Here is a 55817-nt window from a genome sequence, read left to right as displayed (position 1 = left end):
GCCCAGCACCCCGATTTGGTGGGCAAGTACAGGCGCCTGTACGGCAATGGCTGGTACGCCTCCAAGGAGTACCGCACCTGGTTGACTGGCAGGATTACGCACTTCAAGGCGAAGTATGGCTTCACCGGAAGCTCAGGATTCAGCCATCGCAATGCCCGCCATTCAGCCGCACAGGCCGCCGGACAGATCGCGGACGCCACGACTCCCCTGCCGGGCCAACAGTCCCTCTTCTAAGTCCAGGCAGCCTGATTCTCAGGCGGGCGTGGATACCCGTTGCAGAAGTGCGCGGACAATCGGAAGGTCCGCAGGTATCCACGGAAGAGCCAAGGCCTCCTCATGGTCAGCCAGGGAAACCCACCGTAGTTCGTCGTGGTCTTCAAGCGGGGCGGGCTTCCCCGCTGTCACTTCAGCAAACCACACGCGCATGGAGGCCTGCTCGTTGAGGGTCCAGCCGTCCGTATCCCCGGATTCCAGCTCCCGGCCAAGCTTTACCTCGATGCCCAGCTCTTCAGCGAGCTCACGATGCAGGGCGGCCTCCGGGGCTTCGCCGCGTTCGACCTTGCCGCCCGGAAATTCCCACATCCCTGCGAACCGGGGCGGAGCGGTGCGGCGGGCAACCAGCAAACGGCCGGGGGCTTCCAAAGAGTCGACGACGGCGGCACCCACGACGTTTATCAATGCAGTCACCGCAACAGTCTAGGGGGCCGGACCATGGGAGTGGTCACATTAGTGAGCCCCTGGCGCAGCGGCAAACTAGAATTGTTATCGGATTTTCTCCCATTCTTTACAGCCCAAAATTGCGCCCAGAAGCAGGTCTATGTCTATCACCGTGTCCCCGCCCGTCGCCGCCCAAAAGTCCCGGCGCCACCTTGGCCTTGCCATCCTGGCCCTGGCCATGGGCGGATTTGCCATCGGAACAACCGAGTTCGCCATGATGGGCCTGCTGAAGGAAATCGAAGAGGGTCTGGGCATCAGCACGCCCGAAGCAGGAAACCTCATCTCGGCTTATGCCCTGGGGGTGGTGATCGGCGCCCCTGTCTTTGCCGCTTTGGGAGCAAAGTTGCCGAGGAAGAACCTGGCTTTGGGTCTCATGCTGTTCCTGGCTCTGGCGAACCTGACATCCTTCATTGCCCCCGACTACGGCCTGATGCTGCTGTCGCGGTTTGCCTCGGGCCTTCCCCACGGAGCCTTCTTCGGGGTGGCAGCAGTCATCGCCGCTGGCCTCGTAGCCCCAACGAAACGTGGTTGGGCCATCTCCATGGTGATGGCCGGCCTAACCGTCTCCAACGTCATTGGAGTCCCCTTGGCTACATGGGTGGGACAAACCTTCGGCTGGCGGCTTCTCTTCGTCATAGTCGGCGCCATCGGCCTGCTCACTGTTGCCATGGTGTGGAGGTTCGTCCCGTTCGAAGCAGCGCATCCGGATGCCAGCATCCGCCGCGAACTTGGAGCGCTCAAGCGGCTCCAGGTATGGCTGGCCCTCCTGATCGGCATCATCGGCTTCGGCGGCTTTTTCGCCGTCTACACCTACATCGCCCACACCATGACATCCGTGGCCGGCATTCCGGAGAACCTCATTCCCGCCGTCGTGGCCCTCTACGGGCTCGGCATGGTGGTTGGCAACATCATCGGAGGCCGCCTGGCGGACAAATCCGTCATGGGCACCATTTACTGGGTCATGCCCGGTATTGCCGCAGCCTTGGTGGTCTACGCCGTCGCAGCCCATTGGGCATGGTCGGCCTTCCTCATGGCTTTCGTCGTCGGCGGCATCGGTTCCATGCTGACACCTGCCTTGCAGACCAGGCTCCTGGACGCAGCACCCGGGGCTGCCTCCCTGGCCTCCTCGCTGAATCACTCGGCCCTCAACATTGCCAATGCACTGGGCGCCTTCCTCGGCGGCACGGTCATCGCATGGGGTTGGGGTTACGTCGCCCCCGCACTGGTGGGAGCGGTTCTTGCGCTACTCGGCCTTCTGGTGGCAGTTATCAGTGGTGTGCTTGAACGCAAAAAAGCGCTGGCTACCTGATTTCCCGCCTTAACAAAGAATGGCTCCGCATTGTGCGGAGCCATTCTTTGTTAAGGCTGGTTTTCTAGGCCTGAGCCTGTACGCGCTCGATGTCCGGCTCGAGGTAAATGACCCGGGCAATGGGAACGGCCGCGCGGATCCGCCGCTCGGCGTCGTCAATTCCCTTGGCGATTTCCTCGCCCGTTTCAGAAGCTTCCATGGAGATCTTCGCCGCCACCAGCAGTTCCTCGGGTCCGAGGTGCATGGTCTTGAGGTGGATGATCCGGGTTCCGTCCGCCTGGAGGGCGTCGGAGATACGCTGGACGTCTTCCTTGGTGGCGGACTCCCCCAGCAGCAGGGACTTGGTTTCCATCGCCAGGACCACAGCGATGGCCACCAACAGCAGGCCGATCATGGCGGTTCCGAACGCGTCCCACACACCGTCGCCGGTGACCAGGGTCATGCTGACGCCGAACAGTGCAAAGACCAGGCCAAGCAGGGCCCCGAAATCTTCCAGGAGAATGACCGGGAGTTCCGGTTGCTTGGCATTGCGGATGAATTTCGCCCAGCTTTGCTTGCCGCGGATATGGTTCGATTCGATGATCGCCGTCCGGAAGGAGAAACCTTCTGCAATGATCGCCCCGACCAGAACGGCCAAGGGCACCCACCAGAAGCCGCCCTCGATGCCATGCGGGTGCTGGAACTTCTCCCAGGCCTCGTAAAGGGCGAACAGGCCACCGACGCTGAACAGCACAATCGAGACGATGAAAGCATAGATGTAGCGTTCGCGGCCATAACCGAACGGGTGCTCCGGGCTGGCCGCCTTCTTGGAACGCTTCCCGCCCACCAGCAGCAGGACCTGGTTACCGGAATCGGCCACCGAGTGGATTGCCTCGGCGAGCATGGACGATGACGCCGTCAGGAAGAATGCAATGAACTTCAGAACAGCGATGGTTAAGTTCGCGGCGAGAGCCGCCACAATCGCTTTGGTACCGCCACCTGCAGCCACGAAAGCTTCACCTCTTCGGGTTTGGGAAAGAATGGAAATGGCCAAGAAGAGTCGTCATCGTCTGATCTTGCAAGCAATACCGTACCCGGCTGGCGCGCGATTTACGCATTCCCCACTCGGGCGCCCTGCTGCGAACGTGCACTGGCGTAAAGGCATACGGTGGCGGCGGTGCCAAGGTTCAGGCTCTCGGCCGCCCCGTACACGGGTACCGCGACACGGTGGTCGGCAAGCGCGAGTTCACCGTCAGACAAACCCTGAGCCTCATTGCCGAAAAGCCACGCCGTCGGCTCCTCAAGGGCGTAGTCCGACGTCACGGAACTGTTGCCGAGCCTGCGTGCGGCGTTCTCGTCCTGGAGTTTGTCCAGGTTGAGGGTTCCATAACCGTCGGCGGCCAGGATGCCGATTCCGCGCTCCCGGCACTGCGCCACCAGTTCCTCGACGTCCGCCCCCAGGACCACCGGCAGGTGGAACAGTGAACCCGCTGTGGAGCGGACAGCCTTCGGGTTGTAGATGTCCACGCTGGAACCTGTCAGGACCACGGCATCTGCCCCCGCGGCATCGGCGGCCCGGAGCACGGTCCCCGCGTTGCCGGGGTCACGCACCTGGCACATGACCGCCAGAAGCCGCGGACCGGCGTCGAGCACTGAATCCAGGCTGACGTCGACGAAACTGCAGACCGCGACGATCCCCTGCGGGTTGACGGTGTCCGCCATGGCGGACAACACTTCATCGCTCGCCAGCCGGAGCAGCGTTCCCTGCGCCAGGTCGGCGAGTTCCGGGAGGCGGTCAAGGCACGCCTCACTGGCAAAAACTTCATGTACGACGGCGGAACCGCCGGACGCTGTACGGCTACGGTGCAGGGTCAAAGCCTCGCGCACCGCCTGCGGTCCCTCAGCGAGGAACCGGCCGCGCTTTAAACGCGCCGGGCGCCCGGCAAGCTTGGCGACGTCCCTCACCCGATCTGCTCGGGGGTTGGTCATCGGAAAGTCTTGCGGGCGCCCGGTTTCGTTCATATAAAGAACTTTAGTGGCAGTTGCGACTAGTTCTTGATCTGCTGGCGGGCTTCGCCGCCGGCCGGCTCGAAACCGGCAGCCTTTGCAGCTTCAACCGTGGAGAACCAGTACTCAGCAGCGGTGGTGTTGTACCAGGTGGAACCCGGAACGTGGTACTTCTTGGACTCGGCGTTGCCCTTGATGGCGTAGCCTTCCGGAGCCTCGTCACCATCAGCGGCAACTGCGCCGTCGATGGCCGGCTTCTCGGAGACAACAGCCTTGACAGCCGGAGCCGTGGCAACAGCCGTGGCAACCTTGGCCTTGGGAGCAGCCTTGGCAGCCGGAGCGGACGTGTCAGCCGGGAGTGCAGCCTTGGCAACGTTCACCAGAGCGGCGAAAGCGTTGGCATCGGAAACAGCCAGTTCGGCCAGCATACGGCGGTCAACCTCAACCTCAGCGGCCTTGAGGCCCTGGATAAGACGGTTGTAGGTGAGGCCGTTGGCGCGGGATGCAGCGTTGATGCGCTGGATCCAGAGGCGACGGAAGTCGCCCTTCTTCTTGCGGCGGTCGCCGTAGCTGTACACAAACGAGTGCAGCAGCTGCTCTTTGGCCTTGCGGTACAAGCGCGAACGCTGACCGCGGTAACCCTTGGCGCGTTCGAGGACAACCCGGCGCTTCTTGTGGGCGTTTACCGCCCGCTTCACACGTGCCACGTGCGTACTCCTTCAGAAATCTTTATCCCAAGCTGCTACTGCCGGAAACCCGGCCGGCCTGAGAAGGCTTTTGGTGTAGTCGGTTACTGCCGGATGGCAGTAACCAAAGAACTTGGAACTTAGACGCCGAGCATCTTCTTGATGACCTTGGCATCGCCCTTGAAGACGAGCTTGTCGCCGGCGAGGCGACGGGTCAGCCTGGAGGACTTGTGCTCCAGGTAGTGACGGCGGTTGGCCTGCTGACGCTTCAGCTTGCCGGTACCGGTCAGCTTGAAGCGCTTCTTAGCACCGCTGTGGGTCTTCATCTTCGGCATGGGAACCGATCTCCTTACGTATCCACGGACAAGTCCGCGATTCTATCGCGCAGCCGGCCAACGGGGGCCGACGTGCTGGTTGCTTGCCGGTGGAGGCCAAAGCCTCCGCGGCGTTGAACTAATTGGTCTTGCGTGATGCAGGCTTCGGCGCGGCCTTGGGGGCTGCGGGCCGAGCTGCCGGCTTGGGTGCAGCCGGCTTGGCGACAGGCTTGGGAGCCGAAGGAACAGCCGGCTTCGGAGCCGCAGCCGGAACGACAGGCTTGGGAGCCGCCTCCGCCGGAGCCGCCTTTGGAGCTGGAGCTGCCTTGGGAGCCGGAGCGACCTTGGCAGCCGGAGCTTCCGGAGCCGCCTTGGGAGCCGGAGCTTCCTCAGCAGCGGGTGCTTCCTCTACCACCGGGGCGGGTGCCTCTTCTGCAACCGGAGCTTCAACTGCAGCCTCTTCGGCAACCGGTGCTTCTTCAACGGCGGGAGCCTCGGCAGTCGCCGGAGCTTCCTGCGTTGCTTCCTCTTCGGAGACCTTGAAGCCTTCGGGCAGAAGGTCAGCCAGGCTCTGCGTCAGCGGTGCCTGCTCTCCCGTGGTGTCCACGCGGCCAGCGGCCTTGGCTTCGTTCTGGGCCTTGGCTTCTGCACGCTGGGTGGCGCGGCGGGCTTCAGCCTTGGCTTCTGCCTTGTTCTTCAGCGGTCCGATCACCATGACCATGTTGCGGCCATCGATGCGCGGGCTGGACTCGATGACGCCAACCTCAGCCACGTCTTCAGCGAAACGCTGAAGCAAGCGGATGCCCATTTCAGGACGCTGCTGCTCGCGGCCGCGGAACTGGATCATGGCCTTGACCTTGTCACCGGCTCCGAGGAAGCGAAGGGCGTGCCCACGCTTGGTTTCGTAGTCGTGCTTGTCGATCTTGAGGCGGAAGCGAATTTCCTTCAGAACCGTGTTGGTTTGGTTCTTGCGGGCTTCGCGTGCCTTGACGGCGGCTTCGTACTTGTACTTGCCGAAGTCCATCAACTTGCAAACAGGAGGCTTAGCCTGCGGCGCAACTTCAACGAGATCGAGATCGGATTCGGCAGCCAGACGCAGTGCGTCCTCGATGCGGACAATTCCTACCTGTTCGCCGGCAGGACCGACCAGCCGCACCTCGGGGACGCGGATACGCTCATTGATTCTTGGCTCGCTAATGTTAAAGCTCCTGTGGTTGTGGTGGTGTCACCAGCAAATAGAGAAGGCCCCCAATTGCTGGCGCAATCGAAGGCCTCGAAGATCGGCTGTACTTCCTCAACGGGAAGTACGCACTTCCGGGGATCAACCCCGCAGTGCCCGACCAGGTACCCGGCAACCTCTTGTCCCTCAAAGGGGATCCTGTCCCCGGAGGGAAACGGCTGACGCGGGTGGGAGAGAACTCCGCTTGCAAACTGAAAGTCAATTCTACAGAAACAACCCGCCAAGCGCACATTGCGGGCGGCGGGACTGTTGACTGTGGATACGATCCGTGAATAACGACTTCCAGTCGGTCTGTGACAAGCTTACCAGTATGAGCACTGAAGACAGCAATTCCCGCAACTCCTTCGGCGGAGACGCCCCCGCCGGTGACGCCGGGGTCTCCCAGCAGATCCGCGACATCGCCGAAGTTCCGGCCGTGGAAGTCATCACTACCGGCGCCGTGCACCTCATGAGTGCCGCAGCCGTCAAGGTGGGGCTTGCCGACGACCCCAACGCCGAGGACCTCAAGGACCTCGACGAAGCCCGCAAGTTGATCACCGCCCTCGCCGGACTGGTTTCCGCTGCCGCCCCCGAAATCGGTTCGCAGCACGCCGGACCGTTGCGCGACGGCCTGCGCTCCCTGCAGTTGGCCTTCCGCGAGGCATCCATCATTCCGGACGCCCCCGGCAAGGGACCCGGCGAAAAGTTCACGGGACCGGTTAACTAGCCCCAAATTAACTAGCCCCAAACTGCCTCAACAGACGACGACGGCGGACCGACCTTCAGTGGTCGGCCCGCCGTCGTCGTCTGTTGGCTTTCCGCCCGCTCAGATCCTGGCTGCCCTGCGGCGGATGGACATGAGGACCAAGCCGGTGGCGCACAGCGCCACGCCGGCGATGCCGACCGCCGCAAAGCCGCCCGACGGACCAACGGTGTCGATGAAGACCCCGGCAAGGGGCGCGCCCAAAGCTACGCCGGCCGTCAGGGCGGATCCGTACCAGCCCATGGCCTCCCCGCGGCGCTCCTCTTCCACCAGGTCCGCCACCTTCTCGGAGGACGCCGATAGGACCGGCGCGCACAACAGGCCCGGCAGGAGCGAGAGGAACGCCAAGGTCCAGGTGTCCTGGGCAAAGCCCATCGGAATGGTCAGGGCAGCCATGCCCAGCAAAAGAAGCATCGGTGAGATAGACCGCTTCATTGAACCGTAAATGAGGCCACCGACAACAGACGCGGCACACCAGAAAAAGAACACAATTCCGATCTGATTCTGGTGCCCGCCGCGTTCCAGCAGCCCAACTATGCTGACGTCGGAGCCGCTGAGCACCATGCCGGAGCCCGCGGCTACTACGAAGAGTGCGGCCACGGAAACAGTGAACCAGGTGAAGTTCCTGGCCACCCGGTTCCTGAGGGCTGCGGTGCGCGAGTTCGCCGATCCCATCTCGGAGGCAGCTTCCTGGACGTGCGCAGGAGCGGACGCCACCATCGCCGCCTCGGCAGCGGCAATCTCGTCCGACTCCCTGTCAGCCGATTCCTCGGGCGTGCAGGCCACTTCGGAGCGGGTAGGCGGGTTGAACCACATGAGGAAAAGTCCGGCCACGGACACGGAGATCCCCACGGCGGTGAGGCCTAAAGCCGAGTAGCCGCTTGTCGCGACCACGGCGCCGACCGCCGGGCCAATCATGAACACAAGCTCAGTGGCAATGGAGTCCAAGGCAAACGCCGAACGGCGCTGCTCCCCGTCCACCATGACGCCCAACGACTGGCGGACAACACTGAAGATCGGCAGCGTGAAGAGTCCGCCGATAAAGACCAGCGGCAGCAGCCATTGATAGGAAACGTGCGGCACGATCGACCATATGACGGTTTCGGAGACAACCGACGGGATCAGGGCCTTGCGCAGTCCCACCATGTCCACCCGGCGGCCGCGCCACGGAGCGCCCAGGGCGATGCCGATGGTCATCACTGCGGCTGCCGCGCCGGCAGCGGCGTAGCCTTGGCCAAGCGTCAGGACAATATGAAGGGTAAGGAGCACCCCCGCGGCCGAATGCGGGATTCGGGCAATCATCCCAACAACCAGCAACCGCCGGACAGGGCGTATTGACAGCATCTCTTTGTAGAGAGCGAAGTTCACTGGCTCAATCCTCATTTCCCCGGGCAGCCCCGGGGAAACGGACCTGCCATTAGTGCGGCGCTGGCTCCTGTGCTGCGCGCTGCAGTTTTACTTCCATGGAATCGACGCCTTCGGCAAAGGAATCCATGCGTGCCCACGTGTCGTTCAGTTGGGCGACAAGCGTCTGCACCGCTTCGGCGTCGAGTCCGTCCTCAAGGAAGAGCACCACGCGCAGTTCCGGACCTGGGCCGCCTCCGGCCACCTGCTGTCCACCAGCGGTGAGCGAGGCAACGCCGCCGCCGGCCTGTGTCTCAAGGCGTCGGACTGCGGTGAAGGCTGAAACCGTCGAAACGAGAGCAGTCTCCAGTTGATCATCAAGGTATGACGGCGTCCAGTCCTTCTGCTGCGCAAGGGCCCAGAGGGCGGGACGCCGCACGACGAAGGCAAAGTCTGAGCCTGGGTCCAACACCAGTAGCTGGGCGCCTTCGGACACCGCCGAAAGTGCCGCCCGCGCGGCGTAGACAGCCACAGGGCGGGCTTGGGGGTGCCATGCCTCCAAGGCCGCCGAGGAGGTGAACACCGGCATCGCCGTACGGCCATCGGGAGCCTTGAGTGTGACCAATGCCATATCGGCCTGCTTGTCGGCGTGCAGGCCGTCGACGCCCTCGGCTTCCTCGGCAAGCTGGGCAACTACAGGAACAAAGACCCGTGCCGTCGCCAGCGAAGCCACAACGTCGGCCTCACTACCGCTTCCGTCGACCAGCGCCGCCACGGCGGCGAGATACCCGGCGTCGGCAGTTCCGTCGTCATCCTCGAAATTATGGATCCTGGCGTCGTCACCGGCGAGGCTTCTGCCGGCCCAGGGCTGGCCCGCGGAATCCGCTGCTCCCCCGGCACCTGCCAATGCTGCGGCGATATGGCCAGGCAGTTCACGCTTCTCCGCATGGTGCATCCCCGCCTCTTCGGGCTGGTGGGCTGAGTGGCGGCCCATCAGCGGCGGCCGGCCACGTCCAGGGCTTCAGGCAAGGTGAAGGCTCCGGCGTACAAGGCCTTGCCAACAATCGCACCCTCAACACCCAGCGGCACGAGCTCGCGCAGGACTTTGAGGTCCTCCAGGCTGGAGATGCCACCGGAAGCCACCACGGGCTTGCCGGTCTTCTCAACCATGCTGCGCAGCAGTTCCACGTTGGGACCCTGCAGCGTGCCGTCCTTGGTCACGTCCGTCACCACATAGCGGGCGCATCCTGCGTCCTCAAGCCGGGCCAAAACCTCCCAAAGGTCGCCGCCCTCCTTGGTCCAGCCACGGCCGGCAAGGGTGGTGCCTCGAACATCAAGGCCGACGGCGATCTTGTCACCAAAACGTTCGATTGCACGCTTGGTCCACTCGGGGTTTTCCAACGCCGCAGTACCAAGGTTCACCCGGGCAACACCCAACTCGAGGGCCCGCTCCAGGGATTCGTCGTCCCGCAGGCCGCCGGACAGCTCTACCTTGACCTTGAGCTGCGACACGACCTCGCTGATGAGGGCTGCGTTGTTGCCACGGCCGAAGGCAGCGTCCAGGTCAACCATATGAACCCATTCAGCCCCGTCGTTCTGCCAGTTCAAGGCTGCCTCGAGGGGCGTTCCGTAGCTGGTTTCCGAGCCCGCCTCTCCTTGCAGGAGGCGCACTGCCTGGCCGTCAACGATGTCGACGGCAGGCAGGAGTTCCAAAACGGACTGGGAGGAGGTGGTCATGAGTGTCCTTGGTGTTGGGGGTCGCCGGCTTGTGGACCGGCGGTTCAGTTACCGGGAAGTGTCAGGAGATAGGCAGCCAGCAGGGACATCCCGGCCAGCACATAAAAGGAAATGGAGACCCAACGCGGCTTCTTTTGCTGATGGAAGGAAATTCCCCCACCAACCAAGACGCCGGCCAAGCCCATGAGGACTACCGACCACATCTAGGCCGCACCGCTTCCGGAGGCTTCCGTCGAAGGCTTCCGCAGTCCGTCCACCCAGTTGCGCAGGAGCCGGGCTCCGGCGTCGCCGGATTTCTCCGGGTGGAACTGGGTTGCGCACAGGGGTCCGTTTTCCACGGCGGCAATGAAGCGTGCGCCATGTTCGGACCACGTGACCATAGGGGGTGCCATGCGGGGCTGCACGACGTCGAAGTTCCATTCCTGCACACCGTACGAGTGCACGAAATAGAAGCGTTCCTGCTCGACGCCCTCGAAGAGTTTGGAACCCTCAGGTACGTCCACTGTGTTCCATCCCATGTGAGGCACCACGGGAGCAGGAAGGAGTTCCACTTTGCCGGGCCATTCGGCCATGCCCTCGGATTCGGTACCGTGCTCGACACCAGCTTCGAAGAGCACCTGGAGGCCGACGCAGATGGCCAGCACCGGGCGGCCACCGGCAACCCGGCGTCCAATCATCCGGATGGCGTCAACAGCTTTGAGTTCCTTCATCACCGTCTCGAAAGCGCCGACGCCGGGAACAACCAGGCCGTCGGCGTTCAGTACGTCCTCCGGCTTGGAGCTGAGCACTACGTGGGCGCCTGCCCTCTCCAGCGCGCGGACCGCGGACCGGACGTTGCCGGATCCGTAGTCCAGCACCGTCACGGTGGGCTTGCCCTCGGGCGACTCCGGCTTCACTGAAGCCGTAGCATCGACGACCGCCCCGTTCTTCAGGACCTGGCCGCTCACAGTGCCCCCTTGGTGGAGGGAATTCCCTCAACGCGCGGGTCGGACTCGACGGCGGCACGGAGTGCGCGCGCGAAAGCCTTGAACTGGGCCTCGACGATGTGGTGCGGGTCCCGGCCGGCGAGAACGTTCATGTGCAGGCAGATTCCGGCGTGCAACGTGATCGCCTCGAAAACGTGGCGGGTCAGCGAGCCAGTGAAGTGCCCACCAATCAGGTGGTACTCCTGGCCGGCGGGTTCACCGCCGTGGACCAAGTAAGGCCGGCCCGAAACATCCACCACAGCATGCGCCAAGGCCTCGTCCAGCGGGACAGTGGCTTCACCGAAGCGTCGGATGCCTGCCTTGTCGCCCAAGGCTGTCCGCAAGACCTCCCCGAAGGTGATGGCAACATCTTCCACCGTGTGGTGCGCATCGATGTGGGTGTCCCCGGTTGCCTTGACCGTCATGTCGATCAGCGAGTGCTTGCACAGCGCCGTAAGCATGTGGTCGTAGAAGGGCACTGAGGTGCTGATGTCCGAAACGCCGGAGCCGTCCAGGTTGATCTCCACCAACACGGAGGATTCGCTGGTGGTGCGCTCCATGCGCGCAGTGCGGGCAGCGGACGGCGTAGCGCCGGTTTCGCTCATTGGGACGTCCTTATGCAGGGAGGATGGATTGGGTCTATTGACAAGTTTAGGCGCGCTGTGAAGCAGAACCGTCCAGGAGTGCTTCCAAGGCCTCAAGGAAGGCAGTGGTTTCCGGCTCGGTACCGGCGGTGACCCGCAAGTGTCCAGGGATGCCGACATCCCGGATCAGCACACCGGCATCGAGCAAGCCCTGCCAGATCACGTGCGGGTTTTCGAGCCCACCGAAGAAGACATAGTTGGAGTCCGATGCTGCAGGCTTAAGCCCCATGCGGAGAAGTTCGGTGACGATCCGGTCGCGCTGGACCTTGATGTCTTCGACGTCGGCCATGAGGGCTTCACGGTGCGTCAACGCAGCCAGGGCGGTCGCCTGGGTGACAGCGGACAGGTGGTACGGCAGGCGGACCAGGCGGATGGCATCGGTAACCTCGGGGGCGGCAGCCATGTAGCCGATCCGGGCACCGGCCAGGGCGAATGCCTTGCTCATGGTGCGCGAGACGATCAACCGTTCGCGCCCGGGCAGGAGGGTCAAAGCGCTCGGAGTGTTGTCGTGCGCGAACTCGTGGTAGGCCTCGTCCACGATCACGATTGCCTGGCTTGCTTCGCCGGCTTCATACACAGCCTCGACCACATCCAGGCCCAGGCCGGTGCCTGTGGGGTTGTTCGGTGAGCAGAGGAAGACGATGTTGGCTCCGGTTTCCCGAACCTGCGCTGCGGCCGACTCTGCATCCAGACCGTAGTCATCGGCTCGGACGCCGCGAAGGTATTCGGTATCGGTTCCGCTGGCCAACAACGGGTACATCGAGTATGTGGGAGGGAAACCAAGGGCCTTGCGTCCCGGACCGCCAAACGCCTGGAGGATTTGCTGGAGGACCTCGTTGGATCCGTTGGCAGCCCAGATGTTCTCGGCGGAGAGACCGTGGCCAAGGTACTGCGCAAGGGCCTCACGGAGATCGGTGAACTCGCGGTCGGGGTAGCGGTTCAGTCCTGTGGCAGCAGCCGCCACGGCCTCAGTGATGGCCGCCTGGACATCGGCAGGGACGCCATGGGTGTTCTCGTTGACGTTGAGTAGAACAGGGACATCAAGCTGCGGTGCGCCATAAGGGCTCAGTCCACGCAGGTTGGTCCGGAGGGGAAGTCGGTCAAGTCGCTCAAGCTGCTCACTCACCACAACAGTTTAAGGGGCCACTGGGACTGCGGAGTAACTGTGACGTCCGCGCGGCCGTCCGGGCGCGGCTTCCCGTCATGGGCGGTCGCCTTAGTCGGCCGGAACGAACAGCTGCTGCCCCGGAAGAATGCGGCCTCCACGGAGGTCATTGAGCTGGATGATTTCGGCGATGACGTCCCGCGGGTCCCGTTCCGGAGCAGCCGCGCCGGCAATCCCCCACAGGGACTGGCCCGGCTGGACGGTCACTGACACTGCAACCGGCGGCTGCAACTGCGCCTGGGAGTCCGAGGCCTTTGCCGGGGACGTGATGAACCCGGCCAGGCTGAGGAGGGCTGCCACCAAGAGCATCGCCGGAACACCGAAAAAGACCATCCGGCCCCGACGGGTGAGACGCAAGCGGGCGGGTGCTTGCGTGGTGCGGAAATCAGCGAACGAAGTGATTGCGGACATGAGCTGAGCCCTTCTGAGCTATTGCCCTGCACCGGAGGTTCCGGAGCAGGGCTGCCAATTCTTTGTGTTCCTCTCCCGGATCCGCTGGATGTTCGAACAACCTGTTCGAACATCCAGCGTCAACGCGAGGTTTATAGAACACATATTCGAACCTTGCTATGACATTTTTAGCACTTATCAACGAACGGTGTCGAGACTCGCTAGAACAAATGTTTGATAAACGCCTGTGGCTGCCCTACGTTTGAGTGAAGAAACAGCACTGTTTCAGTGGAACAGGAGGGTCTGACATTTTAGGCGGACCCTGCATCCCCGGCTCTTTTTCGGGGCGGAAGGAAAGGCATTGGCGAACATGGCAGCGAAAGCCACAGGCGGCGGGGCACCCCTGCGGAGCCAACAGCCTCAAAAGACTCCCAAGAGCCTGACCGTGCGTCAGAAAAAGATCCTGGAGACCATCCAGAGGTCCGTCAATGACAACGGCTACCCGCCCAGCATGCGCGAGATCGGCGACACCGTGGGGCTGGCCAGCTTGTCCAGCGTTACGCACCAGTTGTCACAGCTTGAAAAACTCGGCTACCTCCGCAGGGACCCCAAGCGGCCCCGTGCCATGGAAGTACTGATGCCGTTGACCCTTGATGGTGGCCCCATCCCGGGCGTCGAAGCCCCCGCGACGCTGCGGAGCGCCGGAGGCCTGGCCGTGACTGAACTGGCCAGCGCAAGCGATACCGCCATGGTCCCGCTGGTCGGCCGCATCGCCGCAGGTGGCCCCATCCTGGCCGACCAGACCGTGGAGGATGTACTCCCCCTGCCCCGGCAGCTTGTAGGGCACGGTGAGCTCTTCATGCTGAAGGTCGCGGGCGACTCCATGATTGATGCCGCCATTTGCGATGGCGACTGGGTGGTTGTCCGCCGCCAGAACGATGCCATCAACGGCGACATCGTCGCAGCTCTCCTGGACGACGAAGCCACGGTGAAAACCTTCCGCCAACGGGATGGCCACACCTGGCTGCTGCCCCAGAACACCCAGTACGAACCCATCCTGGGTGATCAGGCAACCATCATGGGCAAGGTTGTTTCCGTACTCCGGTCCCTCTAGCCTCCCCGAGCGCTGTTACGCCTTCCTGGCCGACCCCAGGCGCTCCAGGACCCCACGTACCACCGAACGGTCCGTCGTCGCCCAGAAGGGAGGCAGGGCGGCCCGCAGGAATCCGCCGTACCGTTCCGTCGACAGGCGTGAATCGAGAACTGCCACCACGCCTTTGTCCCCGGTGGAACGGATGAGGCGTCCCGCACCCTGAGCGAGCCTGATGGCCGCGTGGGTGGCGGAGACAGCCATGAAGCCGTTCCCGCCTGATTGCGCCACGGCACGGGAGCGTGCTGTCATCAGCGGATCATCGGGACGCGGGAAGGGAATCCGGTCAATAACCACCAATCGGCATGAGCCACCCGGGACATCCACACCCTGCCACAGCGACATGGTCCCGAAGAGGCATGTGTCCGGTTCATCCGCGAACTGCTTGACCAGGGCTGCCATGGTGGATTCTCCTTGGCACAGGATGTCCACATCCAGGCGGAGCCGCATGGCGTCGGCTGCTTCTTCGGCAGCCCGCCGTGAGGAGAAGAGGCACAGCGCTCCCCCACCCGACGCCCTGATCAGGTCCTCCAGCTCATCCAGGGCCTCCGGCGACGTGCCGCGGCCGGGTTTGGGAAGGTGCTTCGCTACGTACAGCACGCCCTGCTTGGGGTAGTCAAAAGGTGAACCGACATCAATGCCTGTCCAGCTGGGGGCGCCGTCGCCAATCAGGCCAAGCCCTCCCGCGGCAGGTTCAAAAGCAGAGCCGATGGCCAGCGTAGCCGAGGTCAGTACGACGGTGTGTCCGGCGAACAACCCCTCGCGCAACCTGCCGGCTACGCTCAGCGGCGCGATGTTAATGAGCGCCGGCGCTGTTTCGTCGGGTTGGGAATATCCCTGTTGCGGATCAAAGGTGCTGTTTCGTGAGAACCAAACTACTTCCCGGTTCTCCTTGGCAGCGAGCATCCGCTCGCAGAGCTCGAGGATGAGCATGAGTCGTGAGCGCGCCAGCTGCCTGCCGCCGTCTGCGGCGTTGGAGGAATCAGTCTTCGAGTCCGAGAGGGCAGCACGGGTAGCATCGCGCAGCTGGTCCAGGCAGTCGAGCTGTTCGTCGTTGAGCCCGTTGGGCAACAGCCCGTTCGGGACACCCGCGATGGCCATATCGAGGCGGTCCGCGGCAGCGTTGAGGGCATCGACAGTGATGGCCGTATGTTTCCGTGCACTTGATGCAGCCGCGTGGACCATGGCCACTGACAACTGCCCCGACACCGCACCTGTCACCCGATCCTGCAGTTCGTGGGCTTCGTCCACCACCACGACGTCGTATTCGGGCAGGACAGCCAGTCCCTCAAAGGCACTGACAGCAAGCATTGCATGGTTGGTGACCACGACGTCGGCCTCGGCGGCGCGGGAACGGGCCAATTCGCTGAAGCATTCCTCAGCTACAGGACACTTCTGCGCCCCCAGGCACTCCATGGACGTGACTGACACCTGCCGCCAGGCACGGTCGGTGACGCCAGGCATTAGTTCGTCGCGGTCTCCCGTGGCCGTCTTTTCAGCCCATTCACGCAGGCGGACAACCTCCTTGCCGAGCTGCGATTGTGGTCCGCCCATGGACGCCGCAAGGTGGGGAACGCTGGTGTCCTCACCCAAGGAGAACAGCTGCCCCTCGGAGGGCTCCTCGCTGGGAAAACCGCCTTCAAGTTTCTGCAGGCAGACGTAATTGGCCCGCCCCTTCACGAGCGCCACGTTGACCGGTCGCTCAAGAGCCGGGTTGATGGTCTCCAGCAACCGGGGAAGATCCCTGCCAACAATCTGGGTTTGGAGAGCCAAGGTGGCGGTGGACACGAGCGTTGGCTTGTTGCTGTCCATGGAATGCGCGATCAACGGAATTAGGTAAGCCAGCGACTTACCTGTTCCCGTCCCCGCCTGGACCAGCAGGTGTTCTCCGGTCTCAATGGCCCGGGTAACCTGCTTGGCCATTTCATGCTGGCCGGCACGGCTTTGGCCGCCCATGCCTGCCACAGCCCGGTCCAGCAACTCGAGGGTGGCCTTTTCCCCCACCGACCCTACGGCGTCCGCCGCCACCTTCTCAACCATTGCTGACGAATGACTCCAGTTCGGCTGCCAGTCCTTCACGGACCATGACCACTACGCGTGTGCCGTTTTCCTCGTGATCGATGCTGAGGATCTCAGAATCGGAGCTGTGCAGTTTGCTGATCAATTCGCCGCGTTCATAAGGAATCAGCAGCTCAAGCCGCACGCCGGGGCGCGGGATGGACCGGCTGATGTCCTCGAGCAGCTCGGCAATTCCCTGGCCCGTTCGGGTGGAAACCACTGCGTGCCGCGGTTCCTTCTGCTTGAGGCGCTCCACCACGAAGGGATCCGCTACATCAACCTTGTTCAGGACAATGATCTCGGGAACCTTGCGGGCATCCACCTCCGTAAAGACAGCACGGACTGCGGCGATCTGGCCTTCGGGGTCAGGGTGCGAAGCGTCAACGACGTGCAGGATAAGGTCGGCGTCGGCCACTTCTTCCAGCGTCGACCGGAAAGCCTCTACCAACTGTGTAGGCAGGGAGCGCACAAATCCCACGGTGTCGGCCAACGTGTAGCCAATACCGTCGGGGGTTTGCGCCTTGCGGACAGTGGGGTCCAACGTGGCGAACAGTGCGTTCTCCACCAGGACTCCAGCATCGGTGAGGCGGTTCAGGAGCGACGACTTTCCGGCGTTGGTGTACCCGGCAATCGCCACAGACGGAACAGCATTACGACGGCGGTTGGCCCGCTTGGTCTCGCGGGCCGGCTTCATCGCGGCGATCTCACGGCGCAGTTTGGCCATGCGCGTGCGGATCCGGCGGCGGTCCAGTTCGATCTTGGTTTCACCGGGACCTCGCGAGCCCATGCCTGCGCCGGCCCCACCCACCTGGCCACCGGCCTGGCGTGACATGGAGTCACCCCAACCACGCAGACGCGGAAGCAGGTACTCCAACTGGGCGAGTTCGACCTGGGCCTTGCCCTCACGGCTCTTGGCATGCTGGGCGAAGATGTCCAGGATGAGCGTGGTCCGGTCAACGACCTTGACCTTCACAATGTCTTCAAGGCCGCGTCGCTGCGATGGAGCCAGTTCTGTGTCCACCACGACGGTATCCGCACCTGTGGCGGCCACGATGTCCTTGAGCTCCTGGGCCTTGCCTGATCCGAGGAACGTTCCCGGGTCCGGCTTCGTGCGACGCTGGACCAGGCCGTCCAGAACTTCCGAACCCGCGGTCTCGGCAAGCGCGGCCAATTCCCGCAGGGAGTTCTCGGCGTCGGCGAGGGTACCTTCTGTCCAGAGGCCGGCCAGGACGACCCGTTCCAGGCGCAGCTGGCGGTATTCAACCTCTGTGACGTCTTCAAGTTCGGTGGACAATCCCGCGGTCCGGCGCAGGGCGCGACGCTCGGCCAGGTCTTCCTGGTCGCCGTCGTAGATGCTGTGCTCTTGGTCCAGGGTTGAAATAGCCTGTGCCTTGCCGAACACGCCGTTGGCGTCATTGTCATCGGATGCCTGCGCAGGGACATCCTTGGAAAGTATCCGGTCGATGACGGCCTGGATTTGTTCAGGACTCATGTCCTGGGCGTCGGAATCGGATCCGGAGTGCTTCTGGGTGGTCATGGTCTCCTTAGACTGTTCGGCAATTCCAGAATAGTGCTGTTTGTTGCTCGATGGGGCGCTCTTCGCGCTGGGCTGACGGGCTTGGGCCAATGTGGCCTCCTGTGTACTGGACGACGTTGGCCTGCTGGCTGTGGCGTCTGTGCTCTGGCGGGTGGATCCGCGGGGAGGTCCTGGCCTGTCGGAAGTCATGGCGACGCCCCATCAGGATTCGCATGATGACACGATCCTGGATTCATGGCTGGGGCTTGATCTTCTGAGCGTCAATCGCCACGGGCGGCGCTGACATGTGCCGGTGGGACCTGCCGGGCGGAAAGGCCTCGTGCTGGGCGGGTGTGCCAAGCCGGGCCTGCATCGCGGGCGGTGCCGTGGAACGCCTGGGGTCCAGGCGTAGGTTCGGCCGATTACTCAAAGATCAAGAACATGACCTCAACGATACCAGCCGTGTCAAACCAGGCTCTGGGCCTCGACGGTTTCCCAAGGCGACGATAGCCAACTAATCTGGCAAATTATGGAGTCTGCACACTATTTCACCGCCCAGCCGGCCGGACCGTTCACCCGCAAGCCACTTACGGTGGAGCTTGCCGGGGCCACACGCCACTTGCAGACGTCCTCAGGAATCTTCAGCCCCGACGGCGTGGACAAGGGCACCGCGATCCTGCTCTCGGACGTTCCGCCGCCCTCTCCCCGGGGGAACCTGCTGGACATCGGCTGCGGCTGGGGTCCGATAGCGCTCACCCTTGGCCTGATGGCCCCGCATGCCCGCGTGTACGCCGTCGATGTCAACGAACGCTGTGTGACCCTGACCAACGAGAACGCGGCCGCCGTTGGCTTGGACAACGTGACCGCCAGCCTCCCTGATGAGGTGGACCCCGCCGTCGAGTTCGACACCATCTGGTCCAATCCGCCAATCCGGATCGGCAAGGACGAACTCCACTCGCTGCTGCTGACATGGCTGCCCCGATTGGCTCCAGGTGGCAACGCTTGGCTGGTGGTTCAGAAGAACCTGGGTTCGGATTCCCTGCAGCGGTGGCTGGCCGCGGAGCTGGACGACTCCTTCAGCGTCTCCCGCGAAAGCACCTCGAAGTCCTTCAGGATCATCCGTGTCAGGAAAGCGTCCCGTTAGCGACGATGACTGCCGGGCCGCTCAGCTCAACGTGTTCGCGGCCGCCCGCACCGGGGAAGAATTTCACGCCGACGACGCCGCCCGGCACCTTGACGTGCCAATCGTTGGGGGCCGTACTGCCTGCCCAGTGACGGATTGCCACGGCAGCTGCGCAGGCCCCTGTACCACAGGACTGGGTCTCCCCTACCCCCCGTTCGTGCACGCGCATGGTGATGGTGCCCACGCCGTCTTCCACCAAGGGTTCGGCGGGAACGACGAATTCAACGTTGGTGCCGTTGGCTGGTTTGGGATCAACTACCGGGGCCTTGAACAGCTGGGTGGCTGAAAGCTCGCTGAGTTCGGCCAGGGCGACCACGGTGTGTGGGTTGCCCATACTGACCGAGAGGCCCGGCCGGGCCACTTCCAGGCCGTCGGCGCTGACCAGGGCATCCATGGCTTTGCTGGTGGCTTCCCCGGGGAAGATGAACTCCCACGGGCCCATGTCCACGGCATAACCGTTGAGTGTGCGGACTACCTTCTTGATGCCACCGCGTGTACCAATGGTGAGGGTCTGGCCAGGTCCAAGGTCCACCAGCCCTTGTTCGTTGAGGAAGTGGACGAAGACGCGGACACCATTGCCACACATCTCCGACAACGAGCCGTCCCCGTTGCGGTAGTCCATGAACCATTCGGCAGCAGGATCCTGTTCAAGCAGGGCCCGGCCTTCGGGGAGGAAGCGTGAGGGAACGGCACGGATGAGGCCGTCGCCGCCGATGCCCGTGTGGCGATCGCACAATTGCGCTACCTGTTCGGCGGTGATCTCGTGGGCGTCGCCGGGATCCGCGATCAGGACGAAGTCATTGCCGGTCCCGTGCCCTTTGGAGAACGCCAATCCGGCAAGGCTCGAGGTGGGTTCGGCGGCGCCGGCAGCCGAGGGCTGGCGGGTGGGGACTGAGGCGGTTTCATCCATGGAACCTAGGCTACCTTCCACGTGTGTTCGGCCCGAAATTGCCCGAGCTACTCCTGCGCGCCGACTACTGCGACAGCCTTGGACACCAAGTCCGGGTCCTTCCAGTCCAGCCAGGAAATCCGGGGATCAGCGCGGAACCAGGTGAGCTGGCGGCGGGCGAACTGCCTTGTGGCCACGATGGTTTCCTCAGCGGCCGCGGACACCTCCATGTCACCATCCAGGACCCTGAGGAACTGGGCGTATCCCAAAGCCCGCGACGCCGTTTTCCCGTGTCGCAGCCCCTGGGCGTCGAGCCGCTGGACCTCTTCGGCCAGCCCGGCCTCGACCATGCGGTGCACCCGTTGCCCGAGGCGTTCCCTGAGTTCTTCACGATCCACGGACAAGCCGATCTGAACTGCGGGTTGGTGGTACTCACGTTGGGGCATGAAGGAGCTGAAAGGGCGACTTGTCAGTCCGTGAACCTCCAGTGCCCTGATCACCCGCCGGGCATCGCCGAGACGGGCTGCCGACACTGGATCCACCAGTTCCAGGCGGGCCCGGAGCGGAGCCAGCCCCTTGGCCTCGTATTCGTCCTCGAGCTCCTGGCGCAAACCGGGGTCTGTGCCCGGAAACTCCAGGACATCAAGGGCTGCGCGCACATACAAGCCGGATCCACCTACCACGATGGCACGCTTGCCCCGCGAGTGGACGTCCTCGATGGCCGCACGGCATTCGGCCTGGAAGTCGGCCACGCTTGCTTCCTGCGTGACGTCCAGGGTGTCCAGGAGGTGATGGGGAACGCCTTTGCGCTCCTCCAAGCTGATCTTGGCAGTCCCAATGTCCATGCCGCGGTAGAACTGCAGCGCATCGGCATTGATGACTTCCCCGCCAAGAGCCAAGGCAAGGTTGACGCCCAGATCCGACTTGCCGGAACCAGTGGGCCCAACCACCGCAATGACTGGCGGTGCCGGATGGGAATTCGACATGTGTGCGATGACGGGGCTACGCGCGGCGGACCGGCAATGCCGGCATGCCCAACGAAACGCCAGTCTTGCTGTTCGCCGGGCCGGGTCCTGGGACTCCGCAGGAATCTGCCTGCGAGCGGTCCCACGCATCACCCGCCCGCGAACGGCGAACCACATAATCACTGGTTGTGCCGGGGTCAGCCACCAAGTGGAAAGCCGCAGCCTCAGTGATGGTCACCGTGACGAAATCGCCGGGGCGCGGAGTTTCAGCCCCGGCAGGAACGGAGAAATGCACAAGCCTCTGGTCCTTTGAGCGCCCCGAAAGCCGGTGGGTTTCATCGGCCTTCCTCCCTGCCTGGGCAGTCACGAGGACCTCGACCTTGCGGCCAAGCTGCGCGGCATTTTCCTCTGCCGCGATGCGATCCTGCAGGGCCGTGAGCCGCTCAAAGCGCTCCTGGACCACAGCTTTCGGCAGCTGCTCCGGCAAGTCGGCGGCTGGGGTTCCCGGACGCTTGGAGTACTGGAACGTGAAGGCCGAGGAAAACCGCGACTTCTCCACGACGTCCAACGTCGCCTGGAAATCCTCCTCGGTCTCACCCGGGAAGCCCACGATGATGTCCGTGGTGATGGCAGCGTGCGGAATGCTCTCCCGCACCTTGTCGAGGATGCCCAGGAAGCGGTTGGAACGGTACGAGCGACGCATATCCTTAAGGACTTTGTCGGATCCCGATTGCAACGGCATGTGGAGCTGAGGCATTACGTTATGGGTTTCAGCCATGGCGTCGATGACGTCATCGGTGAACGCGGCAGGATGGGGGCTGGTAAAACGTACGCGTTCGAGTCCCTCAATGTCACCGCAGGCACGCAGCAGCTTGGAGAAGGCCTGGCGATCTCCAAATTCCACCCCGTACGAGTTCACATTTTGCCCGAGCAAGGTGACTTCCACTACGCCGTCATCAACCAGCGCTTGGATTTCGGCCAGGATCTCACCGGGGCGCCGGTCCTTCTCCTTGCCGCGCAGCGAGGGAACAATGCAGAACGTGCAGGTGTTGTTGCATCCCACTGAGATGGAGACCCATCCCGAGTACACGGAATCGCGCTTGGTCGGGAGGGTGGATGGGAAGACGTCCAGGGACTCCAGAATCTCGAGTTGGGCCTCATTGTTGTGCCGGGCGCGTTTGAGGAGTGCCGGCAGGGCTCCGACGTTGTGCGTGCCAAAGACAGCGTCTACCCACGGCGCCTTGCGGACAATGGTTTCGCGGTCCTTTTGAGCCAGGCATCCGCCAACGGCAATCTGCATGCCGGGGTTGGCCTCTTTCACCTGGCGCAGTTGGCCAAGGTTTCCGTAAAGCTTGTTGTCCGCATTCTCCCGCACGGCGCACGTGTTGAAGACGACGACGTCGGCGACGTCGCCTTCGGCGGGCACATAGCCGGCGTCCTCCAGGAGGCCCGCCATGCGCTCTGAATCATGGACGTTCATCTGGCAGCCGAAAGTCCGGACCTGGTAGGTGCGGGGCTGAGCCGAAGGGCTGGTGGCGGCTGTGGGGGAAGGAATGGTCAAACTCACTACTCAAGGGTACCGGCTTCTGCCAACACCTCACCGACGATCCTGAAGGCCACGGAGGGCGCGTAGCCCTTCCGCGCCAACATGGACGCGAACCTGCGCGTGTACTTCTCACGCTCAGAACGATCCGAGAGGTTCATGCCCGGACGAAGCTTACGCTGCACAAGGTCCCGCGCGGCTGACTCTTCATCCTGATCACTAAGCTGCGACAGTGCATCCTCGGCCGTCTCAAGAACAATGCCCTTGTCCGCCAGTTCGCGACGCAGTGCACCTTTGGCCAGCTTCTTGCTCTGGGAACGGCTGCGAACCCACATCCTGGCGAATTCAGCGTCATCAATCAGCTGAACTTCCTCGAAGCGGTCCAGTACAGCTTCCGCGACGTCCTCGGGAACGTTCCGCTCCGCCAGTTTGCGGGACAGCTGCAGCCGGCTCCGTGGCGCCATCGTCAACTGGCGAAGGACGATGGCACGCGCCACGGATTCGGGGTCGGGCTCGGAATCTGCAGCTACGGCAGATTCCGGGTCCGGCCCTGTACTAGCCGTCAACGGCCTTCAGCTTCGGGGAGTCTTCCTCCGGCTTGACGCCCACGCCAAGCTTCTCCTTGATCAGGCGCTCCAGTTCCTGGGCCAGCTCAGGGTTGTCCCGCAGGAATCGCCTGGAGTTTTCCATACCTTGGCCAAGCTGGTCGCCGTCGTACGTGAACCATGAACCCGACTTCTTGATGATGCCGTGCTCAACGCCCATGTCGATGATGCCGCCCTCACGGGAGATGCCCTGGCCATAGATGATGTCGAACTCAGCGATCTTGAACGGCGGAGCCATCTTGTTCTTGACGATCTTGGCCTTGGTGCGGTTACCAACGGAGTCCGCGCCCTCTTTCAGGGTCTGGATACGGCGAACGTCGATGCGGACTGAAGCGTAGAACTTCAGCGCCTTACCACCGGTGGTGGTTTCCGGCGATCCGAAGAAAACGCCGATCTTCTCACGCAACTGGTTGATGAAGATCGCGGTGGTCTTGGTCTGGCTCAATCGACCGGTGATCTTACGCAGCGCCTGGCTCATGAGACGGGCCTGGAGGCCAACGTGGGAGTCGCCCATCTCGCCTTCAATTTCCGCACGGGGAACCAAAGCGGCCACGGAGTCGATGACGATGATGTCCAGGGAGCCGGAGCCCACCAGCATGTCCATGATTTCCAAGGCTTGCTCGCCCGTGTCCGGCTGGGAAACGAGGAGGGCATCGGTGTCCACGCCCAGCTTGGCTGCGTAGTCGGGGTCGAGCGCGTGCTCGGCGTCAATGAATGCAGCGATGCCGCCGGCCCGCTGTGCGTTGGCTACGGCGTGCAGCGCAACGGTGGTCTTACCCGACGACTCCGGACCGTAGATTTCCACGACGCGGCCGCGGGGCAGGCCGCCAATGCCAAGGGCCACGTCCAACGCAATGGAACCGGTGGGAATGACTTCGATGGGTGCGCGGGTGTCATCACCCAGGCGCATGATGGAGCCTTTGCCGAACTGCTTGTCGATCTGGGCAAGCGCTGCTTCGAGCGCCTTCTCACGATCCGGGGTTGCCGCCATGGTTCACACCTCTGATGCTTTCTCGCTGTGGAGTGGCCCGATAGGCCGCTTTCCTGTCACCTCAGACGCTATTACGGCGGCCTGACATTTTTAGATGCCGACTTTCGGCTATGTGGATAACCTGGCTGCCGGAAGCTGTTGGAATGCGTCCTACGGGATCAATTTTCCTCTCAAAGGAGCATATCCCCATCCGAACAGATATTCGAACAAACGGTGCGGCGTGTCCCCGCCGCAGGACACATTCCTGCCGGACGCACTCCCGCCCGGTCCATCCCAGCTGGATCCATCCCAGCTGGAGGCCCGCTCAGTTCGCGGCGGGCTTGATGTCCCGTCCCAGCCTTCGCTCGGGAGGAACGTCCTGGACTTCGCAGACGGCCAACCATACCTCGCGGGGATGGTATCCAGCGGCCAGGGCTTCCACGGCCGTCCGGCCACCCACGCCGGCGAGTACCAGCGAGTTGGCCAGGACTCGGGAGTAGCCTGCCCCGAATTCGTCGTCCATCAATCGCCAAAAGTCACTTGCCCTCACGGATAGAGTCTCTCATGGCCATGGACTCTAGAATGGTTGCCATGAGCAATCCTCTCCAGAGCGCGCCAGGTGCGGCCGTTCCGGGCGACGACGTCGACGACGCCCTCCAGCAGGTGGAACACCAGCTGAGCCTGCTCTGGCGCCGCGCCCGTTCGATCTCCCACCAGTTATCCCGCCAGGTCCACCCGGACATGGAACCGGCAGCCTATGGCCTTCTCACGGTCATCCGCCGGGAAGGCCCCATCCGGCTGACGGACCTGGCCACCTGCATTGGCGTGGGCAAGCCTTCCGTAAGCCGCCAGATCGCGTTCCTGGAAAGCATCGGCCTGGTCTACAAGGAGGCTGATCCGCAGGACGGCCGCGCCCAGTCCATCCGCCTGACGGAAAAGGGCGAGGAAAAGATGCATCTGGTCCAGGATGCCCGGCGCCAGGTTTTTCGCGAGCGGCTCGGCGAGTGGCCCCTCGAGGATGTCCAGACGTTGGCTGACTACATGGGACGCCTGAATGCCATCTACGGTGACGGCGTGCTCAAAGACCTCGGCCCCAAGGAAGCAGGAATCGAGGCAGCGGATACCCCGACGGGCACGTGACCGGGCGCCCGGGACACCTGGACGATCACCGGAAGCAAAAAGGTCCCCAGCCTGAGGCTGGGGACCTTTCTAATGGCACTTGGAGGCCGTTTACCGGGCTCCGGAGAGCATTCCCTGGGGGAAGTCGTCCGTGAGGTCCAGATCGCGGCCATAACGCTGTGAAAATTCCTGCGGAACGGTGTCCGGGACAGCAACACCTTCTGCGACGGCCACGCGGTCGCTGACTTCGCGAAGCATGTGGGACAACGGAACATCCAGGGCTGTGCAGATAGAAGACAGGAGCTCGGAAGAAGCCTCCTTCTGGCCACGTTCCACTTCGCTCAAGTAGCCAAGTGAGACGCGGGCGCTGTGCGAAACCTCGCGGAGGGTACGGCCCTGACGCTGGCGGACATCGCGCAGTACATCACCGATCTCGTGGCGTAGTACAACCATTTTGCGCTCCTTCTGTTCGCTCTGTGCCTGATTAGCCAAGCCCACATCCTTCCAGCGGACAACGCCGTTTACGGATACGGGCTGCTTTACCATCTGTATCGCCATGCTCCCTCGTTGATCCGGTTCGCTGGGTGGCGGACCGGGTATGTTTTTACATCCTAGGCGCCCCGGCTCTTCCGAAGCGACACAATGACACAACTATTGGCAATGAGTTTTTGTTCCCGACTACTTTACGAACGGTAACCAACCTCGTCCAACGCGGCAAGCAGACGCGCCAAAGCCGCTTCGCAGGCCTGTTCCCGGATGGACTGCCGGTCGCCGGAAAAGCTGTACTGGAACGAGGCAACACCCTGCCCGGATGCCACCCCAACGAACACGGTGCCTACGTCCTTGCCGTCATGCGGATCAGGTCCGGCGACGCCCGTTGTCGATATTCCGATGTCGGCGGCACAAGCCCGGCGCGCGCCGTCGGCCATTGCCTCGGCGACCCCTCCATCAACCGAGCCCACAGACTCAAGGAGCTCTTCCGGGACGCCCAGCACGCCAACCTTGACCGTGTTCTGGTAGGCAATGACGCCGCCTTGCAGCATGGCGGACGCGCCAGGAGTGTTGGCAAGTGTTGCCGCCACCAGCCCTGCGGTCAAGGACTCGGCTGTGGCCACCGTGAGGTTCTTGCCGACGGCGGTTCCCACCGCCGTCGTCGCTGTTTCGGCAGCGCCGGCCATCACGCGCGACGTCCCGCAGCGCGCAGCCGCATGGCCTGGATGACATATTCGACGCCGGTCCACAAGGTGATGGCAAGGGCAACCATCATCACCCAGAACGCGACATCGCCCAGCCACGGGGCGATCGCTTTCAAAGGCAGGATGTAAAGGAAAATTGCCACGGTTTGAACCACGGTCTTGAGTTTGCCGCCACGCGAGGCAGGCATGACGCCGTAACGGATTACGACGAAGCGCAGCGCGGTGATGCCCCACTCACGGACAAGGATGAGGATGGTGACCCACCACGGCAGCTCCCCCAGAATGGACAGCAGAACCAGCGCTGAGCCGATGAGCAGCTTGTCGGCGATGGGATCGGCAATCTTGCCGAAGTTGGTGATGAGGCCACGCGCCCGGGCAATGTCGCCGTCGAGCTTGTCCGTATAGATGGCCACAGCGAAGGCAACTACTGCAGCCCACCGCCAGATCCCGAACTCGCCGTTATCCGCTACTAAGAACCAGACGAAGAAGGGCACCAGGACGATGCGGAGCATCGTGAGGATGTTGGGCAGGTTCCAGACATCGGAACTGCTGGAAGTCGCGTTATCACCCTCGGCTGTAGTCACCCCTCTAGGCTACCGTCTTTGGGGCTACCGTCTTTGGAGCCGCCGTCTTGGGGCCACCGTCTTCGGGGGTCAGCGCCCGGTGAGTGATCAGGCGTCCTCGCCGCCCTCGTCGTCGCCATCGGTACCATCGGCGCCGTCGAAGTACTCAATGGCCTGCGTCCGGTTGTCCAGGTCTGCCTGCACCAGGTCTTCCGCATAGCCGCCGACGGCGATGTTGGAGTTTGCGTTCTCGCTCAAGGCAGCCGTGTGGGCATCCGGGGTCGCAGGCGACTCCTGGCCCTTCATCGCAGCCAAAACGGCAGCAAGGTCATCCGGCTTCACCAGGACGTCACGGGCTTTGGAACCTTCCGATGGACCAACCACACCGCGGGATTCCAAGAGGTCCATGAGGCGCCCGGCCTTGGCAAAACCAACACGGAGCTTGCGCTGGAGCATGGACGTCGAACCGAACTGCGTGGTGACCACCAGTTCCGTCGCCTGGAGCAGGACCTCGAGGTCGTCTCCGATGTCGTCGTCGATCTGCTTCTTGGGAGCCTCGGCGGCGACGTCGTCGCGGTAGACGGCCTGCAGCTGTCCCTTGACGTGTTCCACCACCTTGTGGATCTCTGACTCTGTAACCCAGGCGCCCTGGACGCGCATCGCTTTGGAGGCACCCATGGGCAGGAACAGCGCGTCACCTTGGCCAATGAGCTTCTCAGCGCCGGGCTGGTCAAGGACAACGCGGGAGTCGGTCACCGATGACGTAGCGAACGCCATGCGGGAGGGCACGTTGGCCTTAATGAGGCCAGTGACGACGTCCACGGACGGGCGCTGCGTGGCGAGCACCAGGTGGATACCGGCGGCACGCGCGAGCTGCGTGATGCGGACAATCGAGTCTTCGACGTCACGCGGGGCCACCATCATGAGGTCCGCGAGTTCGTCCACGATCACCAACAGGTACGGGTAGGCCTTGATGATCCGCTTGGAATCGACGGGAGGAGTTACCTTTCCTGCCCGGACCGCCTTGTTGAAGTCATCGATGTGCTTGTAGCCGTAGTTGGCGAGGTCGTCGTAGCGGGCATCCATTTCCCGGACCACCCATTGGAGGGCCTCTGCTGCCTTCTTGGGGTTGGTGATGATGGGTGTGATGAGGTGCGGGACACCCTCATAGGCCGTCAGTTCCACGCGTTTGGGGTCCACCATGACCATGCGGACCTCGTCAGGCGTGGCACGCATGAGGATGGAGGTGATCATGGAGTTCACGAAGCTCGACTTACCGGCACCGGTAGCACCGGCAACCAGAAGGTGGGGCATCTTGGCGAGGTTGGCCACCACGTAGCCGCCCTCCACATCCTTGCCAACGCCCATGACCATGGGGTGGTCCGTCCGGCGGGCGTTCTGGCTCCGGAGGACATCGCCGAGTGAGACCGTCTCGCGGTCGGTGTTCGGGATCTCGATGCCGATGGCCGACTTGCCCGGGATGGGGCTCAGGATACGGACGTCGCTTGAAGCCACGGCGTAGGAAATGTTCTTGGAAAGGGCCGTGACGCGCTCCACCTTGGTGCCGGGAGACAACTCGATTTCGTAGCGGGTCACCGTCGGACCACGGCTGAAACCGGTGACAGCCGCGTCGACGTTGAACTGTGTCAGAGTGTCCGTCAAGGCGGCGACGACGGCGTCATTGGCTTCCGTGCGCTCCTTCGGGATGGAACCCGGCGTCAGGTAGTCGGAGGCAGGCAGGGTGTAGGTAACGTCGCCGGCCAGTGACAACTGTTCGGTGCGCTGCGGAATCGGCGTGGGTGGCGGCGGGGGCGTCGCAGGCCGCGCCGGCACCTGGGCCGCCACAGGGGCGGTCATCTCCGGGGTCAGCACGGGAATGGCTTCGGTGGGGTTCTCTATGCCGGGGTTTGCTCCCGCCAGCCCTTGGGCTGCCTTGATCTTCTCCACCGCTATTTCGGCCTGAGTGGGGCGCCGGACGCCCGGCGGAACGCGGGGTGCGGACGCAGCGGGAGTTTCGTCGTCGTCGACAATTGCGTGCTCAAAGGCCTCGTCACCGACGTAACCCTCCAGGCCGGCTTCAGGTTCTTCGTCCTTGCCGAAGAGGCGCATGCGCTTCTTCTTTTTCGGCGCGGACGCGGAGGCGTCGCCATACAGATAGCTGCGGTCGTGTTCGTCCTTGCCGGCTTCGTCCATAAGGTCCACGCCCATGAGGTGCTCGTAGGCACCCCGGATCCTGGCGGGAATCGCACCGAACGGAGTGGCGGTGACGATCAGGAATGATACGAAAGCCAACAGGCTGTAAACGATGACCGGAACAGCCACATGGATGGCGGCAAGCGGTGCAGCGGCGAGGAAGCCCAGCATTCCGCCGGCCCGGCGCAGCCCGTCGAAACCATCTGCGACCGTGGGCATACCGCCGATCACCTGGGCCAGGCCGGAACCGGCCAGGGTCATGATCATGAAGCCGATGCCCACGCGGTTGTTGCCACGGCCGTCCTGGGGCTTCCGGAACAAGCGGAACGCGCAGACAAAAAGCATGAAGGGCAGGATCAGGGACATCCACCCGAAGGTCCCGTTGACCACGCTGTAGACGATGTCCGGAAGCCAACCTGTGAGACCCCACCAGGCGAAGGTAGCTATCGCGATGCCGAGCACCAGGTTGAACAGTGCTGCACCGTCACGGCGGTCTGCGGGGTCCAGGTCACTGACGTCGTGGCCGATGCGCCGGACGCCGGCACCAACGACGTGCCCAATCCCCTGCCAGGCACCGGACAGCATGCGAAGCGGTAACGGAGCCTGGGGCTCAACGGCGGCCGCTTGCCTGGTGCGGGCAGTGCTGGACCGTCCGCTTTTACTTGCCGCGCTTGCTTTGCTTGCAGCGCTGGTTTTGGATGCGGCTCCGCTCCGGCCTGTGCCGCCGGATTTATTGCTGGAGCTGCCTCGTGGCGTGGAGGTAGTACGGGTCGCCATACGTGCCACGGTACCCCAAGGGGGTCTGAAATCCGCGGATTTCAGACCCCCTTGGGTATTCATGTTGCTGCCAGGCTACGCCTCCAGGACCACGGGAATGATCATGGGACGGCGGCGGAGCTTGCGGTTGACCCACGTGCCGATAATCCGGCGCACCACTTGCTGCAACTGGTGGTTGGTGTGGTCTGTGTGATTCATCACAGCCTCTTCGAGCGCCGCGTTGATCTTGGGAATGATCTCGTCGAACACTGAGTCGTCCTCGGCCACGCCACGGGCATGGATCTCCGGGCCGGACACGATCTTGCCGGTGGCACGGCTAATGACCGTGATGACGGAAATGAACCCTTCATCCCCCAGGACGCGGCGGTCCTTCAGGTCGGCGTCGGTGATTTCGCCAACGCTGGAGCCATCGACGTAGACGAAGCCGACCTCAACTTGCCCCACGATGTTCGCCACGTGGTCCTTGAGGTCGATCACCGTACCGTTGTCGCTGAGGATGATGCCTTCCGATGGCACGCCTGACTCAAGGGCAATGTTGCCGTTGGCGATCAGGTGCCGCGTTTCACCGTGGACCGGCATGGCATTGAGCGGCTCGAGGATGTTGTAGCAGTACAGCAATTCCCCGGCTGCGGCGTGGCCGGAAACGTGGACCTTTGCGGTGCCCTTGTGGATGACATAGGCGCCAAGCTTAAGGAGTCCGTTGATGATGCGGAACACGGCATTCTCGTTGCCCGGGATAAGGCTGGACGCCAGGATGACGGTGTCACCCTTGCCAACAATGACGCGGTGGTCGCCGTTGGCCATGCGCGACAGCGCCGCCATCGGCTCTCCTTGGGACCCGGTGGACATGAGGACCACGCGGTCATCTGGCATGTTGTCGATGTTCTTGATGTCCACCAGGATGCCTTCGGGCACGTCCAGGTAGCCCAGCTTGGCGGCAATGGCCATGTTGCGGACCATGGAGCGGCCTACGAAGGCCACCTTGCGGTTATGCTTCGCGGCGGCGTCGAGGACCTGCTGGACGCGGTGCACGTGGGAGGAGAAGGAAGCCACAATGATGCGCTTCTTTGCCTGTCCGAACAACCGGTCCAGTGTAGGACCAATCTCCTTCTCGGCCGTGGTGAACCCGGGGACATCGGCGTTGGTGGAGTCCGCCATGAACAGGTCCACGCCTTCTTCGCCCAGGCGGGCGAAGTGCCGGAGGTCCGTGATGCGGCCATCCAGGGGCAACTGGTCCATCTTGAAGTCGCCGGTGTGCAGGACGTTGCCTCCCGCAGTGCGGATAAAGACGGCCAAGGCATCCGGGATGGAGTGGTTGACCGCAACGAACTCGCACTCGAAGGGACCGAACTGCTCCACCTGGCCCTCGGTGACGGTGAGCGTGTACGGCTTGATCCGGTGTTCCTGCAGCTTCGCTTCCACCAGCGCGAGCGTCAGCTGCGAACCGATCAGCGGAATGTCGGCCTTGAGGCGCAGCAGGTACGGAACCGCACCAATGTGGTCCTCGTGGCCGTGGGTGAGGACCACTCCGACGACGTCATCGAGCCGGTTCTCGATGTAGGAGAAATCGGGCAGGATCAAGTCCACGCCGGGTTGCGTTTCCTCGGGAAAAAGCACCCCGCAGTCAACAATGAGCAACTTGCCGTCGATTTCGAAGACCGCCATGTTACGGCCGATCTCTCCCAGTCCACCAAGCGGAACGATCCGCAGCGTGCCTTTGGGCAGTTTCGGCGGCGTAACCAGTCCGGGAAGGGCGGTTTGGGTCATATTGTGCTACTTTCCGGCGGAACCATCCTGGACGTTGAAGTCCATTCCGGCTTCCGCCAAATCCCCGCGGATGATTTCGATCTCGGCCGCGTCCGGCTCCACGAGGGGCAAACGGACAACCGAGTTGGGCAGGACTCCCTGCCACTTGAGAATCTGCTTGGCGGCTACTGCGCCCTGGACCCGGGTCATGGTTCCACGAACCACGGGTTCCAATTCAAAGTTGATGGACCGCGCCGTGGCGAGGTCGTTGTTGTTGACGGCGTCGATCAGTTCGCGGAACCGGCGCGTGGCCACATGGGTGGTGACACCCACCAGGCCTACGGCGCCGAGTGCCATCCACTGCAGGGTCAGGCCATCATCGCCTGAGTAGAAAACGAGGTCGGTTTCAGCCATGACGCGCGTGGCGGCGGCGAAGTCAGCCTTCGCGTCCTTGACGGCCACGATGTTCCGGTGCTTGGCCAGTTCGATCATGGTTTCCGGCGCGATGGCGATGGAGGAACGGCCCGGAATGTCGTAGAGCATCACAGGCAGGTCGGTGGAGGAGGCAATGGTTTCGAAGTGCGCACGAACGCCGGCCTGGCTTGGCTTGTTGTAGTACGGGGTGACGATGAGGAGGCCATCGACGCCCAGCTCGGCAGCCCGCTGGGAAAGGTGGACCGAGTGGGCGGTGTCGTTGGTGCCGGTGCCGGCAATAATGGCGGCCTTGCCACCCACGGCTTCTTTTACCGCACGGAACATGCCTAGGTTTTCGTCATCGGTCAGGGTGGACGTCTCACCGGTGGTACCGGTAACCACAAGGCCGTCGCAGCCATCCTGGACAAGCTTTTCTGCCAGTGCTGCGGCTTGGTCGTAGTCCACCTTGCCGTCCTCGGTGAACGGGGTGACCATGGCGGTCAGCAGGGTACCAAGGGCGGGAATGGGCGCGCGAACGTCAGACATAGGAAAAACGTTACCCTGTCACGGCCTCGTTACAAGAATGGGTACCGCGTGATGGTCCTCATTTAGCCGAACCAGTGCGCTGGTCAGAACCCTCCCGCTGACCTGAACAGTACTGGCCCACCGCGCGTTCTTTGAGCTGCTCCGCCCAGGAAACCAACCGCTGGGAAGCCCGAACGTATTCGAACAGTTCCAGTGGCGTCAGCGATTCCACATCGGTTTCGGACAACCTCCGGGCCAATTCAGCGCCGGGAGCCTGCTCCGCGAGGACCGTGCCCTCGCTGCGCCACTGCGTGTCTTCGGGAGGCTCTCCGGCCACGAGTTGCCTGAAGAGGAACTCGACCACCCCGGGACTCATGGCTTTCATGGGGCCGGCCAGACCGTCCGGCTGCTGGGGAAGATCGTTCATGCCGCAATGCTATTCGAACATATATTCGAACACAAGACCGTGCGCCGCCCACGTTCCGGCAGCCGACGTTTTGTGGGACACGCGACCCGGCCATGAGACGATCGCAGCATGACTTCGCAAGAGACGGCGCCTCCGCGAAAGGCACCAGGTCAACGCACGGCCCCTGCCCGGCTGACGGGTGTCGACGCAGCCCGGGGCGCGGCCCTTCTTGGCATGATGGCCACACATCTGCTTCCGACGTTCGGCCCGGCTCCGCAGTGGGACCCAACCATGGTGGGCCTGGTGTTCTCAGGGAGGTCCGCAGCATTGTTCGCTGTGCTGGCCGGGATCGGCCTGGCACTCTCAACCGGCAAGCAGCAGCCACGCAGCGGGGCGGAGCTTTGGTCCGCCAGGGGCGGGGTTGCCATGCGCGCCCTGGTGATTGCCGCCGTCGGACTGGCGCTGGGAGGCCTGGAAGTCAACGTCGCGGTGATCCTGGTGCATTACGCAGTGCTGTTCCTGTGCATCCTGCCGTTCCTCGGTTTACGGCTGAAAGCACTCTGCTTCTGGGCTGGAGGATGGATCGTGCTCTCGCCGGTCCTCGCGTACTTGGTCCGTCCTGAGCTGCTGGATGCGAACCCGCCACTGCAGTTGGGACACAACCCCGGCTGGGAGGACCTGGGAACCCCGGCACGGCTGCTCGCCGATCTCTTCTTCACCGGCTACTACCCAGCGTTCCAGTGGATCTCCTACCTCCTGGTGGGCCTGGTCATCGGAAGGCTGGCGCTGACGACGGCGAAGGTGCAGCTCATGCTGCTGACTTTCGGAATCGTCGTGGCAAGCATCGCGAAAATCGTTGGAACGGTGGCCATGGAAGTGTGGGGCGGACGGGCTGCCCTGTCGGTGTTGCCCGGCACCAGGGGCTACCCCCTTGAGAGCATGCTCCAGGTCAACCTCACGGGGCTCCAGCAGGTGGATTCGTGGTGGTGGTTGGCCACGGCGTCGCCCCATGCGGGGACCACGCTGGATTTGTTGCACACCAGTGGCGTTGCCGCCGCCGTCGTTGGTTTTTTCCTTGTCCTTGGCAGGCTTGCCGAACGCATCAGGGTAAATTTCCTGGTGGTGCTCAGCGGGCCGGGCGCCATGACCCTGAGCCTGTATTCGGCACATGTATGGGTGGTCTCGGGCTTTACCAACCAACCGCTGCCCGCAGGGTGGACCGCTGAAGGCATGTATTGGGCGCAGGCGTTGTGCGCCATCAGCATTGGCATTTGTTTTGCCGTGCTCCGGCGCCGGGGGCCACTGGAATGGGTGGCCCACCTGGCGTCGAGGCTGGGCAGTTACCGTCCGGCCGCGGTGGGCTGAGAGCGGAAGAGCTTCACGGCGTCGCGCATGGACGCGCGCGCACGCTTCCGGTCGCCTGAGGCGTCATATGCACAGCTCAGCCTGAACCAGGACCGCCAGTCCCCGGGAGCGGCCTCGGCTTCAGCGCGGTACTTCTCAAATTCGGCATCCGCAGCGGCGCGAACAATCCGGCCGCCGGGGGTCCGGGGCAGAGTATCTTCAGGCAGTCCGCCTTCGGCTTCCAGGACCTTGGCCATCTGTTCGGTACGGGCGCCGAAGAGCAACTCGCGGATCATGGCCCACGCACCAATGACCGGAAGCACCAGGTAGGCCGCTCCGATCCCCTTTGCCACGAGGTTGGGGTCACCGAGGAGGAGGAACGAGCGCTGCACTGAAACCACGAGGTACAGCACCAGGAGCAAGGTGATGGCACCCACCCAAATCTTGGTGCGGTTCTTCTTCAAAGTTGTCAGGAAATTTCCCACGATCTAGAGCCCCAAGTCCAAGTAGCCGTCCAGGCCGACCGTCAGGCCGGGGTTTGCTGCCACTTTCCGCAAACCCAGAAGGACGCCGGGCATGAAGGACGCGCGGTCAAAGGAGTCGTGGCGCAGTGTCAACTGCTCGCCCGGACCGCCGAAAAGCACTTCCTGGTGGGCCACCAGCCCGCGCAGCCGGACGCTGTGCACGCGCACGCCATCCACATCGCAGCCCCGGGCACCGTCCAGCGCTGTTTCGGTAGCGTCAGGGCTGGCCGGGACGCCGGCCTCCTGCCGTGCTTCGGCGATGAGCTGCGCAGTACGCACGGCGGTACCCGAAGGCGCATCCACCTTGTTCGGATGGTGCAGTTCGATGATTTCCACCGACTCGAAATACTGCGATGCCTTGGCCGCGAAAGCGGACGCCAGCACGGACCCAAGTGCAAAGTTCGGGGCGATCAGGACACCGGTGTCCGGCTTCTGCTCCAACAGTGCACGCAGGGATTCCAGCCTGCCGGCATCCCAGCCGGTGGTGCCCACAACGGCGTGGATTCCGTGCTCAACGGCGAAACGGACGTTGGTTTCGGTGATGTCCGGAACGGTGAGGTCAACAACGTACTGTGCACCGGCGTCGAGCAGTTTCTGCAGTGAATCACCGCGACCGAGAGCCGCTACGAGCGTCATGTCTTCGGCTGCTTCAATGGCCTTAACGGCTTCGATTCCCATGCGCCCGTTGGCGCCCAGCACTGCAACAGCAAGTTGTTCGGTCATGCCTTTAACCCTACCGCCGGGCCGGACCCGGGAAGGAACCGTGACTCCGCCCTACTCCCCCGCACCTACCCATTCGACGGTGCCATCGGAGAAGAACTGTTCCTTCCAAATGGGCACCTGCTCCTTGACCCTGTCAACGAGTTCAGAGCAGACAGCAAAAGCCTGGCCGCGGTGGGCGGCCGCTACGGCGCAAACCAGGGCTGGGTCACCGATCTCAAGAAGGCCGATCCTGTGGGCAGCCCAGATGCGCACAGGCTGGTCGGCTTCACCGGAATGTTCGGCGACGAGTTGCGCTACGACGTCGGTCATCACCTGATGCGCTGTGGGATGGGCGCTGTAACTGAGTCGGTCCACTGCCTTGCCGCCGTCGTGGTTCCGCACCACTCCGCTGAAGCTGACCACTGCGCCGGCAGTATTCGATTCCACTGCCCTGATGGCCTGGTCCACCGAGATCGGTTCTGAGCTCAGGACAGCGCTCACCACTTCGAAGTCCGTTTCAGTGCCCATGGCTTCCTTCCAATTGATCGCAAAGATGCCCGATGACGGGGTCCAGGACGGCCAGCCCGTCCATGACTCCCTTGGGCGATCCCGGCAGGTTGATGATGAATGTCTTGCCGGCTGCGCCCGCGTGGCCACGGCTCAGCATCGCCATGGGAGTCTTGGCCGCGCCTGCTCGCCTGATGCCCTCCATGATCCCCGGGATCTCCCTGTCCAACAGCGGGAGCGTCATTTCCGGTGTGTGGTCGTCGGGGCTCAGGCCCGTTCCCCCGCTGGTGATGACGACTGCAGGTTCCTGGGTGAGAAGGGCCCTGAGGGCGGCACCCACAGGTTCCCCGTCAGGAACCACCATGGTGGGAAAGGTGTCAAAACCGTGTTCCTTGAGCCAGTCGAGAATGATCGGCCCTGTCTCGTCGGTATAGATTCCAGCTGCCGCCCGGGTGGAAGCAATCACGACGCCGGCCTTCCGGGGCCCGTGCGCGTTCGGCTCGCACGCGCTCATGCGCCGGCCTCCCCGCGTCCCGCATGTCCGGAAACATCCCAGCTTCCGCTCTTGCCGCCGCTCTTGGACAGAACGCGTATGTCACTGAGGACGGCGTGCTTGTCCACGGCCTTGATCATGTCGTAGACACTCAGCGCGGCGACGGAGGCGGCCGTCAGTGCTTCCATTTCCACGCCGGTCACGCCCTTGGTCTTTACAGTTGCCAGGATGCCCACCGAGTCGGTGCCCAGCTCAAAGTCCACGGTGACCTTGGAAATGGGCAAGGGATGGCAGAGCGGAATCAACTCCGGAGTCTTCTTGGCGGCCATGATGCCGGCCACCCGCGCAACGGCGAGCGCATCGCCCTTGGGAAGCTCGCCAGCGCCCAAGAGGGCAAGGACTTCGGCTGTGGAGCGGACCGTGGCGGTGGCCGTGGCTTCACGGGTGGTGACGGCTTTTTCGGAGACATCCACCATCTGGGCGGTGCCGTCCTGCCTGAGGTGGGTCAGGCCTGCGGGACCTGCCGGGTTTTCGGAAGTGTGGTTCACAGCATCCATACTTCCACTTCGTCTCCTTCGGCGAGTTCCGTGACGTCCGCGGGGATCTGCACCAAGGCATTGGCGCGGGCAAGGGCATGGACCAGATGGGAGCCGGCACCACCCTCCATGCGGACCACGCCATCGGCGACGGTTCCGCGGCGGACCTGGTGTTTGCCCTGTGGCGAGGTCAGCGGCGCAGCCAGGCGCGCCCGCAGCACGGACCGTGGCGAGGGAGCCCCGGCGACGTGCGAAAGGGCAGGGCGAAGGAACATCTCGAAGGAGACCAGGCAGCTCACAGGATTCCCGGGGAAGCCGATAAAGGGGATCCCGTTGAAAGCACCAAGTCCTTGGGGGCCGCCGGGTTGCATGGCGACGTGGAGGAATTCAACCGGTTGTTCGGCCATGGCAAGGCGAACGACTTCGTAGGCACCTTTGCTTACTCCCCCGGTTGTGACGATCACGTCCACCGGGTTGTCCCCGCCGCCGTTCCCGTCGCTGTCTCCAACGTGGTGCTGCAGGACCGCAAGCAGGGCCGCGGGCTGGTCGTCGGAGATGCCCGTGCGGACCACCTCAAGGCCCGCTTGCCTCATGGCTGCTTCCAGGAGGGTGCCATTGGAGTCGTAGATCTTGCCGGCCGCCAGTTCCGTGCCAGGTTCCTGGACCTCGTCCCCGGTAGTGATCAGCAGGACACGCAGTGGCTCGCGGATCTCCACGTCGCCAAGGCCCAGCGCTGCCAACAGCCCCAGCTGGCTTGGTCCCAGCACTGTACCGGCGGCCAGTGCCAACGCGCCCTTTTCGATGTCGCTGCCGGGATGCCGCACGTACGTCCCGGGCTCCACCACCGGCAGCTCCACCTCGGCATCCAACGCTCCGGGGTCAGGAAAGGTGCCGGGCGTTGCCTTCTCAATCGGCACGACGGCGTCGGCACCCTCAGGCATCATGGCTCCGGTCATGATGGGGGCAGCATGGCCCGCCTCCAGCGCAGCCGGCGCGGCACCTGCCGGAACCGGCGCAGCCACACAGAGCTTCGCACCGCCGTCGGGAATGTCTGCGGAACGGACGGCAAAGCCGTCCATCTGGGAGTTGGCGAACGGTGGCAGGGACAGCGGTGCGTGGAGGTCGACGGCGAGCGCCTTTCCAAGTGCGTCCATCAGCGGGACCCGGAGCGTGGCTTTCCTTGCGGTTACTGCTGTCAGCAGCTCCGCCACCGCCTGGCGATGGGCTGCAACAGATCTGGGCACGGACATCCTCCTGGGGGCACGTTGGCTTCCGGCAAACATCCGGACGTTCCCAGACTAGATGCTCAAGGCACTTTGACGTTGATGGTGTGATAGCCCGTGGCGCCGTCCGGAGCTACCGGAGCTTTGTCTTCGGTTTGCGGCTGGCCGGTTGCGTCGGTGGCCCGGACCTGCACTTCGTAATCACCAGGGGTGAGGTCGATGCCGAGCTGCCACTGGTACCACGTGTCGGTGGAAATGGCGCTTGCAAGCTGGGCCCTCTGCCACGCACCGCGGTTGACCCGCAGCTCGACGCGGTCAATCCCCCGGTGCTGCGCCCAGGCAACCCCGCCGAACTGGACCTTTCCGGCTTGGACACTGCGTCCACTGCGTGGCACGTCTATGCGGGACTGCGTCTTGATGGGGCCGTGGTCGCTCCAGCCCCGGGGCGTCCAGTACCCGGTGTCATCCGCGAAGCGGGTGACCTTCAGCTCGGTCAACCATTTAGTGGCAGAGACGAAGCCGTAGAGCCCTGGCACTATCATCCGGACGGGGAATCCATGCTCCAAAGGCAGCGGCTCTCCGTTCATGCCGACAACCAGCAGCGCGTCACGGTCGTCCGTGAGCGCTTCCAGGGGCGTGCCCGCCGTCCAGCCGTCGTTGCTGGTGGACAGCACCATGTCCGCACCGGCCTTTGGGCCTGCCATCGCAAGAAGTTCGCGCACCGGCCATCCCAGCCACAGGGCGTTGCCGATGAGGTCGCCACCGACGTTGTTGGACACGCAGGCGATGGTGATATGACGTTCCGTCATGGGCTTGGCCAGCAGTTCGGCAAAGTCCAGTTCGATTTCGTGTTCGACCATTCCGGTGACTTTCAGCTTCCACGCCGGTGGGTCGATGGCCGGAACCGTCAGGGCGGTGTCGATCCTGTAGAACTCGGCGTTCGGGGTCACCAAGGCACTGATACCCGCTACGGACAGGGATGCTCCGGCGGGAACGGTTTGCGCCGGCGTTGCCGGCGCCGGAAGCGTCAGCGAGTTACGGAACCCGCTGGCCACAGCGGTAGCCCTGGTGAGGATGGTGGTCACGGCTCCTCCCACCACCGCGGCCAGGGCGGTTCCGGTCATGGCGTTCAGGAAACCCCGTCGGGCCAGCGGTGCAGGCTCTCCACCCTCCACTGGCACTGTGCTGCCGCGGGGAACCCAGGTATCGAGCCTCCGGATGAGCATCCTCAAGAGCAGCATGGTGGCTACGGCTGCGACGATCGGCGCCAAGGCCGCCTGCGGACTGGCTTGGGCGCGGGTTACGACGGCGGTCAGTCCCGCCACGCCCGCAAGTCCAGCCAGTGCCAGCCCAAACCCGGTCCGCCGGCGTTCAAGGATGCCGGCGAGGGCGGCCAGGAACCCGGCGACCACAACGATGGATGCCACCAGGACGATTTTGTCCGCCGTGCCGAAGAGTTGCACGGCAAGGTCCTTCACTCCAGGCGGTACGGCATCGATCACGGCGCCACCGAGGGCAGTCACCGGCGAAACCAGCGGGCTGAAGAACCCTGCGGTGAGCTCCCCCGCCGCGATTCCCGCCGCCCCGGCAGCGAGACCCGCAGCCGGTGCCCACAATCGCGGTCCACCGGCAGGACGCCCTGTTTCTGTCGGGTTGCGTACGGGCGTGCTCATGATGTGCCTCCAGGGCCGTTGTCTGTTTCAATCGTTCCCGGGGTTGCCTCCGTCACCAGGACGGGCTGGGGAACCGGCTGCCGAACCGGCGGAAGTGAACCGGCCGGCGGAAGTGGTCCCGCCGGTAGTTTCAGGGCGAAACGGCAGCCGCCGTCGACGTTGCTGACCGTCACGGATCCCCCGTGCGCCTTGACGATGCCTGCCACCATGCTGAGTCCGATCCCGGCACCGCTGTAAGTTCCCTGCAGGGCCTGCGGGGCGCCCCGGGAAGGGTCCTTCTGCCACCCTGTTTCGAAGAGATGCGGCAAGTCCTCGTCCGGGATGCCTCCACATTGGTCCTGGACAGCGATCACGGCATGTCCGTCATCCCGCCCGACACTGACATGGACGTCTGTCTCCGGTCCGGAGTAGATGATGGCGTTCAGAAGGATGTTCCGTACCGCCCGGGCCAGGCTGGGTCCGTCGGCCACCGCCATGCACTCACGGTCGCCGCCGCCGTCGAGCCTGATGCCCCGCTTCGCAGCCAGCGGCGCAAGGTCGGAAAGGGCGTCGCTGACAAGGTCATAGAGATCCAGCGCTTCGGCGCGCAGGCGCAGCGTCCCCGCCTGGATCTTGGACAGCTCCAGGAGATCGTTGACCATGGCAGTCATTTGCTCGGTCTGCCCGATAATTTTCCGGTAGTAGCCCTGCACGTCCGCGGCCATGCCGTCCTCGAGGGCCTCAGTCATGGCACGCATGCTCGCAAGCGGCGTGCGCAGGTCATGCGAAATCCAGGACACCAGTTCCCGGCGCGCCGTCTCAATGGCCGCCTCGCGGTCCCGGGATTCGGCCAGGCTCCGGCTGCTGGCCTCGAGTTCCTGTGCCAGTTCGGCGAGCTCCGACGTCATGGCAATAGCTGCCCTCTTGCCCTCAGTCCCGGAGTGCTCCAGCGTTTCGCCACGACCAATCCTGCGGGCCGCGTCCACCAGCCGCCCTGCGTTCCTGGACACTCCAGCGCCGAGCACCAAGGCCAGCGCCACGGCCACGGCGGAAGCCACCGCAAGGATGTACCACATCACTTCGAGGTCCCTCGCGGAGATGAACATCGCATTGAAGGCGCTGACCATGCCCGCCACCAGGACAGCGACGGTGGCCACTACCACTAAACAGATCTGGGCCAGTACCGAGGCCCGGCGAAGCAGCCGCAGGAGCACCAGGGTGGCCGCACCGATCAGCACTGCCCAGGAAAGCACCCAGGCAAGGATGGTCCAGAGCTCGCTACCCTCCATGGCCGGCCCCCGGGCTGCCATCCTGGGAGACATCAAAGCGGTAGCCGACACCCCACACTGTCTTGATGAGTTCGGGCTTGGTGGGGTTGGCCTCGATCTTCTCGCGCAGCCGCCGGACGTGGACAGTGACGGTGGAGAGATCTCCGAAGTCCCATCCCCACACAGCCTTGATCAGTTCCTCGCGGCTGAACACTTGGTTGGGCCTGCGCATCAGGAAAGCAAGAAGGTCGAATTCACGGGCAGTCAATGCCAGCGGCGCCCCCAGCAGTGACACGGTCCTGGAAGCCGGATCGAGTTCCAGGCCGGCGGACTGGACCGGGGGTTCCGGGGTGTAGTCCTTGATACTGCGACGCAGCACCGACTTGACGCGCAGAACCAGTTCCCGGGGCGAAAACGGTTTGGTGACGTAATCATCGGCCCCCATCTCCAACCCCAGGATCCGGTCATCTTCCGTTCCCAGGGCTGTGACCATGATGACCGGAACAGTCATCGATTGGCGGAGCCGTCGGCACACTTCAACCCCATCCAGTCCCGGCAGCATGCGGTCCAGGATCACGAGGTCCGGCTTACGCGAGGCCGCGAGCGTCAGGGCAGTGAATCCGTCCCCGGCCGTGTCCACCTGGAAACCTGCCATGACGAGGTAGTCGCGGACGACATCGGCAATGGTCTGTTCGTCCTCGACCAGGAGGATGCGGCGGTTGCCGGGCTCCGTTGACGATGCCGTATTTGTGGTCACGCTCCCAGCATAGGTTTGGCGCCGGTGCCCGGCACGCGATTCGGCCCTCCCGCGGTGAACTGTACGGATTCCGTAAGAACTCCGTGACTGTAACTGGTATCACTGATCGTGCCCGGGTGGCGTAGCCTGAATTTATGAGTGTTCAGTTGGGCATGCCGGTGCCCCCTCCCAGCAGCGCCGGAGGCAGCACGGAAAGCGGCACGGCAACTCCGCCGCCCCGTCCCGCCGGCACGCCGGCCGGACTGTGGGACCGGTACGGTCGTCGCGCCACTGACATGAGGCTTTCCCTCACCGACAAATGCAACCTGCGGTGTACGTACTGCATGCCCGCCGAAGGCCTCGAATGGCTTTCCAAGCAGGCCGTCATGACCCGGGAAGAAATCGTCCGGATCGTCCGTGTTGGCGTCACCGCCCTGGGTGTACGGGAACTCCGCCTCACGGGCGGCGAACCGCTGGTGCGGGCGGACCTGACAGGCATCATCTCCGACATCCGCAGCGAACATCCGGACCTCCCCGTCTCCATGACCACCAACGGTGTGGGGCTGGACAAGAAGGCCGCAGCACTGAAAGCTGCCGGCCTTACCCGCATCAACGTCTCCCTCGATTCCCTTCATGAGGAAACCTTCACCAAACTCACGCGCCGACCCTTCCTTGATAAGGTCCTCGCCGGCGTGGACGCCGCATGGGCAGCCGGCCTGGGCCCGGTCAAGCTCAACGCCGTACTGATGCGCGGCATCAACGACGCCGAGTCCCCCGACCTTCTGGCTTGGGCTTTGGGCCGCGGCTACGAACTTCGCTTCATCGAACAGATGCCCTTGGACGCAGATCACGGCTGGACGCGCCGCAACATGATCACGGCCGCGGAGATCCGGGAGCTCCTGTCCCGCGACTTCGTCCTCTCGCACGACCCCCGCGAACGGGACGGCGCCCCTGCCGAGCGCTTCGAAGTACGACGCCGGGACGCCGGTTCCGGTGAAGCGGCAGGTCCGGTCCTCGGAACAGTCGGCATCATCGCCTCCGTCACGGAGCCATTCTGTTCTGACTGCCGCCGCACGCGTATCACCGCCGAAGGCAAGATCATGAGCTGCCTGTTCTCCCGTGAAGAGTTCGACCTTTTGGGGCTGCTTCGAAACGGCGCCACAGATGACGAGCTCGCCGGACGGTGGCAGGACGCCATGTGGATCAAACCCAAGGCCCACGGCATGGACCATACCGGTCTCGGCGCAGCGGACTTCGTCCAGCCGGACCGCAGCATGAGCGCAATCGGAGGCTGAAAACTTGTTGGTCCGTTACTTCGCTGCCGCGCGCGCTGCAGCGGGAGTCGAAGAAGAACTCCACACCCTCCCGGAAGGCACCAGCCTGGAGGAGCTCCTGGAAGCCGCCCTCGCCGTCGAGCGTCCCGTGCCTCCGGAAGGCACGCCGACGCTGGCGAGGATAGTGGCGCGAAGCAGTTTCCTCCGCAATGAAGTGGCAGTCCGGGACCATGCCGCGCCGCTCGGAGCGGAAGACGTCATAGACGTCCTCCCGCCCTTCGCCGGAGGCTAGGGCAGGAAGCAAGGATGCCCAACCGCACTGGGGGCGCTGCCGTCAAACTTTCCTGAAGACGCTCTTCAGCAGTGGGCTGAAGCCTGCATGGCCTTCGAGCCGCAGGTCGGCCGTGTGCACCAGCACGCCGTCTTCAACGCGGAAGGTGTGCCTGGCAACGCCATCGGCCGTGCGCCGGTCCAAGGTCAGGATGCCTGCACTCCAGGTTCCCCTGACCGGTGCGGCCGGCGGCTTGCCCATGCTGTCCACGTAGTACCAGAGGGTGTCTCCGTGGTCACGGTCGACCGTGAACATGCCGTGGCCTTCGAAATGCGTGCCGTCAGGCTCACGGTGCCGATAGCTCTGGACCACGGCATGGCCACCGGCTGTCTTGGTAAATACAACTTCAGCATCGGCGGTCCGTGCAGTACCCCACGGCGAAGACGCAATTTCGGTGATGCCCCTCCAATGCCCGATGAAATCCCGCAGGATTTCCGCGGCATGACCGGTTGCGGGCAGGTCCATCACGTCTCCAAAGTCAACGGGCAGCGTCACCATATGTGATCATGCTGCCCTGTTGATGGGGATGCGTCCAGAGAAACCGGGCGTGGACCCGATGTGGATCAGAGGCCGAACGTCTCGGATTCCTCAAACGGTCCGACGACGGTAATGGTCCGGGGAGCCTCGGCGAGTTCGCGGGCCAGTTCCTGGACTTCCTCCACCGTAACGGCCTGAATGCGGGCAAGGGTTTCGTCAATGTCCTGGAATTCTCCGGATACCAGCTCCGCCCGGCCCAGCCGCGACATCCGTGAGCCAGTGTCCTCAAGGGCCAGCACAATCCCGCCGCTGAGCTGTCCCACGGCCTTCCTGAGCTCCTCCTCCGTGATGCCGTCCTTGGCCAGCTTGTCCAGTTCCACGCCAAGGAGTTCCAGGACCTGGCGGACCTTGGAGGGCGTGCAGCCGGCGTACATTCCGAAGTAGCCGGCATCGGCGTAAGCGGCCGTGAAGGAGTATGTGGAGTAGACCAGGCCGCGCTTCTCGCGGATTTCCTGGAACAGCCGGGAGGACATGCCGCCACCGAGGACGGCGTTGAGCACGCTCATGACAAAGCGGCGATCGTCCGTGGCCACGATCGTAGGGCAACCCATGATGATGTTCGCCTGCTCCACGGGACGCTTGACCACGTGAAGACCGGATGTTCCTGTGATGACTGCCCTGTCGGTGCCTCGCCGGTCCACCGGAGCGGCGTCCGGGTCAAGCTCCCAGCCGGCAGCGGTCAGGGCATCGAGGACCAGCCCACAGACGACGTCGTGGTCCAGGCCGCCGGCAGCGGTAATGACCAGCTCTTCGGGACGGTAGTAGCGCTGGTAATGGGCCCAGACGGAATCGCGGGCCACTGCCTTGATGGCGTCCGGCGTTCCACCGATGGGGCGGGCCAAAGGGTGCTCGCCCAGCACGGCTTCCACGAACTTCTCGTGGGCAACGTCCGTGGGGTCATCGCTGTCCATGGCGATCTCTTCAAGGATGACGTCGCGTTCCTGCTCAAGTTCCGCGGGGTCCAGGACCGCCCCGGTGATCATGTCCGCGATGACATCGATGGCCATGGGGAGATCGGTGTCCAGTACCCGGGCGAAGTAGCAGGTGCTTTCCTTTGCCGTTGCCGCATTGGACTCGCCGCCCACTTCATCGAAGGCTGATGCGATTTCCAGGGCCGTCCGGCGCTTGGTGCCCTTGAACAGCAGGTGCTCAAGGAAGTGTGTCGATCCGTGCTGGCCTTCTGCTTCGTCGCGGGAGCCCACTGCCACCCAGAACCCAATGGTGGCCGAACGCTGACCCGGCATCGCCTCGGTCAGCACACGCACGCCGCCGGGAAGGACCGAACGCCGGACGACCGAACCGCCCTCGGCACCATGGATCAATTCGCCGCCAGGAAGAGTTTGCTCCAACGGCAAGGGTACGACAGTCATCAAGGCCTTTCGGGTTTTCAAGTTAAGGCCGGAAGGGCCGGTGGAGCTTTTTCAAGCCCACCGGCCCCGCCGGGTGTACTGCTTACAGACTACTCTGCGGAAGCTTCTGCGGCTTCAGCCGGAGCATCCTCTGCGGCTGCGCCTTCTTCTTCGGCAACAACCGGGGAGAGGGAGAGCTTTCCGCGGTCATCGATCTTGGTGATCTCGACCTGGACCTTCTGGCCGACGGAGACGACATCTTCGACGTTGTCCACGCGCTTGCCATTGGCCAGCTTGCGGAGCTCGGAGATGTGCAGCAGGCCGTCCTTGCCCGGGGTGAGGGAAACGAAGGCACCGAAGGTGGTGGTCTTGACGACCGTACCCAGGTAGCGCTCGCCGATCTCCGGCACCTGCGGGTTGGCGATGGCGTTGATGGCGGAGCGTGCTGCATCGGCAGACGGACCGTTGGTGGCGCCGATGTAGACCGTGCCGTCATCTTCGATGGAGATGTCCGCGCCCGTGTCTTCCTGGATCTGGTTGATCATCTTGCCCTTGGGGCCAATGACCTCACCGATCTTGTCCACGGGGATCTTGACGGCGATGACGCGCGGTGCGAACTCGGAGAGCTCATCCGGGGTGTCGATCGCTGCGTTGATGACCTCGAGGATGTGGAGGCGTGCTTCGCGGGCCTGCTTCAGTGCTGCTGCGAGCACGGAGGCGGGGATGCCGTCGAGCTTGGTGTCCAGCTGGATGGCCGTGACGAACTCGGACGTACCGGCAACCTTGAAGTCCATGTCGCCGAAAGCGTCTTCGGCGCCGAGGATGTCGGTCAGCGCTGCGTAACGGGTCTGGCCGTCAACCTGGTCGGAAACCAGGCCCATGGCGATACCGGCAACGGCTGCCTTCAGCGGCACACCGGCGTTGAGCATGGAGAGTGTGGATGCACAGACCGAGCCCATGGAGGTGGAACCGTTGGAACCGAGTGCCTCGGATACCTGGCGGATGGCGTACGGGAACTCTTCGCGGCTCGGCAGAACCGGAACCAAGGCGCGCTCTGCGAGGGCACCGTGGCCGATTTCGCGGCGCTTGGGGGAACCAACGCGGCCGGTCTCACCGGTGGAGTACGGCGGGAAGTTGTAGTTGTGCATGTAGCGCTTGCGCGTTACCGGCGACAACGAGTCGATCTGCTGTTCCATCTTGAGCATGTTCAGCGTGGTGACACCCATGATCTGGGTCTCGCCGCGCTCGAAGATGGCCGAACCGTGAACGCGGGGCAGAACCTCTACCTCGGCGGTCAGCTGGCGGATGTCCGTCAGGCCACGGCCGTCGATGCGGACCTGGTCCTTGAGGATGCGCTGGCGGACAACGTGCTTGGTGACCGAGCGGAATGCTGCGGACAGTTCCTTCTCGCGGCCCTCGAAGTCACCTGCGAGCGAGCCAAGGACTTCATCCTTGAGCGCGTCCGACGCGTTGTCGCGCTCCTGCTTGTCGGCGATCTGGAAAACAGCAGCAAGCTTGTCGGCAGCAGCGGCTTCAACAGCTGCGTACACGTCGTCCTGGTAGTCAAGGAAGACCGGGAACTCGACAGTCGGCTTGGCGGCGCGGGCTGCGAGGTCCGCCTGGGCGTCGCAGAGTGCCTTGATGAACGGCTTGGCAGCCTCAAGGCCCTGGGAAACAACCTCTTCGGTGGGAGCGGTTGCGCCCTGTTCCTTGATGAGGTTCCAGGAGTTGTCCGTGGCTTCGGCTTCGACCATCATGATGGCAACGTCGTCACCGGCAACCCGGCCGGCAACAACCATGTTGAAGACAGCGTTTTCGAGCTGGGAGTGCTTGGGGAAAGCAACCCACTGCGAACCCTGCTCATCGGCGATGAGGGCAACGCGGACGCCGCCGATCGGGCCGGAGAACGGGAGGCCGGAAAGCTGGGTGGACATCGAGGACGCGTTGATGGCGACGACGTCGTAGAGCTCATCGGGGTTGATCGCGAGGACGGTAACCACGATCTGGACTTCGTTGCGCAGGCCCTTGACGAAAGCGGGGCGCAGCGGACGGTCCATGAGGCGGCAAGCCAGGATGGCTTCCGTGGACGGGCGGCCTTCGCGGCGGAAGAACGAGCCCGGGATGCGTCCGGCAGCGTACATGCGCTCTTCGACGTCGACCGTCAGCGGGAAGAAGTCGAAACCTTCGCGCGGCTGCTTGCCTGCGGTGGTTGCGGAGAGCAGTGCGGTGTCTTCGTCGATGTAAACCATCGAAGCGCCGGCTGCCTGCTTGGCAAGGCGACCGGTTTCGAAGCGAATGACGCGCTTGCCGAACCGGCCGTTGTCGATGATGGCTTCGGAGAACTGGATTTCGGGACCCTCCATGGAGAGTCACCTCCGTTTCTGTTAGCGGAAGTCCACCGCATCAACCCAGGCCTCTTCTTTTTTCCTGGCCTGTACTACACCCGGTCATCGATCGAGATCCACGGGCTTCATCGTCACCGATGAACCTCCCGGGAATCACTACCGAGGACCGCGAATGCGCGATGCGGTTGATTCCTGTTTTTAGTTGTTGGTGAAGAAGGCGGCCCGTCCCCCAAGGGCGCGGGCCGCCCCTAAAGGCAGACTAGCGACGCAGGCCGAGGCGCTCGATGAGCGAACGGTAGCGGGCGATGTCAGTGTTCTTCAGGTAGGAAAGCATGCGCTTACGACGACCAACCATGGCCAGCAGACCGCGCTGGGTGTGGAAGTCGTGCTTGTGCTCCTTCATGTGCTCAGTCAGATCCTTGATCCGCTGGGTCAGGACTGCAACCTGGACCTCGGGCGAACCGGTGTCGCCTTCAGAGGTTGCGTATTCCTTGATGATGGACTGCTTTACAGCGGCGTCAAGTGCCACGTGAACTCCTAGAGTTGTGCCGTGCTTCCCGATGCAGCGCCTCGCTGACGGGTTGCCCTTGGATGCGTTGCCGCACACAAAAACAGGTCCAGCTGCCACGGACTGCGGCCGGATCCACTCATCAGTTTACCGGCAGGTCTGCAGTGTTGTCGAAATGCCCTATTGTGGGGCCAGCAAGTCACGCGCCTGGGCCACGTCGAGGCACATTTGTTCCACCAGCGCTTCGGGTCCACGGTAGGCAACCATGCCGCGCAGGCGCCGGGTGAATTCGACCGCGACACTCTGGCCGTAGAGGTCGAAATCCTCCACGTTTTCCTCCGGACGGTCGATCACGTGCGCTTCCACCTGGCGGCTGACGCCATCGAAGGTGGGGTTGGAACCCACGGAGATCGCTGCAGGCCAACGCGTCCCGGACTGGTCAATCAGCCAGCCTGCATAGATGCCATCGGCAGGGATGTAGCCGGTTGAATCGGGGGAAAGGTTTGCTGTGGGGAATCCGAGGTCCCGGCCGCGGGCAGCGCCATGGACAACTTCCCCACGCATCCGGTGCGGCCTGCCCAGCACGGCTGCGGCCGTGACCACGTCGCCTTCGGACAAGGCCTCCCTCACCCAGGTGGAGGAACAGCGGCGGTCCGCGTCGCCGTCGTGATGGAGCGGAAAGCCGCCGGCGCCGTATTCATTGACAACCTGCACGCCGAAGCCCAACTGCTCGCCCAGCTCCTGCATGGTAACGACGTCGCCCACGTTTCCGGCGCCGAAGCGAAGATCGTGGCCCACCACGAGGTGAGCGGCGTGGAGTCCGTCGAGCAGGACGTCGCGAACGAATTCAACGGGCGACATCGCTGCGAGGTCCAGCGTGTATTTCATGACCAAAACGGCGTCAACGCCGGTTTCTCCAAGAGCGTCCAGCTTGTCCTGGAGGCCCATGATCAGTTCCGGAGCGGCGTCCGGGCGGTGGACCTGGGCCGGGTGGGGATCGAAGGTGACGGCAACCGAGGGAATGTTGTAGCGCTTGGCGGTGTCCGTCAGCTGCGCGAGGACATGCTGGTGGCCCCGATGGACCCCGTCAAAATTTCCGATGGTGACAACGGTAGGTCCGAAGTCCTTGGGGACTTCAGTGGGATCGTTCCAGATGTGGACCATCAACCTCGCCTTTTACTGCAGATGTTCGTTCCGTCCGGCAACCTCCCGGCGCCGGAACATTCTAAGGTTACCCGGAAGGGCACCGGGCTCAGGACGGACGGCGCTTGTTGAGCCACAGGAGCCCAAGGATCGGCAGCAGCAAAGGTACGAAGCCATAGCCGCGGCCAAAAAGGGACCACACGGTGTCGTGCGGGAAAGCAACCGGATCAAAGAGGCTGATCGCACCCACCACCAGCACGCCGACGAGTTCCGTGAGCACCGCTGCCAGGGACACCTTGAACCAGGTCCGCCCCGGCTTTGCCAGCGAAACAGTGGCAATGATGTAGACGACGGCGGCAAACGCCGAAAGGATGTGCGCCAGCGGAGCTTCGGCGAACTTGGTGGCAATCTGGTACCCGGCGCGCGCTGTCGCCGACAGGGCGAACACCGCGTACACCGCAATCAGCAGGCGTCCCGGGCCCGTGTTCCGGGTGTCCTTCTGCTTCGGCTGTTGGCCGGCGGAGTTGGTCTCGGTTCCAGTCACGTTGTGTTCTTCCTTCAAGGTCAGTACCAGATCTGGTTCATGCGGGCACCCATCACAAGCACCGTCACACCCACTGCGGCCAGGACGAAATTGCTCCAGCGGGTTCGTTCAAGAATGGCCCAGTACACGGCCCCCAGGGGAATGATCAGGGCGGTGAGCATGTAGCCCCAGAACTCCCATGGCTCGCCGGCAATCTGCTCACCCAGGGCCACGCGGACGATCGATCCCACCAGGTAAACCAGCAGCACCACCTCGACGGCCAGCACGGAGTAGATCGTGGGATCGTTCGGGGCCTTCTTCATCAGCCCGGCCACGAGGCACAGGATGGTGGAGACCAAACCGACGATCAGGAGTGCGTAAAAATATCCGTCCATGCCTACTTTGCCTGCCCTGTTCCGGGCGCGAAGACCAGCACCGGCTTGGCGAACGTCCCGGAGTCGGCCAACAACGCCACCAGCTCGCCCGACGGCGCGAACGCTGCGGCAGGATTGTCGGCGGTGGCCGCTTCCGGGGTACCTGCCCCGGGGCCTGCGGCAATGCGGCGGCCGAAGGAAATCTCCGTGGTCTCTTCCTCGCTCAGTTCCCGGTTGGGCATGAGGGCACGCGCGGCCAAGGACATCTCAAGGACCTCGAGTTCCTCTGCCAGCTGCTCCAACGTCCGGGCCTGGTCGATCGAATAGGGTCCCACCTGGGTCCGGCGCAGGGCAGTGAGGTGCCCGCCCACCCCCAAGGCATTACCAAGGTCGCGTGCCAAGGCACGGATATAAGTTCCGGAAGAGCATTCCACGGTGACGTCGACGTCGACTACCCTGCCGCCGTCGACCCTCTTAATCGCGTGGATATCGAAGCGGTGGATGGTGACCGGGCGGGCAGCGAGCTTGACCTCTTCGCCCGAGCGGACACGCGCGTAGGAACGTTCGCCGTTGACCTTGATGGCACTGACGCTGCTGGGCACCTGCTGGATGGGACCGGTCAGAGCTGCGACGCCGGTTGTGATGGCGTCGTCGGTGACGGCGGCGGCGCTGATCGCCTCAGTGACCTCGCCCTCGGCGTCATCGGTAATGGTGGTCTCGCCCAGCCTGATGGTGGCGGTGTAGGTCTTGGACGTACCAACGATGTACGTCAGGAGGCGGGTTGCCTTGTTGATGCCCAGCACCAACACCCCTGTGGCCATGGGATCCAGGGTCCCGGCATGCCCCACTTTCCGGGTGCCGGCCAGCCGCCGCATCCGGCCAACCACATCATGGCTGGTCCATCCCTGCGGTTTGTCAACGATTACCAGTCCAGAAAGCACGCTTACCAGTATATGGGTGGCTAGGATGGCTCCCATGCCTGAGCTTGCCGCGCACGTACGCAATGTCCCCGTGAACCAGATCCGCGAAATTACGGAAGCCGCTTGGGCCACGCCCGGAGCGATCGTCCTGAGCATCGGCGAACCGGGCTTTGCGCTCCCCCGGCACGTCCTGGACGCAGGCATTTCCTGCCTGGACAGGGATGAGACCAACTACACACCCAATGCCGGGATCCCGGCCCTCCGTGAAGCTTTCGCCGCCCGCTTCCGGGAACAGCAGGGCGCGGACATCGGCCCGGAACGGGTTTACGTGGTTGACGGCGCCCAGCAGGGCCTGCATTTCGCCATGAGCCTGCTCCTCTCCCCCGGAGACGGGATTCTCATTCCCAACCCCGGGTACCCGACTTTCGCCATGACAAGCCGCTTGCTGCACGCCGTTCCGGTGCAGTATCCCCTGTACCCGCACAATGACTTCCAGCCGCACATCGAGGACATCGAGGCATTGATTACGCCTCGGACCAAGGTGCTGATGCTGAACTCGCCGTCGAATCCGCTCGGTGCCGTCATTAGTGAGGACACTGTGCGGGAACTCGTCGACTTGGCGGTCAAGCACGATCTCTGGATCATCTCCGACGAATGCTACGAGGCCTTCACCTTCGACGTCCCGCATGTCAGCCCGGCCCGCTTCGACAGCGACGTTCCCGGCGAGGCAAGGGTCTTTACCTCCCTGACGCTTTCCAAGACCTACGGGCTGACCGGCCTCCGCATCGGCGCGCTGATCTGCCCGCCGGGGCTGGAGCAGAAAATGAACAACGTCATGGAGTCGATTGTCTCGTGCGTTGCGTCCCCGTCGCAGTACGCGGCCCTGGCAGCCCTCACGGGCCCGCAGGACTACGTCTCCACTGCCCGCGAACATTACCGGAGCAACCGTGACGCGGCCTCGGCCGTGCTTGCTGACAGGAATATTCCGTTCCTGGGCGCGCAGGGAGCCTTCTATTTGTGGGCCGACGTTTCGCACGTCAGCGACGGCGACGTCCGGACCTGGGTGCGTAAATTCCTTGCGGACTCCGGCGTGTCCTTTGCGCCCGGAACGGCGTTTGGATCGATCGGCGAGGGCTGGATACGGATTGCGCTCTGCGGCAACCAGAAAGACCTGCTCGACGGCGTCAGCCGCCTTCCAGCCAGGGCCTAGTCCCAGGGTGAGCCAGTCCCAGCATGAGCCAGTCCCAGCATGAGCCAGTCGCGGCGTGAACTAGTAGGCGGTGCGGCGGACATGGTTCCGCCAGGCGTCGAAGGGCTGGTCCGACGCCGACAGGTCCGCGTGTTCCACGGGGAGGAGCTCGGGCCTGGCACCGCTGAAGTATTCATAGAACAGTGCATCATCAAAGCCCGCCCGTGCGGCTCCGTGCCTGTCAGCGGCGAAGTACACCCGCCCGATCCTGGCCCACAGCGTTGCCGACAGGCACAGTGGGCAAGGCTCGCAACTGGCGTAGAGCACGGAACCCGAGAGATCGAATCTCCTGGTTGCTGCTGCCGCCCGTCGGATTGCGACTACTTCCGCATGGGCGGTGGGATCGTGGTCCCGTGTCACCCTGTTCACACCCTCATGCGCTGTTCCGTCCGGGGTGACCACGACGGCGCCGAAAGGGCCGCCGCCGTCGGCCACGTTCTGCACGGCCAGCTGTATGGCACGGTTCAGGTATTCATCACGCTCGTGGGTGCTGTGCGCCGACATGCTCCGATCGTAACGAGTTTTTGTACAACTAATGCCCCTAAAACAGAGTCTTAGGGGCATTAGTTGTACAAAAAACCGAGGTGCTAGCGGTTGGCGTCCTCGTCGAGTTCGTTATCGCCGGAGAGGTCGGTGTCCTCTTCGTCGAAGTCGTCTTCGTCGATGTCGGCCGGGGAATCACTCTTGTACGGATCAGCATCGCCTGCGGGCTTGGCGCCGGCAGCCAGTGCGGCCACCTCGGCGTCGCGACGCTTGGCTTCACGCAACAGTTCCTCAAGGTTCGAGGCATTGACCGGAATCTGGTCTGCCACGAATTCGAGGGTTGGAGTGAGGCGCACCGTGATGTTGCGGCCAACTTCCTGGCGCAGCACACCCTTTGCCTTCTCCAAGGCCCGTGCGGCATCAGCGTGCGCAACGTCGTCACCGAAGACCGTGTAGTAGATGGTGGCGTGCTGAAGGTCGTTGGTGACGCGGGCGTCGGTGACCGTGATGGACTCGACGCGCGGATCCTTAACCCGGCGCCCGAGGGCCTCGGCGACGACGACCTTGATCCGCTGTGCCAGCTTGGCAGCGCGTGCGGGATCAGCCATGTCTTCCTCCTGGAAAGTAGAAACGGGGACGGAACGGGTCCGCCGGGGTTACCCGACGGACCCGTTCCATGCGGAACCTAGACGCGCGGCTTTTCGCGCATTTCGAAGGTCTCGATGATGTCGCCTTCAGTGATGTCATTGAAGGAGCCAAGACCGATACCACACTCGAAGTCGGTCCGGACTTCGGTCGCGTCATCCTTGAAGCGCTTGAGCGTCTCAACGGTGAGGTTGTCACCGATGACCTTGCCGTCGCGGCTGACACGTGCCTTGGTGTTACGGCGGATGATGCCCGAGCGGACGATCGAACCGGCGATGTTACCGAACTTGGAAGAACGGAAGACTTCGCGGACCTCGGCGGTACCGAGCTGGACTTCCTCGTACTCCGGCTTGAGCATGCCCTTGAGGGCCATCTCAATGTCATCGATTGCTGCGTAGATGACCGAGTAGAAGCGCATGTCCACGCCTTCACGGTCAGCCAGTTCTGCAACACGCTCGGCCGGCTTGACGTTGAAGCCGATGATGATGGCGTTGTCCACCGTGGCGAGGTTGACGTCGTTCTGCGTGATGGCACCCACACCGCGGTGGATGACACGGAGCTGAACGTCGTCGTCTCCGACGTCGATCTTGAGCAGGGCGTCTTCGAGGGCTTCGACGGCACCGGACACGTCACCCTTGAGGATGAGGTTGAGGGTGTCGATCTTGCCTTCTGCAACGGCCTGGTCGAAGTCTTCCAGGCTGATGCGCTTGCGACGCTTGGCCAGTGCGGCGTTGCGGTCGGCAGCTTCACGCTTTTCAGCGATCTGGCGGGCCGTGCGCTCGTCAGGGGTCACCAGGAAGGTGTCACCTGCACGCGGCACGTTGGACAGGCCGAGGACCTGCACCGGGCGGGACGGCAGCGCGACATCGAGTGCCTCACCGTTCTCGTCGAACATGGCACGGACGCGGCCGTGTGCCGTACCGGCAACGATCGTGTCGCCGACTGCCAAAGTACCGGACTGCACCAGGACGGTAGCAACAGCACCGCGGCCCTTGTCGAGGTTAGCTTCGATGGCAATGCCTCGAGCGTCCTTGTCCGGGTTGGCGCGCAGGTCCAAGGCGGCATCGGCCGTCAGCAGGACGGCGTCGATCAGTTCGTCGATGTTGAGGTTCTGGCGTGCCGAAACCTCTACGAACATGGTGTCGCCACCGTATTCCTCGGGAACCAGGCCGTACTCGGTCAGCTGGCCCTTGACCTTGTCAGGGTTGGCGCCTTCCTTGTCGATCTTGTTCACTGCGACAACGATCGGCACGTTGGCTGCCTGTGCGTGGTTGAGTGCTTCCACCGTCTGGGGCATAACGCCGTCGTCGGCTGCGACAACCAGGATCGCGATATCGGTGACCTTGGCACCACGGGCACGCATGGCCGTGAAGGCCTCGTGACCGGGAGTGTCAATGAAGGTGATGTCGCGGGCCGTGCCCTCGTGGACGTGGCTGATCTGGTAAGCACCGATGTGCTGGGTGATGCCACCGTGCTCGCCGGCCACAACGTTGGAGTTGCGGATGGCATCGAGCAGGCGGGTCTTACCGTGGTCAACGTGACCCATGACCGTGACAACCGGTGCGCGGGGCTCGAGGACGTCGTCGCCTTCGGCGTCGAGTTCGTCCTGGATGTTGATGTCGAACTGGTCGAGCAGTTCGCGCTCTTCATCTTCGGGCGAAACAACCTGGAGCTTGTAGCCAAGTTCGGCGCCAAGCAGGCCGAAGGTGTCCTCGTCGAGGGACTGCGTAGCCGTAGCCATTTCACCAAGGTGGAACAGCACGGTCACCAGTGAGGCCGGGTTTGCATCGATCTTCTCGGCGAAGTCCGTGATGGACGAGCCGCGACGCAGGCGGATGATGGTCTCGCCGTCACCGCGGGGTACTGATACGCCGCCCAGTGACGGAGCACTCATCTGCTCCAGTTCCTGGCGCTTTGCACGCTTCGACTTGCGCTGCTTGCCACGACCGGCGCCGCCCTTGCCGAAGGCACCCTGGGTACCGCCACGACCGCGACCACCCTTGCCGAAGCCACCGCCGGCGGGAGCTCCGCCACCAGTGCCTGAACCGGGAGCGCCGCCGGGACGACCCGGTCCGCCACCCGGACGGCCTGCGC

58 protein-coding genes (1 of these 58 running past the window's edge) are annotated in these 55817 nt (G+C 63.5%); 10 read left to right on the top strand and 48 right to left on the bottom strand.

Annotation, left to right across the window (positions count from 1 at the left end; all coding sequences use genetic code 11):
* Nucleotides 1–234 carry the 3' portion of an Rv2578c family radical SAM protein gene (locus tag PJL15_RS16250; RefSeq protein WP_281452174.1) on the top strand. 861 nt of this gene lie to the left of the window's left edge, so the window shows 234 of its 1095 coding nt (coding positions 862–1095); the start codon falls outside the window, past its left edge; the stop codon is at nucleotides 232–234.
* Nucleotides 235–252: 18 nt separating this feature from the next.
* Here the strand turns inward: PJL15_RS16250 and PJL15_RS16245 are convergent, their stop codons facing one another.
* Nucleotides 253–687 (bottom strand): (deoxy)nucleoside triphosphate pyrophosphohydrolase, encoded by a 435-nt coding sequence (locus tag PJL15_RS16245; protein ID WP_281452173.1) that lies wholly within the window; start codon nucleotides 685–687, stop codon nucleotides 253–255.
* Nucleotides 688–817: 130 nt separating this feature from the next.
* Here PJL15_RS16245 and PJL15_RS16240 point away from each other — a divergent pair, with 130 nt between their 5' ends.
* The gene (locus PJL15_RS16240) at nucleotides 818–2026 is read left to right on the top strand and encodes an MFS transporter (protein WP_281452172.1); all 1209 of its coding nucleotides are present in this window, start codon (nucleotides 818–820) and stop codon (nucleotides 2024–2026) included.
* 64 nt (nucleotides 2027–2090) lie between these two features.
* Here PJL15_RS16240 and PJL15_RS16235 read toward each other — a convergent pair whose 3' ends face one another.
* The 5 genes from PJL15_RS16235 to infC form a co-directional block, all read right to left on the bottom strand.
* Nucleotides 2091–3014, bottom strand: a complete 924-nt coding sequence (locus tag PJL15_RS16235) for a cation diffusion facilitator family transporter (protein WP_281452171.1) — start codon at nucleotides 3012–3014, stop codon at nucleotides 2091–2093.
* 101 nt (nucleotides 3015–3115) lie between these two features.
* Nucleotides 3116–4027: a TrmH family RNA methyltransferase gene (locus PJL15_RS16230; RefSeq protein WP_281452170.1), complete on the bottom strand. Its 912-nt coding sequence runs from the start codon at nucleotides 4025–4027 to the stop codon at nucleotides 3116–3118.
* A gap of 26 nt (nucleotides 4028–4053) precedes the next feature.
* Nucleotides 4054–4719, bottom strand: coding sequence for a 50S ribosomal protein L20, sunset domain variant (rplT, locus tag PJL15_RS16225; RefSeq protein ID WP_281452169.1), 666 nt, complete (start codon nucleotides 4717–4719; stop codon nucleotides 4054–4056).
* 119 nt (nucleotides 4720–4838) lie between these two features.
* Complete coding sequence (gene rpmI / locus PJL15_RS16220) at nucleotides 4839–5033, bottom strand: 50S ribosomal protein L35 (protein WP_011774324.1); 195 nt, start codon at nucleotides 5031–5033, stop codon at nucleotides 4839–4841.
* A 118-nt stretch (nucleotides 5034–5151) separates the two neighbouring features.
* Nucleotides 5152–6168 carry a translation initiation factor IF-3 gene (gene infC / locus PJL15_RS16215; RefSeq protein WP_432443830.1) on the bottom strand — a complete coding sequence of 339 codons (1017 nt, stop codon included), beginning with the start codon at nucleotides 6166–6168 and terminating at the stop codon, nucleotides 5152–5154.
* A 394-nt stretch (nucleotides 6169–6562) separates the two neighbouring features.
* On the opposite strand from infC, the gene PJL15_RS16210 reads away from it, so the two are divergent.
* Nucleotides 6563–6958, top strand: a complete 396-nt coding sequence (locus tag PJL15_RS16210) for a DUF1844 domain-containing protein (RefSeq protein ID WP_281452168.1) — start codon at nucleotides 6563–6565, stop codon at nucleotides 6956–6958.
* A gap of 99 nt (nucleotides 6959–7057) precedes the next feature.
* Here the strand turns inward: PJL15_RS16210 and PJL15_RS16205 are convergent, their stop codons facing one another.
* The 7 genes from PJL15_RS16205 to PJL15_RS16175 form a co-directional block, all read right to left on the bottom strand.
* Nucleotides 7058–8362: an MFS transporter gene (locus PJL15_RS16205; protein ID WP_281452167.1), complete on the bottom strand. Its 1305-nt coding sequence runs from the start codon at nucleotides 8360–8362 to the stop codon at nucleotides 7058–7060.
* 49 nt (nucleotides 8363–8411) lie between these two features.
* Complete coding sequence (locus PJL15_RS16200; protein WP_281452166.1) at nucleotides 8412–9293, bottom strand: SseB family protein; 882 nt, start codon at nucleotides 9291–9293, stop codon at nucleotides 8412–8414.
* A gap of 38 nt (nucleotides 9294–9331) precedes the next feature.
* The gene (gene priA, locus PJL15_RS16195; RefSeq protein ID WP_281452165.1) at nucleotides 9332–10075 is read right to left on the bottom strand and encodes a bifunctional 1-(5-phosphoribosyl)-5-((5-phosphoribosylamino)methylideneamino)imidazole-4-carboxamide isomerase/phosphoribosylanthranilate isomerase PriA; all 744 of its coding nucleotides are present in this window, start codon (nucleotides 10073–10075) and stop codon (nucleotides 9332–9334) included.
* A gap of 203 nt (nucleotides 10076–10278) precedes the next feature.
* The gene (gene hisH, locus PJL15_RS16190; protein ID WP_281452164.1) at nucleotides 10279–11022 is read right to left on the bottom strand and encodes an imidazole glycerol phosphate synthase subunit HisH; all 744 of its coding nucleotides are present in this window, start codon (nucleotides 11020–11022) and stop codon (nucleotides 10279–10281) included.
* Nucleotides 11019–11645, bottom strand: a complete 627-nt coding sequence (gene hisB / locus PJL15_RS16185; protein WP_281452163.1) for an imidazoleglycerol-phosphate dehydratase HisB — start codon at nucleotides 11643–11645, stop codon at nucleotides 11019–11021. The genes hisH and hisB overlap by 4 nt, the downstream gene beginning before the upstream one ends.
* A 46-nt stretch (nucleotides 11646–11691) precedes the next feature.
* Entirely contained in the window at nucleotides 11692–12810 is a 1119-nt protein-coding gene (locus tag PJL15_RS16180) for a histidinol-phosphate transaminase (RefSeq protein WP_281452162.1), read from the bottom strand.
* A 90-nt stretch (nucleotides 12811–12900) separates the two neighbouring features.
* Complete coding sequence (locus PJL15_RS16175) at nucleotides 12901–13260, bottom strand: LysM peptidoglycan-binding domain-containing protein (protein ID WP_281452161.1); 360 nt, start codon at nucleotides 13258–13260, stop codon at nucleotides 12901–12903.
* 349 nt (nucleotides 13261–13609) lie between these two features.
* Between PJL15_RS16175 and lexA the strand changes: the two genes are divergently transcribed.
* Nucleotides 13610–14353: a transcriptional repressor LexA gene (lexA, locus tag PJL15_RS16170; protein ID WP_281452160.1), complete on the top strand. Its 744-nt coding sequence runs from the start codon at nucleotides 13610–13612 to the stop codon at nucleotides 14351–14353.
* 15 nt (nucleotides 14354–14368) lie between these two features.
* Here the strand turns inward: lexA and PJL15_RS16165 are convergent, their stop codons facing one another.
* Nucleotides 14369–16429 carry an ATP-dependent DNA helicase gene (locus PJL15_RS16165; protein ID WP_281452159.1) on the bottom strand — a complete coding sequence of 687 codons (2061 nt, stop codon included), beginning with the start codon at nucleotides 16427–16429 and terminating at the stop codon, nucleotides 14369–14371.
* On the bottom strand, nucleotides 16422–17984 hold the full coding sequence (gene hflX / locus PJL15_RS16160) for a GTPase HflX (protein WP_281452158.1): 1563 nt from the start codon (nucleotides 17982–17984) through the stop codon (nucleotides 16422–16424). The genes PJL15_RS16165 and hflX overlap by 8 nt, the downstream gene beginning before the upstream one ends.
* A 508-nt stretch (nucleotides 17985–18492) precedes the next feature.
* On the opposite strand from hflX, the gene PJL15_RS16155 reads away from it, so the two are divergent.
* Entirely contained in the window at nucleotides 18493–19107 is a 615-nt protein-coding gene (locus tag PJL15_RS16155) for a class I SAM-dependent methyltransferase (protein ID WP_281452157.1), read from the top strand.
* On the opposite strand, the gene dapF is transcribed toward PJL15_RS16155, so the two are convergent.
* From dapF to PJL15_RS16125, 6 genes are all read right to left on the bottom strand, one after another.
* A complete protein-coding gene (gene dapF / locus PJL15_RS16150) occupies nucleotides 19088–20056 on the bottom strand; it encodes a diaminopimelate epimerase (RefSeq protein ID WP_281452156.1) in 969 nt (322 codons plus the stop codon). The genes PJL15_RS16155 and dapF overlap by 20 nt on opposite strands.
* Nucleotides 20057–20103: 47 nt before the next feature.
* Nucleotides 20104–21021 (bottom strand): tRNA (adenosine(37)-N6)-dimethylallyltransferase MiaA, encoded by a 918-nt coding sequence (gene miaA / locus PJL15_RS16145; protein WP_281452155.1) that lies wholly within the window; start codon nucleotides 21019–21021, stop codon nucleotides 20104–20106.
* 16 nt (nucleotides 21022–21037) lie between these two features.
* On the bottom strand, nucleotides 21038–22567 hold the full coding sequence (gene miaB, locus PJL15_RS16140) for a tRNA (N6-isopentenyl adenosine(37)-C2)-methylthiotransferase MiaB (protein ID WP_281452154.1): 1530 nt from the start codon (nucleotides 22565–22567) through the stop codon (nucleotides 21038–21040).
* Nucleotides 22567–23109: a regulatory protein RecX gene (locus PJL15_RS16135; protein WP_281452153.1), complete on the bottom strand. Its 543-nt coding sequence runs from the start codon at nucleotides 23107–23109 to the stop codon at nucleotides 22567–22569. The genes miaB and PJL15_RS16135 overlap by 1 nt, the downstream gene beginning before the upstream one ends.
* Complete coding sequence (gene recA / locus PJL15_RS16130; protein ID WP_018779075.1) at nucleotides 23099–24139, bottom strand: recombinase RecA; 1041 nt, start codon at nucleotides 24137–24139, stop codon at nucleotides 23099–23101. The genes PJL15_RS16135 and recA overlap by 11 nt, the downstream gene beginning before the upstream one ends.
* Before the next feature lie 304 nt (nucleotides 24140–24443).
* Complete coding sequence (locus PJL15_RS16125; protein ID WP_432443829.1) at nucleotides 24444–24668, bottom strand: DUF3046 domain-containing protein; 225 nt, start codon at nucleotides 24666–24668, stop codon at nucleotides 24444–24446.
* Nucleotides 24669–24709: 41 nt separating this feature from the next.
* On the opposite strand from PJL15_RS16125, the gene PJL15_RS16120 reads away from it, so the two are divergent.
* Nucleotides 24710–25258: a MarR family winged helix-turn-helix transcriptional regulator gene (locus tag PJL15_RS16120; protein ID WP_281452152.1), complete on the top strand. Its 549-nt coding sequence runs from the start codon at nucleotides 24710–24712 to the stop codon at nucleotides 25256–25258.
* 90 nt (nucleotides 25259–25348) lie between these two features.
* Here PJL15_RS16120 and PJL15_RS16115 read toward each other — a convergent pair whose 3' ends face one another.
* The 7 genes from PJL15_RS16115 to PJL15_RS16085 all read right to left on the bottom strand — a co-directional run bounded on the left by PJL15_RS16115 (nucleotide 25349) and on the right by PJL15_RS16085 (nucleotide 33078).
* A complete protein-coding gene (locus PJL15_RS16115) occupies nucleotides 25349–25783 on the bottom strand; it encodes a helix-turn-helix domain-containing protein (RefSeq protein WP_281452200.1) in 435 nt (144 codons plus the stop codon).
* Nucleotides 25784–25920: 137 nt separating this feature from the next.
* Nucleotides 25921–26415 (bottom strand): CinA family protein, encoded by a 495-nt coding sequence (locus PJL15_RS16110; RefSeq protein ID WP_281452199.1) that lies wholly within the window; start codon nucleotides 26413–26415, stop codon nucleotides 25921–25923.
* On the bottom strand, nucleotides 26415–27017 hold the full coding sequence (pgsA, locus tag PJL15_RS16105) for a CDP-diacylglycerol--glycerol-3-phosphate 3-phosphatidyltransferase (protein ID WP_281452151.1): 603 nt from the start codon (nucleotides 27015–27017) through the stop codon (nucleotides 26415–26417). Before pgsA ends, PJL15_RS16110 begins: the two co-directional genes overlap by 1 nt.
* An 87-nt stretch (nucleotides 27018–27104) precedes the next feature.
* On the bottom strand, nucleotides 27105–30029 hold the full coding sequence (locus PJL15_RS16100) for a DNA translocase FtsK (protein WP_432443828.1): 2925 nt from the start codon (nucleotides 30027–30029) through the stop codon (nucleotides 27105–27107).
* A 12-nt stretch (nucleotides 30030–30041) separates the two neighbouring features.
* Nucleotides 30042–31733, bottom strand: coding sequence for a ribonuclease J (locus tag PJL15_RS16095; protein ID WP_281452149.1), 1692 nt, complete (start codon nucleotides 31731–31733; stop codon nucleotides 30042–30044).
* Between the two features lie 6 nt (nucleotides 31734–31739).
* Nucleotides 31740–32672, bottom strand: coding sequence for a 4-hydroxy-tetrahydrodipicolinate synthase (gene dapA / locus PJL15_RS16090; protein WP_281452148.1), 933 nt, complete (start codon nucleotides 32670–32672; stop codon nucleotides 31740–31742).
* A 58-nt stretch (nucleotides 32673–32730) separates the two neighbouring features.
* Nucleotides 32731–33078: a hypothetical protein gene (locus PJL15_RS16085; RefSeq protein ID WP_281452147.1), complete on the bottom strand. Its 348-nt coding sequence runs from the start codon at nucleotides 33076–33078 to the stop codon at nucleotides 32731–32733.
* 108 nt (nucleotides 33079–33186) lie between these two features.
* Here PJL15_RS16085 and PJL15_RS16080 point away from each other — a divergent pair, with 108 nt between their 5' ends.
* Complete coding sequence (locus tag PJL15_RS16080; RefSeq protein ID WP_281452146.1) at nucleotides 33187–34422, top strand: heparan-alpha-glucosaminide N-acetyltransferase domain-containing protein; 1236 nt, start codon at nucleotides 33187–33189, stop codon at nucleotides 34420–34422.
* Here the strand turns inward: PJL15_RS16080 and PJL15_RS16075 are convergent.
* From PJL15_RS16075 to PJL15_RS16035, 9 genes are read right to left on the bottom strand one after another with little or no spacing between them, the layout of a single operon-like run.
* Nucleotides 34398–34886 (bottom strand): hypothetical protein, encoded by a 489-nt coding sequence (locus tag PJL15_RS16075; RefSeq protein WP_281452145.1) that lies wholly within the window; start codon nucleotides 34884–34886, stop codon nucleotides 34398–34400. The two genes, PJL15_RS16080 and PJL15_RS16075, sit on opposite strands and share 25 nt — an antisense overlap.
* A gap of 3 nt (nucleotides 34887–34889) precedes the next feature.
* Entirely contained in the window at nucleotides 34890–35648 is a 759-nt protein-coding gene (gene dapB / locus PJL15_RS16070; RefSeq protein WP_281452144.1) for a 4-hydroxy-tetrahydrodipicolinate reductase, read from the bottom strand.
* Between the two features lie 51 nt (nucleotides 35649–35699).
* The gene (locus tag PJL15_RS16065; protein WP_281452143.1) at nucleotides 35700–36155 is read right to left on the bottom strand and encodes a molybdenum cofactor biosynthesis protein MoaE; all 456 of its coding nucleotides are present in this window, start codon (nucleotides 36153–36155) and stop codon (nucleotides 35700–35702) included.
* Nucleotides 36145–36648 carry a MogA/MoaB family molybdenum cofactor biosynthesis protein gene (locus tag PJL15_RS16060; RefSeq protein ID WP_281452142.1) on the bottom strand — a complete coding sequence of 168 codons (504 nt, stop codon included), beginning with the start codon at nucleotides 36646–36648 and terminating at the stop codon, nucleotides 36145–36147. The genes PJL15_RS16065 and PJL15_RS16060 overlap by 11 nt, the downstream gene beginning before the upstream one ends.
* Entirely contained in the window at nucleotides 36645–37184 is a 540-nt protein-coding gene (moaC, locus tag PJL15_RS16055; RefSeq protein WP_281452141.1) for a cyclic pyranopterin monophosphate synthase MoaC, read from the bottom strand. Before moaC ends, PJL15_RS16060 begins: the two co-directional genes overlap by 4 nt.
* Nucleotides 37172–38413 (bottom strand): molybdopterin molybdotransferase MoeA, encoded by a 1242-nt coding sequence (locus tag PJL15_RS16050; protein ID WP_281452140.1) that lies wholly within the window; start codon nucleotides 38411–38413, stop codon nucleotides 37172–37174. The genes moaC and PJL15_RS16050 overlap by 13 nt, the downstream gene beginning before the upstream one ends.
* A gap of 56 nt (nucleotides 38414–38469) precedes the next feature.
* Nucleotides 38470–40059: a molybdopterin-dependent oxidoreductase gene (locus PJL15_RS16045; RefSeq protein WP_281452139.1), complete on the bottom strand. Its 1590-nt coding sequence runs from the start codon at nucleotides 40057–40059 to the stop codon at nucleotides 38470–38472.
* The gene (locus tag PJL15_RS16040) at nucleotides 40056–41327 is read right to left on the bottom strand and encodes a sensor histidine kinase (RefSeq protein WP_281452138.1); all 1272 of its coding nucleotides are present in this window, start codon (nucleotides 41325–41327) and stop codon (nucleotides 40056–40058) included. Before PJL15_RS16040 ends, PJL15_RS16045 begins: the two co-directional genes overlap by 4 nt.
* Entirely contained in the window at nucleotides 41317–42063 is a 747-nt protein-coding gene (locus PJL15_RS16035) for a response regulator transcription factor (RefSeq protein WP_281452137.1), read from the bottom strand. The genes PJL15_RS16040 and PJL15_RS16035 overlap by 11 nt, the downstream gene beginning before the upstream one ends.
* Before the next feature lie 134 nt (nucleotides 42064–42197).
* Between PJL15_RS16035 and moaA the strand changes: the two genes are divergently transcribed.
* Entirely contained in the window at nucleotides 42198–43337 is a 1140-nt protein-coding gene (moaA, locus tag PJL15_RS16030) for a GTP 3',8-cyclase MoaA (RefSeq protein ID WP_281452136.1), read from the top strand.
* Between the two features lie 4 nt (nucleotides 43338–43341).
* Nucleotides 43342–43608 carry a MoaD/ThiS family protein gene (locus PJL15_RS16025; RefSeq protein ID WP_281452135.1) on the top strand — a complete coding sequence of 89 codons (267 nt, stop codon included), beginning with the start codon at nucleotides 43342–43344 and terminating at the stop codon, nucleotides 43606–43608.
* A gap of 42 nt (nucleotides 43609–43650) precedes the next feature.
* Here PJL15_RS16025 and PJL15_RS16020 read toward each other — a convergent pair whose 3' ends face one another.
* From PJL15_RS16020 to truB, 8 genes are all read right to left on the bottom strand, one after another.
* Nucleotides 43651–44112, bottom strand: a complete 462-nt coding sequence (locus PJL15_RS16020; protein ID WP_281452134.1) for a DUF1579 family protein — start codon at nucleotides 44110–44112, stop codon at nucleotides 43651–43653.
* A 98-nt stretch (nucleotides 44113–44210) separates the two neighbouring features.
* Nucleotides 44211–45554, bottom strand: coding sequence for a M16 family metallopeptidase (locus tag PJL15_RS16015; protein ID WP_281452133.1), 1344 nt, complete (start codon nucleotides 45552–45554; stop codon nucleotides 44211–44213).
* A gap of 89 nt (nucleotides 45555–45643) precedes the next feature.
* Nucleotides 45644–47896 carry a polyribonucleotide nucleotidyltransferase gene (locus PJL15_RS16010; protein ID WP_281452132.1) on the bottom strand — a complete coding sequence of 751 codons (2253 nt, stop codon included), beginning with the start codon at nucleotides 47894–47896 and terminating at the stop codon, nucleotides 45644–45646.
* 241 nt (nucleotides 47897–48137) lie between these two features.
* Nucleotides 48138–48407, bottom strand: a complete 270-nt coding sequence (rpsO, locus tag PJL15_RS16005; RefSeq protein WP_144652206.1) for a 30S ribosomal protein S15 — start codon at nucleotides 48405–48407, stop codon at nucleotides 48138–48140.
* Between the two features lie 159 nt (nucleotides 48408–48566).
* A complete protein-coding gene (locus PJL15_RS16000) occupies nucleotides 48567–49550 on the bottom strand; it encodes a bifunctional riboflavin kinase/FAD synthetase (RefSeq protein WP_281452131.1) in 984 nt (327 codons plus the stop codon).
* Nucleotides 49551–49638: 88 nt separating this feature from the next.
* Nucleotides 49639–50073 (bottom strand): hypothetical protein, encoded by a 435-nt coding sequence (locus tag PJL15_RS15995; protein ID WP_281452130.1) that lies wholly within the window; start codon nucleotides 50071–50073, stop codon nucleotides 49639–49641.
* Nucleotides 50074–50093: 20 nt separating this feature from the next.
* The gene (locus PJL15_RS15990) at nucleotides 50094–50447 is read right to left on the bottom strand and encodes a hypothetical protein (RefSeq protein ID WP_281452129.1); all 354 of its coding nucleotides are present in this window, start codon (nucleotides 50445–50447) and stop codon (nucleotides 50094–50096) included.
* 2 nt (nucleotides 50448–50449) lie between these two features.
* On the bottom strand, nucleotides 50450–51367 hold the full coding sequence (truB, locus tag PJL15_RS15985; RefSeq protein WP_281452128.1) for a tRNA pseudouridine(55) synthase TruB: 918 nt from the start codon (nucleotides 51365–51367) through the stop codon (nucleotides 50450–50452).
* A 34-nt stretch (nucleotides 51368–51401) separates the two neighbouring features.
* On the opposite strand from truB, the gene PJL15_RS15980 reads away from it, so the two are divergent.
* Nucleotides 51402–52556, top strand: a complete 1155-nt coding sequence (locus PJL15_RS15980; RefSeq protein ID WP_281452127.1) for a pyridoxal phosphate-dependent aminotransferase — start codon at nucleotides 51402–51404, stop codon at nucleotides 52554–52556.
* A gap of 60 nt (nucleotides 52557–52616) precedes the next feature.
* Here the strand turns inward: PJL15_RS15980 and PJL15_RS15975 are convergent, their stop codons facing one another.
* The 3 genes from PJL15_RS15975 to infB all read right to left on the bottom strand — a co-directional run.
* Complete coding sequence (locus PJL15_RS15975; RefSeq protein WP_281452126.1) at nucleotides 52617–53099, bottom strand: nucleoside deaminase; 483 nt, start codon at nucleotides 53097–53099, stop codon at nucleotides 52617–52619.
* A gap of 83 nt (nucleotides 53100–53182) precedes the next feature.
* Nucleotides 53183–53686, bottom strand: coding sequence for a 30S ribosome-binding factor RbfA (gene rbfA, locus PJL15_RS15970; protein ID WP_281452125.1), 504 nt, complete (start codon nucleotides 53684–53686; stop codon nucleotides 53183–53185).
* 77 nt (nucleotides 53687–53763) lie between these two features.
* Nucleotides 53764–55817: translation initiation factor IF-2 (infB, locus tag PJL15_RS15965; protein WP_281452124.1), on the bottom strand; the 2054-nt coding region annotated here is incomplete at its 5' end.

It is taken from the genome of Paenarthrobacter nitroguajacolicus (assembly GCF_029952445.1).
GTDB lineage: Bacteria > Actinomycetota > Actinomycetes > Actinomycetales > Micrococcaceae > Arthrobacter > Arthrobacter nitroguajacolicus_B.
This window is presented reverse-complemented; position numbering and strand designations above follow the sequence as displayed.

What these genes read in the sequence shown, in the direction of transcription:
- PJL15_RS16015 (WP_281452133.1), bottom strand. Translation starts at nt 45,554, where the DNA reads ATGACTGTCGTACCCTTGCCGTTGGAGCAAACTCTTCCTGGCGGCGAA.
- lexA (WP_281452160.1), top strand. Translation starts at nt 13,610, where the DNA reads ATGGCAGCGAAAGCCACAGGCGGCGGGGCACCCCTGCGGAGCCAACAG.
- moaA (WP_281452136.1), top strand. Translation starts at nt 42,198, where the DNA reads ATGAGTGTTCAGTTGGGCATGCCGGTGCCCCCTCCCAGCAGCGCCGGA.
- PJL15_RS15990 (WP_281452129.1), bottom strand. Translation starts at nt 50,447, where the DNA reads ATGGACGGATATTTTTACGCACTCCTGATCGTCGGTTTGGTCTCCACC.
- rbfA (WP_281452125.1), bottom strand. Translation starts at nt 53,686, where the DNA reads ATGGCTGATCCCGCACGCGCTGCCAAGCTGGCACAGCGGATCAAGGTC.
- PJL15_RS16080 (WP_281452146.1), top strand. Translation starts at nt 33,187, where the DNA reads ATGACTTCGCAAGAGACGGCGCCTCCGCGAAAGGCACCAGGTCAACGC.
- hflX (WP_281452158.1), bottom strand. Translation starts at nt 17,984, where the DNA reads ATGACCACCCAGAAGCACTCCGGATCCGATTCCGACGCCCAGGACATG.
- priA (WP_281452165.1), bottom strand. Translation starts at nt 10,075, where the DNA reads ATGACCACCTCCTCCCAGTCCGTTTTGGAACTCCTGCCTGCCGTCGAC.
- dapB (WP_281452144.1), bottom strand. Translation starts at nt 35,648, where the DNA reads ATGACCGAACAACTTGCTGTTGCAGTGCTGGGCGCCAACGGGCGCATG.
- PJL15_RS16010 (WP_281452132.1), bottom strand. Translation starts at nt 47,896, where the DNA reads ATGGAGGGTCCCGAAATCCAGTTCTCCGAAGCCATCATCGACAACGGC.
- PJL15_RS16020 (WP_281452134.1), bottom strand. Translation starts at nt 44,112, where the DNA reads ATGGACCTGCCCGCAACCGGTCATGCCGCGGAAATCCTGCGGGATTTC.
- PJL15_RS16050 (WP_281452140.1), bottom strand. Translation starts at nt 38,413, where the DNA reads ATGTCCGTGCCCAGATCTGTTGCAGCCCATCGCCAGGCGGTGGCGGAG.
- PJL15_RS16110 (WP_281452199.1), bottom strand. Translation starts at nt 26,415, where the DNA reads ATGGCCGGCGCTGCCGAAACAGCGACGACGGCGGTGGGAACCGCCGTC.
- PJL15_RS16165 (WP_281452159.1), bottom strand. Translation starts at nt 16,429, where the DNA reads ATGGTTGAGAAGGTGGCGGCGGACGCCGTAGGGTCGGTGGGGGAAAAG.
- PJL15_RS16115 (WP_281452200.1), bottom strand. Translation starts at nt 25,783, where the DNA reads ATGGTAAAGCAGCCCGTATCCGTAAACGGCGTTGTCCGCTGGAAGGAT.
- PJL15_RS16100 (WP_432443828.1), bottom strand. Translation starts at nt 30,029, where the DNA reads ATGAATACCCAAGGGGGTCTGAAATCCGCGGATTTCAGACCCCCTTGG.
- miaA (WP_281452155.1), bottom strand. Translation starts at nt 21,021, where the DNA reads ATGTCGAATTCCCATCCGGCACCGCCAGTCATTGCGGTGGTTGGGCCC.
- PJL15_RS16175 (WP_281452161.1), bottom strand. Translation starts at nt 13,260, where the DNA reads ATGTCCGCAATCACTTCGTTCGCTGATTTCCGCACCACGCAAGCACCC.
- PJL15_RS16000 (WP_281452131.1), bottom strand. Translation starts at nt 49,550, where the DNA reads ATGGTCCACATCTGGAACGATCCCACTGAAGTCCCCAAGGACTTCGGA.
- dapF (WP_281452156.1), bottom strand. Translation starts at nt 20,056, where the DNA reads ATGGATGAAACCGCCTCAGTCCCCACCCGCCAGCCCTCGGCTGCCGGC.
- PJL15_RS16045 (WP_281452139.1), bottom strand. Translation starts at nt 40,059, where the DNA reads ATGAGCACGCCCGTACGCAACCCGACAGAAACAGGGCGTCCTGCCGGT.
- dapA (WP_281452148.1), bottom strand. Translation starts at nt 32,672, where the DNA reads ATGTCTGACGTTCGCGCGCCCATTCCCGCCCTTGGTACCCTGCTGACC.
- PJL15_RS16095 (WP_281452149.1), bottom strand. Translation starts at nt 31,733, where the DNA reads ATGACCCAAACCGCCCTTCCCGGACTGGTTACGCCGCCGAAACTGCCC.
- PJL15_RS16065 (WP_281452143.1), bottom strand. Translation starts at nt 36,155, where the DNA reads ATGGGCACTGAAACGGACTTCGAAGTGGTGAGCGCTGTCCTGAGCTCA.
- PJL15_RS15975 (WP_281452126.1), bottom strand. Translation starts at nt 53,099, where the DNA reads ATGTCGGCGCACAGCACCCACGAGCGTGATGAATACCTGAACCGTGCC.
- PJL15_RS16155 (WP_281452157.1), top strand. Translation starts at nt 18,493, where the DNA reads ATGGAGTCTGCACACTATTTCACCGCCCAGCCGGCCGGACCGTTCACC.
- rpmI (WP_011774324.1), bottom strand. Translation starts at nt 5,033, where the DNA reads ATGCCGAAGATGAAGACCCACAGCGGTGCTAAGAAGCGCTTCAAGCTG.
- PJL15_RS16230 (WP_281452170.1), bottom strand. Translation starts at nt 4,027, where the DNA reads ATGAACGAAACCGGGCGCCCGCAAGACTTTCCGATGACCAACCCCCGA.
- PJL15_RS16040 (WP_281452138.1), bottom strand. Translation starts at nt 41,327, where the DNA reads ATGGAGGGTAGCGAGCTCTGGACCATCCTTGCCTGGGTGCTTTCCTGG.
- recA (WP_018779075.1), bottom strand. Translation starts at nt 24,139, where the DNA reads ATGGCGGCAACCCCGGATCGTGAGAAGGCGCTCGAAGCAGCGCTTGCC.
- PJL15_RS16085 (WP_281452147.1), bottom strand. Translation starts at nt 33,078, where the DNA reads ATGAACGATCTTCCCCAGCAGCCGGACGGTCTGGCCGGCCCCATGAAA.
- PJL15_RS16210 (WP_281452168.1), top strand. Translation starts at nt 6,563, where the DNA reads ATGAGCACTGAAGACAGCAATTCCCGCAACTCCTTCGGCGGAGACGCC.
- moaC (WP_281452141.1), bottom strand. Translation starts at nt 37,184, where the DNA reads ATGGATGCTGTGAACCACACTTCCGAAAACCCGGCAGGTCCCGCAGGC.
- hisB (WP_281452163.1), bottom strand. Translation starts at nt 11,645, where the DNA reads ATGAGCGAAACCGGCGCTACGCCGTCCGCTGCCCGCACTGCGCGCATG.
- PJL15_RS16060 (WP_281452142.1), bottom strand. Translation starts at nt 36,648, where the DNA reads ATGAGCGCGTGCGAGCCGAACGCGCACGGGCCCCGGAAGGCCGGCGTC.
- PJL15_RS16200 (WP_281452166.1), bottom strand. Translation starts at nt 9,293, where the DNA reads ATGCACCATGCGGAGAAGCGTGAACTGCCTGGCCATATCGCCGCAGCA.
- PJL15_RS15980 (WP_281452127.1), top strand. Translation starts at nt 51,402, where the DNA reads ATGCCTGAGCTTGCCGCGCACGTACGCAATGTCCCCGTGAACCAGATC.
- PJL15_RS16120 (WP_281452152.1), top strand. Translation starts at nt 24,710, where the DNA reads ATGAGCAATCCTCTCCAGAGCGCGCCAGGTGCGGCCGTTCCGGGCGAC.
- PJL15_RS16240 (WP_281452172.1), top strand. Translation starts at nt 818, where the DNA reads ATGTCTATCACCGTGTCCCCGCCCGTCGCCGCCCAAAAGTCCCGGCGC.